This is a genomic window from Pseudomonas sp. GD04015 (assembly GCF_029837675.1).
GTDB classification, from domain to species: domain Bacteria; phylum Pseudomonadota; class Gammaproteobacteria; order Pseudomonadales; family Pseudomonadaceae; genus Aquipseudomonas; species Aquipseudomonas paralcaligenes.
Map to the genome: position 1 here is coordinate 1 of NZ_JAOEEE010000011.1, position 57,671 is coordinate 57,671.

Annotated in this window: 41 protein-coding genes and 1 tRNA gene (1 of these 42 running past the window's edge); 9 read left to right on the forward strand and 33 right to left on the reverse strand. The window is 69.0% G+C overall.

Annotated elements, in window-relative coordinates:
- The coding region (locus N7640_RS11770) for a non-ribosomal peptide synthase/polyketide synthase (RefSeq protein WP_279906198.1) at positions 1 to 12,948 on the reverse strand (12,948 nt) is incomplete at its 3' end.
- A gap of 339 nt (positions 12,949 to 13,287) precedes the next feature.
- On the opposite strand from N7640_RS11770, the gene N7640_RS11775 reads away from it, so the two are divergent.
- The 5 genes from N7640_RS11775 (at position 13,288) to N7640_RS11795 (ending at position 16,964) form a co-directional block, all read left to right on the forward strand.
- A complete protein-coding gene (locus N7640_RS11775; RefSeq protein ID WP_279904433.1) occupies positions 13,288 to 13,830 on the forward strand; it encodes an RNA polymerase factor sigma-70 in 543 nt (180 codons plus the stop codon).
- A gap of 26 nt (positions 13,831 to 13,856) precedes the next feature.
- Positions 13,857 to 14,585, forward strand: coding sequence for a 4'-phosphopantetheinyl transferase superfamily protein (locus N7640_RS11780; RefSeq protein ID WP_279904434.1), 729 nt, complete (start codon positions 13,857 to 13,859; stop codon positions 14,583 to 14,585).
- Positions 14,586 to 14,702: 117 nt separating this feature from the next.
- Complete coding sequence (locus N7640_RS11785; protein ID WP_279904435.1) at positions 14,703 to 16,289, forward strand: sensor domain-containing diguanylate cyclase; 1,587 nt, start codon at positions 14,703 to 14,705, stop codon at positions 16,287 to 16,289.
- Positions 16,290 to 16,450: 161 nt separating this feature from the next.
- Complete coding sequence (locus N7640_RS11790) at positions 16,451 to 16,678, forward strand: hypothetical protein (protein WP_220814462.1); 228 nt, start codon at positions 16,451 to 16,453, stop codon at positions 16,676 to 16,678.
- An 85-nt stretch (positions 16,679 to 16,763) separates the two neighbouring features.
- A complete protein-coding gene (locus N7640_RS11795; RefSeq protein WP_279904436.1) occupies positions 16,764 to 16,964 on the forward strand; it encodes a hypothetical protein in 201 nt (66 codons plus the stop codon).
- Positions 16,965 to 17,039: 75 nt separating this feature from the next.
- On the opposite strand, the gene N7640_RS11800 is transcribed toward N7640_RS11795, so the two are convergent.
- From N7640_RS11800 to N7640_RS11860, 13 genes are all read right to left on the reverse strand, one after another.
- A complete protein-coding gene (locus tag N7640_RS11800; RefSeq protein WP_220814464.1) occupies positions 17,040 to 17,240 on the reverse strand; it encodes a hypothetical protein in 201 nt (66 codons plus the stop codon).
- The gene (locus N7640_RS11805) at positions 17,218 to 17,502 is read right to left on the reverse strand and encodes a hypothetical protein (RefSeq protein ID WP_279904437.1); all 285 of its coding nucleotides are present in this window, start codon (positions 17,500 to 17,502) and stop codon (positions 17,218 to 17,220) included. Before N7640_RS11805 ends, N7640_RS11800 begins: the two co-directional genes overlap by 23 nt.
- Positions 17,503 to 17,552: 50 nt before the next feature.
- Entirely contained in the window at positions 17,553 to 19,205 is a 1,653-nt protein-coding gene (locus tag N7640_RS11810) for a PepSY-associated TM helix domain-containing protein (RefSeq protein WP_279904438.1), read from the reverse strand.
- Positions 19,206 to 19,220: 15 nt separating this feature from the next.
- Entirely contained in the window at positions 19,221 to 19,514 is a 294-nt protein-coding gene (locus N7640_RS11815) for a hypothetical protein (RefSeq protein WP_279904439.1), read from the reverse strand.
- Complete coding sequence (locus N7640_RS11820) at positions 19,505 to 19,780, reverse strand: hypothetical protein (protein ID WP_279904440.1); 276 nt, start codon at positions 19,778 to 19,780, stop codon at positions 19,505 to 19,507. The genes N7640_RS11815 and N7640_RS11820 overlap by 10 nt, the downstream gene beginning before the upstream one ends.
- An 8-nt stretch (positions 19,781 to 19,788) precedes the next feature.
- A complete protein-coding gene (locus N7640_RS11825; protein WP_279904441.1) occupies positions 19,789 to 22,296 on the reverse strand; it encodes a TonB-dependent siderophore receptor in 2,508 nt (835 codons plus the stop codon).
- Positions 22,297 to 22,451: 155 nt separating this feature from the next.
- Positions 22,452 to 23,492 (reverse strand): FecR domain-containing protein, encoded by a 1,041-nt coding sequence (locus tag N7640_RS11830; protein ID WP_279904442.1) that lies wholly within the window; start codon positions 23,490 to 23,492, stop codon positions 22,452 to 22,454.
- 9 nt (positions 23,493 to 23,501) lie between these two features.
- Positions 23,502 to 24,005: a sigma-70 family RNA polymerase sigma factor gene (locus N7640_RS11835; protein ID WP_220814471.1), complete on the reverse strand. Its 504-nt coding sequence runs from the start codon at positions 24,003 to 24,005 to the stop codon at positions 23,502 to 23,504.
- Between the two features lie 224 nt (positions 24,006 to 24,229).
- Positions 24,230 to 24,305: transfer RNA gene (locus tag N7640_RS11840), tRNA-Gly, on the reverse strand.
- A gap of 65 nt (positions 24,306 to 24,370) precedes the next feature.
- A complete protein-coding gene (pgsA, locus tag N7640_RS11845; RefSeq protein WP_279904443.1) occupies positions 24,371 to 24,931 on the reverse strand; it encodes a CDP-diacylglycerol--glycerol-3-phosphate 3-phosphatidyltransferase in 561 nt (186 codons plus the stop codon).
- A gap of 33 nt (positions 24,932 to 24,964) precedes the next feature.
- Positions 24,965 to 26,800 (reverse strand): excinuclease ABC subunit UvrC, encoded by a 1,836-nt coding sequence (gene uvrC / locus N7640_RS11850; RefSeq protein WP_279904444.1) that lies wholly within the window; start codon positions 26,798 to 26,800, stop codon positions 24,965 to 24,967.
- 62 nt (positions 26,801 to 26,862) lie between these two features.
- The gene (gene uvrY / locus N7640_RS11855; protein WP_279904445.1) at positions 26,863 to 27,507 is read right to left on the reverse strand and encodes a UvrY/SirA/GacA family response regulator transcription factor; all 645 of its coding nucleotides are present in this window, start codon (positions 27,505 to 27,507) and stop codon (positions 26,863 to 26,865) included.
- A gap of 432 nt (positions 27,508 to 27,939) precedes the next feature.
- Positions 27,940 to 28,218, reverse strand: coding sequence for a hypothetical protein (locus N7640_RS11860; protein ID WP_220814475.1), 279 nt, complete (start codon positions 28,216 to 28,218; stop codon positions 27,940 to 27,942).
- A 133-nt stretch (positions 28,219 to 28,351) separates the two neighbouring features.
- Here N7640_RS11860 and N7640_RS11865 point away from each other — a divergent pair, with 133 nt between their 5' ends.
- Complete coding sequence (locus N7640_RS11865) at positions 28,352 to 29,353, forward strand: patatin-like phospholipase family protein (RefSeq protein WP_279904446.1); 1,002 nt, start codon at positions 28,352 to 28,354, stop codon at positions 29,351 to 29,353.
- Between the two features lie 6 nt (positions 29,354 to 29,359).
- Here N7640_RS11865 and N7640_RS11870 read toward each other — a convergent pair whose 3' ends face one another.
- The 6 genes from N7640_RS11870 to N7640_RS11895 all read right to left on the reverse strand — a co-directional run bounded on the left by N7640_RS11870 (position 29,360) and on the right by N7640_RS11895 (position 37,281).
- The gene (locus N7640_RS11870) at positions 29,360 to 30,055 is read right to left on the reverse strand and encodes a response regulator (protein WP_279904447.1); all 696 of its coding nucleotides are present in this window, start codon (positions 30,053 to 30,055) and stop codon (positions 29,360 to 29,362) included.
- A gap of 4 nt (positions 30,056 to 30,059) precedes the next feature.
- A complete protein-coding gene (locus N7640_RS11875) occupies positions 30,060 to 32,711 on the reverse strand; it encodes a sensor histidine kinase KdpD (protein ID WP_279904448.1) in 2,652 nt (883 codons plus the stop codon).
- Positions 32,708 to 33,283, reverse strand: a complete 576-nt coding sequence (gene kdpC / locus N7640_RS11880; protein WP_279904449.1) for a potassium-transporting ATPase subunit KdpC — start codon at positions 33,281 to 33,283, stop codon at positions 32,708 to 32,710. Before kdpC ends, N7640_RS11875 begins: the two co-directional genes overlap by 4 nt.
- A gap of 150 nt (positions 33,284 to 33,433) precedes the next feature.
- Entirely contained in the window at positions 33,434 to 35,482 is a 2,049-nt protein-coding gene (gene kdpB, locus N7640_RS11885; protein ID WP_279904532.1) for a potassium-transporting ATPase subunit KdpB, read from the reverse strand.
- Between the two features lie 12 nt (positions 35,483 to 35,494).
- Positions 35,495 to 37,183, reverse strand: a complete 1,689-nt coding sequence (kdpA, locus tag N7640_RS11890; protein ID WP_279904450.1) for a potassium-transporting ATPase subunit KdpA — start codon at positions 37,181 to 37,183, stop codon at positions 35,495 to 35,497.
- A gap of 8 nt (positions 37,184 to 37,191) precedes the next feature.
- Positions 37,192 to 37,281 (reverse strand): potassium-transporting ATPase subunit F, encoded by a 90-nt coding sequence (locus N7640_RS11895; protein WP_279904451.1) that lies wholly within the window; start codon positions 37,279 to 37,281, stop codon positions 37,192 to 37,194.
- A 269-nt stretch (positions 37,282 to 37,550) separates the two neighbouring features.
- Here N7640_RS11895 and N7640_RS11900 point away from each other — a divergent pair, with 269 nt between their 5' ends.
- From N7640_RS11900 to N7640_RS11910, 3 genes are all read left to right on the forward strand, one after another.
- The gene (locus N7640_RS11900) at positions 37,551 to 38,285 is read left to right on the forward strand and encodes a response regulator (protein ID WP_279904452.1); all 735 of its coding nucleotides are present in this window, start codon (positions 37,551 to 37,553) and stop codon (positions 38,283 to 38,285) included.
- Entirely contained in the window at positions 38,282 to 39,298 is a 1,017-nt protein-coding gene (locus N7640_RS11905; RefSeq protein ID WP_279904533.1) for an ATP-binding protein, read from the forward strand. The genes N7640_RS11900 and N7640_RS11905 overlap by 4 nt, the downstream gene beginning before the upstream one ends.
- Before the next feature lie 112 nt (positions 39,299 to 39,410).
- On the forward strand, positions 39,411 to 40,130 hold the full coding sequence (locus N7640_RS11910) for an EF-hand domain-containing protein (protein WP_279904453.1): 720 nt from the start codon (positions 39,411 to 39,413) through the stop codon (positions 40,128 to 40,130).
- A 67-nt stretch (positions 40,131 to 40,197) separates the two neighbouring features.
- Here N7640_RS11910 and N7640_RS11915 read toward each other — a convergent pair whose 3' ends face one another.
- The 13 genes from N7640_RS11915 to N7640_RS11975 form a co-directional block, all read right to left on the reverse strand.
- Positions 40,198 to 41,751: a YdgA family protein gene (locus tag N7640_RS11915; RefSeq protein ID WP_279904454.1), complete on the reverse strand. Its 1,554-nt coding sequence runs from the start codon at positions 41,749 to 41,751 to the stop codon at positions 40,198 to 40,200.
- Between the two features lie 193 nt (positions 41,752 to 41,944).
- A complete protein-coding gene (locus N7640_RS11920) occupies positions 41,945 to 43,021 on the reverse strand; it encodes an AI-2E family transporter (protein ID WP_220814486.1) in 1,077 nt (358 codons plus the stop codon).
- 49 nt (positions 43,022 to 43,070) lie between these two features.
- Positions 43,071 to 43,868 (reverse strand): DUF4892 domain-containing protein, encoded by a 798-nt coding sequence (locus tag N7640_RS11925; RefSeq protein ID WP_279904455.1) that lies wholly within the window; start codon positions 43,866 to 43,868, stop codon positions 43,071 to 43,073.
- A gap of 8 nt (positions 43,869 to 43,876) precedes the next feature.
- Positions 43,877 to 44,530, reverse strand: coding sequence for a glutathione S-transferase N-terminal domain-containing protein (locus N7640_RS11930; protein WP_279904456.1), 654 nt, complete (start codon positions 44,528 to 44,530; stop codon positions 43,877 to 43,879).
- Positions 44,531 to 44,579: 49 nt separating this feature from the next.
- Positions 44,580 to 45,443: an alpha/beta hydrolase gene (locus N7640_RS11935; protein WP_279904458.1), complete on the reverse strand. Its 864-nt coding sequence runs from the start codon at positions 45,441 to 45,443 to the stop codon at positions 44,580 to 44,582.
- Entirely contained in the window at positions 45,440 to 46,246 is an 807-nt protein-coding gene (locus N7640_RS11940) for an alpha/beta hydrolase (protein WP_279904459.1), read from the reverse strand. Before N7640_RS11940 ends, N7640_RS11935 begins: the two co-directional genes overlap by 4 nt.
- Before the next feature lie 131 nt (positions 46,247 to 46,377).
- The gene (gene brnQ, locus N7640_RS11945) at positions 46,378 to 47,691 is read right to left on the reverse strand and encodes a branched-chain amino acid transport system II carrier protein (RefSeq protein ID WP_220814491.1); all 1,314 of its coding nucleotides are present in this window, start codon (positions 47,689 to 47,691) and stop codon (positions 46,378 to 46,380) included.
- Positions 47,692 to 47,857: 166 nt separating this feature from the next.
- Positions 47,858 to 49,819: a methyl-accepting chemotaxis protein gene (locus N7640_RS11950; RefSeq protein WP_220814492.1), complete on the reverse strand. Its 1,962-nt coding sequence runs from the start codon at positions 49,817 to 49,819 to the stop codon at positions 47,858 to 47,860.
- 254 nt (positions 49,820 to 50,073) lie between these two features.
- Complete coding sequence (sucD, locus tag N7640_RS11955; protein WP_044400216.1) at positions 50,074 to 50,961, reverse strand: succinate--CoA ligase subunit alpha; 888 nt, start codon at positions 50,959 to 50,961, stop codon at positions 50,074 to 50,076.
- Positions 50,961 to 52,127, reverse strand: coding sequence for an ADP-forming succinate--CoA ligase subunit beta (gene sucC / locus N7640_RS11960; protein ID WP_220814493.1), 1,167 nt, complete (start codon positions 52,125 to 52,127; stop codon positions 50,961 to 50,963). The genes sucD and sucC overlap by 1 nt, the downstream gene beginning before the upstream one ends.
- A 189-nt stretch (positions 52,128 to 52,316) precedes the next feature.
- The gene (gene lpdA / locus N7640_RS11965; protein WP_220814494.1) at positions 52,317 to 53,753 is read right to left on the reverse strand and encodes a dihydrolipoyl dehydrogenase; all 1,437 of its coding nucleotides are present in this window, start codon (positions 53,751 to 53,753) and stop codon (positions 52,317 to 52,319) included.
- Between the two features lie 66 nt (positions 53,754 to 53,819).
- Positions 53,820 to 55,052, reverse strand: a complete 1,233-nt coding sequence (gene odhB / locus N7640_RS11970) for a 2-oxoglutarate dehydrogenase complex dihydrolipoyllysine-residue succinyltransferase (protein ID WP_279904461.1) — start codon at positions 55,050 to 55,052, stop codon at positions 53,820 to 53,822.
- 66 nt (positions 55,053 to 55,118) lie between these two features.
- Positions 55,119 to 57,671, reverse strand: partial view of a 2-oxoglutarate dehydrogenase E1 component gene (locus N7640_RS11975; protein WP_279904462.1) — the 3' portion only. It continues 279 nt past the right edge of the window; the window shows 2,553 of its 2,832 coding nt (coding positions 280-2,832); its start codon lies off the right edge, out of view; the stop codon is at positions 55,119 to 55,121.

The window sequence follows — 57,671 nt, forward strand, 5'->3', positions numbered from 1 at the left end:
GCGCGACATCAGGTCGTCGAGGCGGCTGGCCTTCTGCTCGGTGAGGGCCGCGCCCTCCAGCGACTCGATGTAGCCGGCCAGCTCGCCCACCGTGCTGCACTCGAACATCGCCCGCAGCGGTACGTTGCGCTGCAGCGCCTTCTGCACCCGCGAGGCGATCTGGGTGGCCAGCAGGGAGTGCCCGCCCAGCTCGAAGAAGTTGTCGTGCACGCCGACCCGCTCCACCTTGAGCACGTCCGCCCAGATGTCCGCCAGGGTCTGCTCCAGTTCGTTGCGCGGCGCCTGGTAGGCCTGCCCGCGCAGCTGGCCGATCTCCAGGGCGGGCAGTGCACGCCGGTCGAGCTTGCCGTTGGCGCTGCGCGGCAGGGCCTCCAGCAGCAGCCAGTGCAGCGGCACCATGTAGTCCGGCAGCGCAGTGCGCAGATGCTGCTTGACGCGCTCGAACAGCTCGCCCTGCTCCACCGGCGCGGTGACCGGGGAGGCGTCGAGAATCCGCGGATCGCTCGCCACCAGATAACCGACCAGGTACTTGCCGTTCGGCCCTTCCTGCACCGCCACGGCCGCCTCGCGGACGTCAGCCTGCTCGTGCAGGCGCGCCTCGATCTCGCCCAGCTCGATACGGAAGCCGCGAATCTTCACCTGGTGATCGATGCGCCCGACGTACTCCAGCACACCGTCGGCGCGCCGCCGCGCCAGGTCGCCGCTGCGGTACAGGCGCTCGCCGGGCTCGCGGGCGAAGGGATTGGGCAGGAATGCCTGGGCGGTGCGCAGCGGGTCACCGACATAGCCGCGACCGACGCCAGTGCCGGCGATGCACAGTTCGCCCACCGCGCCGACCGGCGCCAGCTCCAGTGCCTCGTCCAACAGGTACAGGCGGTTGTTGTCGGTGGGGCTGCCGATGGGCAGGTAGCTGCCGGCGGTGGACGCCATGTCGACGTTGAAGAAGGCCACGTCGTCCGAACACTCCGCCGGCCCGTAGGCATTGACCAGCCCCACGCCCGGATAGCGCCCCAGCCACTGGCGGGCCAGCTCTGGCGGCATCGCCTCGCCGGTGGGCAGCAGCCAGCGCAGCGCGCCGAGCCCTCCCCGCTCCTCGGCGAGCATGCCCTGGATCAGCGACGGCACGCTTTCCAGCACCGTGACGCCGCGCTCGCGCACCAGGGCCAGCAAGGCGCCCGGATCGTGGGCGATGGCGTTCGGCGCGATCTCCACCCGGCCGCCGAACAGCGGCGCGGCGAGGAACTGCCAGACCGAGATGTCGAAACTCTGCGAAGCGGTCTGGGCGACCGTATCGCGCTCGTCCAGGCCCAGGTACGGCACCTTGGACAGCTGGTTGTTGAGCATCCCGGCCTGCTCGACCATCACGCCCTTGGGCAGGCCGGTGGAGCCGGAGGTGTAGATAACGTAGGCGAGATTGTCCGGCCCGGCGTAGACTCCCGGGTTTTCCGCCGGCCAGTCGCCCGCCTGCACCTCGTCCCACACCAGCAGGCGCGGGCGGCCCTGGCAGGCCAGCTCATCCAGCAGCTCGACCGCCTGCGCGCGGCAGTCCGCCGAGCACACCAGCACCGGGGCGCGGCTGAGTTCGAGGATGCGGATCAGGCGCTGGGCCGGATGGGCAGGGTCGAGCGGCAGGTAGCCGGCGCCGGCCTTGAAGCTGCCGACCATCATGCCGAGCAGGTCCAGGCCACGTTCGGCCAGCAGCGCCACCGGCTGGTCGAGCCCCACGCCCTCGTTGCGCAGGGCGTGGCCCAGGCGGTTGGCGCGGGCGTTCAGCTCAGCATAGCTCCATTGCTCATCCTGGCAGCGGCCGGCGATCCGCTCGGGATGCGCCGCCACCCGCGCCTCGAACAGCCGCGCATAGCCCTGCTCCAGCGGATAGTCGCGGTCGCTGTGGTTGCAGCCCTCGGTCAGGAAGGCGCGCTCGTCCTCACCCAGCAGCGGCAGCTCGGCCATGTCGCCATGGATGCCATCGGCCAGGGCCAGCAGCAGACGCTTGAAGTCGCCGAGCAGACGCTCGATGGTCGGCGCGTCGAAGTAGCGCTGATCGAAGGACAGGTGCAGCCCCAGTTCGTCACCCGGATAGCAGACCACAGTGAGCGGGAAGTTGGTGTGGGTACGCCCCGACTCGGAGCTGGCATTGAGGCCCTGGGCGCGGTCCAGCACCGCGCTGTCCACCGGCGCGTTCTCGTAGACGAACAGGCTGTCGAACAGCGGCTGGCCCTTGGGCAGCTCGCTGCACTCCTGGATGTCCACCAGCGGCAGGTACTCGTACTCACGCAGCTCCAGGTTGCGCTCCAGCAGTTCGCGCAGCCAGTCGCGCACGCTGCGCCGCTCGCCCGGCTGCGGCAGGCTCAGGCGCAGCGGGATGCTGTTGATGAACAGGCCCACGGTGCCCTGCATCTCCGGCATGCTCACCGGGCGCCCGGCCACGGTGACGCCGAAGGCCAGGTCACGTTCGCCGCTGTAGCGGTGCAGCACCAGCGCCCAGGCCGCCTGGGCGAAGGTGTTGACGGTCAGCTGGTGGCGCTGGGCGAGTTCGCGCAGGCGCACGCCGTCGGCGGCGTCCAGCCGCGCGTGGCGGTCGCCGACACGCATGCCGCCGGTGTGCTCGCGCAGCAGCGGACGGTCGCTGGGGATGTAGGTCGGCCGCTCGAAGCCGCTCAGGTTGTCGCGCCACCAGCGGTGTGCCGCGTCCAGGTCCTGGCGCTGCAGCCAGGCGATGTAGTCGCGGTATCGCGGCGCGGAGGGCAGCACCGGCTCGCGGTTCTCGCCCAGGGCGGCGTAGATCTCCAGGAAGTCGCCCATCAGCAGGCCGCGGCACCAGGCGTCGATGAGGATGTGGTGGTTGCTCATCATGAACCAGTAGCGCGCCTCGCCCAGGCGGACCAGCCGCAGGTGGAACGGCGGCTCGCGCAGCAGCTCGAAGCCCGCCTCGCGCTCGCGCTTGTGCAGGGCCTGCAGGCGCTCCTCGTGGCCGTCCTCGGGTAGCGCGCTCCAGTCCAGGTATTCGATGCGCGCAGCACCCGGTTTGTGGATGACCTGCAGCATGGTCTCGCCGGCGTCCCAGGTGAACGACGCGCGCAGCGCCTCGTGGCGCGCCACCACGGCCTGCCAGGCGCGGCAGAAGCGCTGCAGGTCGAGCTCGCTGTCGATCCGGTAGCGGTCCTGCATGTAGTAGATGCCGGTGCCCGGCTCCAGCAGGGTGTGCAGCAGCAGGCCCTCCTGCATCGGGGTCAGCGGGTAGATGTCGTCGATCAGACCGCCCGCCACCGGCAGCGCGTCGAGCTGGGCCTGGGTGAGCTGCGCCAGCGGGAAGTCGGAAGGCGTCGGCCCGCCCGCGTCCTCGTCCAGGCAGTGCTCGATCAGCCGTTGCAGCTCCTCGACGAAGCCTTCGGCCAGCGCCTGCACGGTCCGCTCCTCGTAGCGACCGGCGCCGTAGGTCCAGCGCATGCGCAGCTCGCCGCCGTAGACCTGGGCGTCGACCGACAGCCAGTTGGGCAGCGGCGCATCCTCGCCATGGGCTGCTCCGGCCGCTTCGTCGAGCGGCTGGAACAGCGCGGCGCGGTCGAAGCTCTGATCGAACTGGCCCAGGTAGTTGAAGGTGATCCGCGCCTGCGGCAGCGCGGCCATCGCCACGCGGCTGGCGGCATCGGCCAGGTGGCGCAACACGCCGTGGCCGAGCCCCTTGTGCGGCACGCCGCGCAGTTGCTCCTTGACCGCCTTGATGGTGTCCGCCAGCGCCTCGGCGGGCTGCAGGCAGACCGGATAGGCGCTGGTGAACCAGCCCACCGTGCGAGTCAGGTCGATGTCGTCGAACAGCGGCTCGCGGCCGTGCCCTTCCAGCTGCACCAGCACCCGGTCCCGTCCGCTCCAGCGGCACAGCACGCGGGTCAGCGCGGTCAGCAGCAGTTCGTCCACCCGGGTGCGGTAGGCCGCCGGCGCCTGTTGCAGCAGCTGGCGGGTGTACTCGACGCCGAGCCGCAGACTGACACTGCGGGCGTCCCGGTAGCGGTCTTCGGAGCCAGCCCGGTCGCAGGGCAGATCGCCGTCCTGCTCGCCCAGATGCGCTTGCCACCAGCCCAGCTCCTCGCGCAGGGACTCGCTGGCGGCATAGGCCTCCAGCCGTTCGGCCCAGTCGCGCAGCGAGCTGGTCCGAGCCGGCAGACCTGCGGGCTGGCCGGCCGCCAGCTGCCGGTAGCTGGCCTGCAGGTCCTCCAGCAGCACCCGCCAGGACACCCCGTCCACGGCCAGGTGGTGGATCGCCAGCAGCAGCTTCTGCCGCCCGCCTTCGTCCTCGACCAGCAGGGCACGCAGCAGCGGGCCACTCTCCAGGTCGAGACTGCGCTGGGCCTCGTCGAACAGCGCCTGGCAATCGTCCAGATCGTCCACCCGCCGTTGCCACAGCAATCCTTCGTCACCCTCGCCCACGGCGCGGTACTCGGCCTGCCAGCGGGCATCGACCTGACGGAACGCCAGGCGCAACGCATCGTGATGGTCGTGCAGCTGTTGCAGGGCCCGCTCCAGGGGAAGCGCCTCCAGGCGGACGCTGGGCGCCAGCAGCAGCGCCTGGTTCCAGTGCTGCGCGGCGGCCAGGCCTTGGTCGAAGAACCAGTGCTGGATCGGCGTCAGCGGCGTGGCGCCGGCCAGCGGACCCTGCTCGCTCGCCACCGCTTCGACCCGGCTGGCGATCCCGGCGAGGGCCTGCACCGTCTGGTGCAGGAACAGGTCGCGCGGGGTGAAGTGGATGCCCGCCTGGCGGGCGCGGCTGACCACCTGGATCGACAGGATCGAGTCGCCGCCCAGTTCGAAGAAGTTGTCGCCGAGGCCGACCTGGCGGACGTTCAGCACCTCCTGCCAGATCGCCGCCAGCTGCCGCTCCAGCTCGTTGCGCGGCGCCAGGAAGGCCTGGCGGTCCTGCTCGGCGTCGGGCGCCGGCAGGGCACGGCGGTCGAGCTTGCCGTTGGGGGTCAGCGGCAGGTGGTCGAGCAGCACCAGATGCGCCGGCACCATGTAGTCAGGCAGTTGCGCCCGCAGATGGGTCCTGATCGACTCGCGCAGCGCCGCCCGCGCCGGCTCGTCGAGCCCCGCCGTGGCGGTCGCCAGGTAGCCGGCCAGCTGCTTGCCGGACGGCGTGTCCAGGGCCAGCACCGCCACGTCGTCCACGGCGGCGTGCTCGCGCAGGCGCGCCTCGATCTCGCCCAGCTCGATGCGGAAACCGCGCACCTTCACCTGCTGGTCGATGCGGCCGAGATATTCGGCCTGATTGTCGTCGCGCAGGCGCACCCGGTCGCCACTGCGGTACAGCCGCGCCCCGGCGGGGCCGAACGGGTCGGGCACGAAGCGCTCGGCGGTCAGCGCCGGGCGCCGGTGGTAGCCGCGCGCCAGGCCGGCGCCGCCCAGGTACAGTTCGCCGGCGGCGCCATGAGGCAACGGCGCCAGGTCGGCGTCGAGGATGGCGCCCCGGCGGGCGCCGACCAGGCTGCCGATCGGCACGCTGCCGGCGCCCTCTTCCAGGCGCTCCGGCGCCAGGCTGGCCAGCGGCATGACCACCGTCTCGGTCGGCCCGTAGGCATTGAAGAAGGCCTGCGGCGCGAAGGCCGCGCGAATCCGCTGCAGGTGCTCGCCGGTCAGCGCCTCGCCGCCGGTGATGCACAACCGCACCGGCAGGCACTCGTCGCGGGAACCCAGCCACTGCGCCAGCTGGCTGCCATAGCTGGGGGTGAAGCCGAGGATCGTGACGCCCTGCTCGCGGATCAGCTGGCAGATCGACTCCGCGTCCCACTGCCCCTGCGCACGCAGCACCACCCGCGCGCCGCACAGCAGCGGCGCGAACAGCCGCTCGGTGGCCGCGTCGAAGTTGATCGAGTAGAAGTGCAGCTCGCAGTCGCCGGCGCGCATGCCGAAGCGCTCGATCACCGCCCGGCAGTGCATGGCGATCTCGCCGTGGGACACCGCCACGCCCTTGGGCTGGCCGGTGGAGCCGGAGGTGTAGATCAGGTAGGCCAGGTTGTCCGGCCGGGCGATCCGCGGCAGCGCGCCGCTGGCGTAGCCGTCCAGCGCAGCCAGGTCGTCCTCCAGGCACCAGCGGCCGACGCCGGCCGGCAGCTCGCCGAGCGCCTCGAACAGCGCGGCGTGGCCGAGCAGCAGGGCGATGCCGCTGTCCTCGATCAGGTAGCGCAGGCGCTCCAGCGGGTATTCCGGGTCGAGCGGCACGTAGGCGCCGCCCGCCTTGAGGATCGCCAGGATGCCGACGACCAGCTCCGGCGAGCGCTCCAGGGCGAGGCCGACCGGCACTTCCGGGCCGACGCCGCGCTCGCGCAGCACGCGGGCCAGACGGTTGGCCTGGGTGTCCAGTTCGGCGTAGCTCAGGGTCCGCTCGCCGAAGGTCAGCGCCGGCGCCCTGGGGGTCTCCGCCGCCTGACGGGCGAACAGCTCGTGCAGGCAGGCGTCCAGCGGATGCTCACCAGCCGGCTCGGCCAGGACGATCGGCTCGTCGGCGGCCAGCATCGGCAGTTCGGCGAGGCGTCGCGTCGGTTCGTCGAGCATGGCGGCCAGCAGGCGCTGCCAGTGCCCGGCCATGCGCGCGACGGTCGGCTCGTCGAACAGGTCGGAGCTGTAGGTCAGGCAGCATCCCAGGCGCTGGTCGAGGTCGGTGACTTCCAGGTAGAGGTCGAACTTGGTCGCCCGCGCGTCGTTGACCAGGTATTCGACTGTCATCCCCGCCAGCTGCCGGGTCTGCTGGAATTCCCAGCGCTGCACGTTGCACATCACCTGGAACAGCGGGTGGTGAGCTGCACTGCGCGGCGGCTGCAGGGCCTCCACCAGTTCGTCGAACGGCAGGTCCTGGTGGGCCTGGCCCTCGATCACCGTGTCGCGCACCTGTTCGAGCAGTTCGGTGACGCTCATCTGCCCGTCCAGCCGGCAGCGCAGCACCTGGGTGTTGAGGAAGGCGCCGATCAGCCCTTCGCTTTCCGGGCGGATGCGGTTGGCCACCGGCGCGCCGATGCGCAGGTCGCCCTGCCCGCTGTAGCGGTACAGCAGCAGCGCCAGGGTCGCGGTGGCGGTCATGAACATGGTCAGGCCGTTGGCCGCGTTCCAGGCGCGCACCCGCGCGGCCAGCGCCGGGTCGAGGTCGAAGCGGAACAGCTCGCCACGATGGCTCTGCACCGGCGGGCGCGGACGGTCGGCGGGCAGCTCCAGCAGCGGATGCTCGTCACCCAGCTGGGCACGCCAGTAGTCCAGCTGGCGCTGGCGTTCGCCGTTCTCCAGCCAGCGGCGCTGCCACTGGCTGTAGTCGAGGTACTGCACCGGCAGGGGTTGCAGGGGCGATTCGCGCTCGTCGAGGAAGGCCTCGTAGAGCAGCCCCAGCTCGCGGGCGAACACGTCCATCGCCCAGCCTTCGGTGACGATGTGGTGCAGGGTCACCACCAAGAAATGCTCCTGCTCGCCGGCCTTGACCAGGCAGACGCGCAGCAGCGGCCCGCGCTCCAGATCGAAGGGCTGGTGCGCCTGCTCGTCGGCCAGCGCCTGCAGGCGCGCTTGGCGCTCGCCAGCCGGCAGCGCGGACAGGTCCAGCCACTGCATACGCAGGTCGGACTGCTCGGCGACGCGCTGCCAGGGCTTGCCGGCGTCGCTGGGGAAGGTGGTGCGCAGGGTCTCGTGGCGCTGGATCAGCGCCTGCAGCGCCGCCTCGAAGCGCTGCACGTCCAGCACCCCGCTCAGCCGGGCCATGCCGCCGACGTTGTAGGCCGGGCTCTGCGGGTCGAGCTGCCAGAGGAACCACATGCGCTGCTGGGAATGGGACAGCGGGATGCGCTGGCCGCGGTCCGCCCGCTCGATCACGCCCCAGCCGTCGCGCGCGCCCTCTGCTTCCAGTCGGGCGACCTCGGCGGCGAATTCACCCAGGCGGCCGGCCTCGAACAGGCTGCGCAGCGGCAGGTCGACGTCGAACGCCTGGCGCACCCGCGAGACGATGCGGGTGGCCAGCAGCGAATGGCCGCCCAGGGCGAAGAAGTCGTCGTCCAGGCCGATGCGCGGCAGGCCCAGCACCTCCTGCCAGATCGCCGCCAGGCGGCGCTCGCGCTCGTCCCGCGGCGGCACGTGGCCACGCGCCTGCCAGCGCGGCTCCGGCAGGGCCTTGCGGTCCAGCTTGCCACTCGGCGTCAGCGGCAGCGCGTCGAGGCGCACGAACTGCGCCGGCACCATGTACTCGGGCAGGCGTTCGGCCAGGGCGCGCTTCAGCCGCTCGGCCAGGGTCGCGTCGTCCTCCTCGCCGTCGCGGGTCAGGTAGGCGACCAGCTGCGCGCCGCCCGCACCCTCGCACACCAGCACCGCCGCCTGGCGGACCGCCGGTTGCGCCAACAGGTGGGCGCGGACTTCCTCCAGTTCGATACGGAAGCCGCGCACCTTGACCTGCTCGTCGGCGCGGCCGAGGAATTCCAGCGCCCCATCGTGGCGCCAACGCGCCAGGTCGCCGCTGCGATACAGCCGCGTGCCCTCCTCGCCCGGCACGAAGCGCTCGGCGGTCAGCGCCGGACGCCCAAGATAGCCCCGCGCCAGACCGCTGCCGCCGAGCCACAGCTCGGCCACCGCGCCGGCGGGCGCCAGCGCCAGTTCGCCATCGCGCAGCTCGCAGACCACGCCCGCCAGCGGACGACCGATCGGTACCCTCGCGCCCTCCTCGTCGTCGCAGCGCCAGTGGGTGACGTTGATCGCCGTCTCGGTCGGCCCGTAGCGGTTGTGCAACGCCACCTGGGGCAGGCGCTCACGCACGCGCCGGCTCAGCTCGCCGGACAGTGCCTCGCCGCCGGAGAACAGGTGGCGCAGGCTGTGGCAGTCGCCGACCGCCGGCTCCTCGACGAACAGCTGCAGCAGCGGCGGCACGAAGTGCAGGCAGGTCACGCCGTGTTCCTGCACCAGCTCCACCAGGCGGCGCGGGTCGCGGTGCTCGCCGTCCGCCGCCAGCACCAGGCGGCTGCCGGCGATCAACGGCAGGAAGCATTCCCAGACCGACACGTCGAAGCCCAGCGGCGCCTTCTGCAGCAGCACGTCCGCGGCGCCCACTGCGTATTCGCGGCGCATCCAGTGCAGCCGCTCGCTCAGCGCGCCATGGCTGACGCCGACGCCTTTCGGCGTGCCGGTGGAACCGGAGGTGTAGATCACGTAGGCCAGGTTGCTGGCGGCCAGCGCCAGGGCGGGCGGTGTGTCCGGATGGCCTTCGGCGTCCAGCGCCTCCAGCGCCAGGGCCGTCACGCCCGCCGGCAGCTCCAGCGTGTCCAGCACCTGCTGATGGCCGAGCAGCAGGCGCAGGCCGCTGTCCTCGATCATCCAGGCCAGGCGTTCGCGCGGGTAGTCGGCGTCCATCGGCACGTAGGCGCCGCCGGCCTTGATCACGGCCAGCAGGGCCACCATCAGCTCGACACCGCGTCCGGCCAGCAGGCCGACCCGTACCTCCGGCCCGACGCCCAGCTCGCGCAGGAGATGGGCCAGGCGGTTGGCGCGACGCTCCAGCTCGGCGTAGTCCAGGGTCACGCCACCACTGACCAGGGCGACCGCGTGCGGCGTCGACTGTGCCTGGGCAGCCAGCAGGTCGGGCAGCAGGGCCTCGACCGGCTCTTCCGGCTGACGGCCCCACTCGCACAGCTGCCGTTGCTCGTCGGCATCGAGCAACGGCAGGTCGCCGATGGCGCGTTCGGGGCTCTCGCCGACCTGCTCCAACAGGCGCACGAAGTGTGCGGCCAGGCGCTCGACGCTGGCCCGCTCGAACAGTTCGCTGGCGTAGTCGAAGGCCAGGCGGATGCGCCCCTGGCGGTCTTCCTCGCTGTGCAGCTGCAGGTCGAACTTGGCCTCGCGGCTGTGCCAGGGCAGTTCCTCGGCGAGCAGGCCGGGCAGGCGGCGCAGCGACTCCAGGTCGCGCTGCTGGTGGTTGAACATCACCTCGAACAGCGGCCCGCCGCCCATAACCTCGACCACCCGCTCGAACGGCAGGTCCTGGTTGGCCTGGGCACCCTCGACCGTGTGCCGCGCGGCCGCCAGCACTTCGGTGAAGGTCTGCCGCGAATCCAGCCGCCCACGCAGCACCTGGGTGTTGATGAAGAAGCCGACCAACCCCTGCACCTCGTGGCGCGGGCGGTTGGCGTTGGGCACGCCGAGGCGGATGTCGGCCTGCCCGGTGTAGCGGTGCAGAAGGGTCTGGAAGGCAGCCAGCAGGACCGCGAACAGAGTGGTCTCGTGGTGCCGCGCCAGCGCCTGCAGGCGCTCGCCGAGGGCCTTGTCCAGGCGCAGGCCGAGGCGTTCGGCGGCCGAATCGCGCCCGCCGTGCGGCCGGTCCAGCGGCAACGCCAGGGGCTGGTGCTCGTCGGCCAGTTCGGCGCGCCAGTACTCCAGCTGCTCCTCGAAGCGGGCAGCCTCGTCCCGCTGCCAGGCCGCGTAGTCGGCGTAGCGGATCGGCAACGGCGCCAGGGCCGGCGCCTGGCCCTGGACATGGGCGGCGTAGAGCCGGGCGAACTCGTCGAGCAGCAGGCCCAGCGACCAGCCGTCGGCAACGATGTGGTGCAGGGTCACCAGCAGCAGGTGGTCCTGCTCGTCCAGGCTGACCAGGCGCACGCGCAGCAGCGGGCCGTGCTCCAGGTCGAAACGGAAGCGCGCCTCCTCCTCGCGGATCGCCCTCGCCCGCGCCTCGCGCTGCGCCTCCGGCAGCGCGGAGAGATCGTCGCGCAGCAGGGTCCAGTCGCCCACGGCGCCGATACGCTGGAAGCCTACGCCGTCTTCCTCGTGGAAGGTGGTGCGCAGCGACTCGTGGCGCTCGACCAGGCTGGCGAAGCTGCGCTGCAGCGCCTGCTCGTCCAGCTCGCCGCGCAGGCGCAGGCCGCCGGGGATGTTGTAGGCGACGCTGTCCGGCTCCAGGCGGGAGAGGAACCACAGGCGGTTCTGGGCCGGTGACTGCAACAGGGCGCGGCCCTCGGCCAGGCGCGGAATGCCGTCGCCCGCCTCGCCACCGGCCGCCAACCGCTCACAGAAGCCGCGCAGCGTCGGCGCGTCGTACAAGGTGCGAAGTTCCAGGTCGAGGCCGGTGACGTCGCGCAGCTCAGCGATCATCTGGATGGCCTGCACGGAGTTGCCGCCAAGGGCGAAGAAATTCGCGTCGAGGTCCAGGCGTTCGGTCCTGAGTACTTCGCGCCAGAGCGCGGCGACACGCTCGTCGAGCGGCAGCTGCGCCTCGCTGGCGGCCGGTTGTGCCGTCTGCCCCTCGCGGAAGTCGGCGACCAGCGCCAGTTCGCCCGCCTCGTAGCGCTGCCGGCAGGCAGAACGCTGCAGCTTGCCGCTGGAGGTCTTCGGCAGGGCGCCGGGCTCCAGCAGCAGCACCAGCGCTGGCGCCTCGTGATGTACCTCGGCCACCGCCTGGCGGATACGTCCGATCAGTTCCTCGGCGGGCACCTGCCGGGCGGTGCGCCGGCTGATCTCCGCGGCCACGCCGAGCGCCTCGCGGCCCTCGTGGCTCACCGCGAAGGCCGCCACGCGCCCGCGGCGTGCCTCGCCGATGCGCTCCTCCACCGTGCGCTCGATATCCTGGGGATAGAGGTTCTGGCCGCGGACGATCAGCATGTCCTTGAGCCGGCCGGTGACGAACAGCTCGCCCTGGTGGCGGAAGCCCAGGTCGCCGGTGCGCAGCCAGGTGCGGCCGTCGCGCTCGACGAAGGTGTTCGCGCTCGCCTGCGGGTTGCGCCAGTAGCCCCGGGCGACGCTCGGCCCGCTCGACCAGACCTCGCCGACCAGGCCGTCGGCCAGCGCCTCGCCGCTCTGCGGATCGACGATCAGCAGCGGATGCTCGGGCTGTTCCCAGCCGCAGCTCATCAGGGTCGCGTCCTCACCCGGCGCGAAGCGGTTCGCCGCCAGCGCGGCGGCATCGACCCGCAGGCCCGGGATGCCCTGGCCCGGCCGGCCGCCGGTGACGAACAGGGTCGCCTCGGCCAGCCCATAGCTGGCCAGGTACGCGCCGGGCCGGAAACCGCAGGGGGCGAATCGCTCGGCGAAGGCGTCAAGACTGTCCTGGCGGATCGGCTCGGAACCGGAGAAGGCCACCCGCCAGTGGGACAGGTCCAGGCCGGCCAGCTTGCCCTCGGCGATGCGCTCGTGGCACAGCCGGTAGGCGAAGTCCGGCCCGCCGCTGATGGTGCCCCGGTAGCGGCTGACCGCCTCCAGCCAGCGCACCGGCCGCTCGAGGAAGTACTGCGGTGACATCAGCACCACCGGCACGCCGCTGTAGATGCCCTGCAGCAGCCCGCCGATCAGACCCATGTCGTGGTACAGCGGCAGCCAGCTGACGATCACGTCGTCGGCGCCGATGCCGTAGCCCTGGCGGATCAGCCATTCGTTGGCCGCCAGGTTGGCATGGCTGACCTGCACGCCCTTCGGCGCGGCAGTGGAGCCGGAGGTGTACTGCAGGAAGGCGATGGCCTCGGGCGCGACGGCAGGCGCCTGCCAGCCCTCGCCCAGGGTTGCTTCCAGCTCGTCCACCGCCAGCAGCTCCGGCATGGCGCCGCCGAAGGACGCGCCGAGCCGGCCCAGGGAGCCGGCGAGCTTGCCGGTGGTGAGGATCAGCCCCGGCTCCGCGTCGGCGACGATCGACACCAGCCGCCGCAGGTGCTGTTCCTGGTTGCTCTCCGGCGGGTAGGCCGGCACCGCGATCACCCCGGCGTAGAGACAGGCGAAGAACGCCGCGACGTAGTCCGGCCCGCTGGGAAACAGCAGGACCGCCCGCTCGCCGGGCGCCACCCGCTGCGACAGCGCGGCCGCGATGACCCGCACCCGGCCGTCCAGCTGCCGGTAGCTCAGCACCTCCTCCCCGTCGCTGCCGAGAAAGCGCAGTGCCAGCCGGTCCGGCTCGGCGGCGGCCCGGGTCATCAGCGCATCGGCCATGGAAACGGGGCGTTGGAAGGTATCCGTCATCTCTGCACCTTTCGACTCAATCTGGGCGGGGCTCGCGTCGGGGGCATCCCGAGGCCATGGAGCGATGACGGATCGTCGGGGGAGAAAATTAGTGACGGCGGCGAGGGTCGGAAACGAAGAAAACGAGGTGGGGGTAAATATTCTGCAAACAGATTCGTTCCTACTTGGCTGAGCGGTCGTGCGACCACGTCTTGGCTCTAGCTCAGGCCCTTCGGGTTATATCCATCTAATTTAAAATTATTATCATTCGCGTTTGACACATATTCTCACACTGTCTACCGTACTCCGCGCTGTGAAGGATTAACCGGCTCTCAGTAGCCCTGTCGCATAGGTAGAACCATGCAGGAATATGGAAATGTCGAGCGCTCCGTCAGCGGGGCCCCTTCGCTGCTTCAGGCATTGGTGGAAAACCGCACGATCCTGGTCAAGACGGCCGCCCGGATCACGGGGTGCCATAGCCGCGCGGAGGATGTGGTCCAGGACGCCTTCCTCAGGCTGGCGGGCGGACGTGCCATCACCCTCCCCCTCAGGGCCCAGATCAACTACGTCTTCCGGATCGTGCGCAACCTGGCCATCGATCACTATCGCAAGCAGGCGATGGAACAACGCTACATCGGCAGCGAGGAGGAAGGCATGCGCGCCACCAGCGGCAACGCGACTCCCGAGGCCGCCAACCTCAATCAGGAAACCCTGGAGATCATCGACAGCGCCCTGAACCAGCTGCCCGAGCGAACCCGCTACGCCTTCGAGATGTATCGCATCCACGGTGTGCAGCAGAAGGACATCGCCAAGGAGCTGGGGGTTTCACCGACGCTGGTCAATTTCATGATCCGCGATGCGCTGGTGCACTGTCGCAAGACGGTGGGCCAGTCCCACGACTGACACGCCCTGCCGAGCGGAAGGCGCCGGTGAGATTCTGCCAAAGGCCCGGGCCGGAACACCGGGTCTCGCTGCCCGGCTGCGTGGTGATGGGCACCCGCTTCGATCACCGCCTGCTGGGCGCCGGCTGCATCGATCGAAGCGGCATTCCCCTGCCCCCGGCCATCCGCCGCTCGGTACCCCGGCGCCAGGCCGAGTTCGTGGCCGGCCGGCTGTGCGCCAGGGAAGCCCTGGAACGGCTCACCGGCAGTGCGGATGTCCCACCGATAGGCGAAAATCGCGCGCCCCGCTGGCCCGAGGCCGTCTGCGGCGCCATCACCCACAACCGTCACCGCGCCCTGGCGATAGTCGCCCGGCGCGACGACTACCTGGCCCTCGGCGTCGATATCGAGTCCCTCATCGACGAGGCGCTGGTGGACGAACTCGCCGGGGAGCTGCTGACCCAGGGCGAGCACGAGCGCTTGCGGGGCCTGCCGAGTGACCAGCGCGCCCACCTGCTCACCCTCATCTTCTCGCTCAAGGAAAGCCTGTACAAGGCGCTCCACCCGCTGACCGGCCGCCAGTTCTATTTCGAGCATGCCGAACTGCTCGCCTGGTCGGCGGACGGTCAGGCGAGACTGCGGCTGCTGTGCCAGCTCGACGAACGATTCCCGGAGAACACCGAGATCGACGGCCGTTTCTGCATGATCGAAGACGATCTGCTCAGTTACGTGGCCATCGCCAATCCGCAGGGAGCCCTCGAACTCGCTCCCTGCTGACCCGGAATGCCCGCCACGCCTGGTTTGCGCCGACGATCCGCTACCTTCGCGAAGCCCCTCCGCCGAGGAAAAGTAGTAGTGTTAACGGAGTAGCCGTCAGAGAAACCGGGAATCACCTTGCCGCTCACGAAGAAACGCCTGCAGTTCGATCTGGGCAACCTCATCCTTGTCTTGTCCGCCCTGACCGCACTGGTGATGCTGATCAACAGCTTCTTCGCCAGCTACCGCGTGCAACGGGAGCTGCTCATCGACAATGCGCTGGAAGCCAACCACGTCTACGCGGCCAAGCTGGCCTCCAGCACCGACGCCTTCCTGCAGGCCTCGCTCCAGCAACTGGCCTACAGCGCCAAGCTGCAGAGCCGCCGGTTCGACGATGCCGACTTCCTGCACGACGAAGCCGAGCGGCTGCTCGAACAGACGGCCAGCTTCAACTCGGTGTTCGTCGTCAGCAACCGCGGCACGGTGCTCGCGGCCTCGCCGGCCAGCCTCCACCTGGTGGGCCAGACGCTCTCCACCGAAGGCGTCAAGGAGGCGATGCGTACCCGCAAGGCGACCATTTCACGACCCTACATGTCGGCCGCCAACAACCTCGTGGTGGTGGTCTCCCAGCCTGTCTTCGCCGCCGACGGCGAGTACCTGGGCTTCGTCGGCGGCTCCTTCTACCTGAAGCGCAGGAGCATCCTCAACGAGCTGCTCGGCGAGCACTACTACAAGGACGGCTCCTACCTGTACGTGGTCGACAGCAGTCGCCGGCTGCTCTATCACCCCGACCAGGATCGGATCGGCACCATCGTCACCAACAACACGCTGGTCGACCGCTTCCCGAAGGAGGACTCGGGCACCCAGCGCGTGGTCAACAGCCAGGGCGTGGACATGCTGGCGGGCTTCGCCGTAGTGCCCACCACCCGCTGGGGCATCGTCGCCCAGCGGCCGACCGAGACGACGATCGCCTCGATCGACGAACTCATGATCAAGGTAATTCTCACCACCGCACCGATGGCCCTGCTCAGCTTCGTGCTCATCTGGTGGCTGGCGCGCGTGATCGCCCGCCCGCTCTGGCAGCTCTCGGCCGGCGCGCGCGACATGGCGGACCCGGGGACGGCCGACAGCATCAGGAACGTGCGCGCCTGGTACTTCGAGGCGGCGGCCCTCAAGCGCGCCCTGGTGCTCGGCCTCAACCTGCTGCACGAGCGCATCGGCAAGCTCAACCACGCCGTCCAGACCGACCCGCTCACGGGCCTGCACAACCGTCGCGGGCTGGAGTTCATGCTCTCCCTCTGGCAGGCCGAGAACCGGGCGTTCTCGGTGATCACCCTCGATATCGATCACTTCAAGCGGGTGAACGATACCCATGGCCATGACGTGGGCGACAAGGTGATCAACAACGTGGCCGAGCTCATGCGCGGCTGCTCGCGGGAGAACGACATTCTCTGCCGCACCGGCGGCGAGGAGTTCCTGATGCTGCTGCCCGGCACCAATACCCTGGCCGCCACGGCGGTGGCCGAACGGCTGAGGCATACGGTGGAACAGGCCGATATCCCGCCTGCCGGGCACATCACCATCTCGCTCGGGGTCGCCGCCTGGATCCCCGGAGGCCCGAGCCCCAGCCTGGTACTGAAGTCGGCCGACGAACAGCTCTACGCCGCCAAGGCCGCCGGACGCAACTGCGTGCGGGTCGACCAGGCCGAGACGGTGATCTCCTAGCCGCCGCGGCGAAAAGGTTGAACTTCCGCCCGCTGCGCTCGCTCAGTGCATCAGCAGCGGTTGATGACCTTTTTCGACAAGTCCCCCTGCAGGCGCGGACATGGCCCTCGCCATAGCGCTCACGACCCTATTCCTTGCCCCAGATGTGAGAGGAAAACGCGATGGACTGGATGATCACCTACCGGACGGCAGAAGGCCTCATCAAAAAGGTCGCGGCGCATGCGCTCAAGCTTCCCGACTACAGGGGCCTCGCCGAGCGAGTGGTGCGGGATGCCTACGAAGACCGGCCGCCTCTGCCACTGGGCAATCTCTCGGCGGTCGAGTGGCTGGACCACTGCAAGCTGGAAATCCTCGACATCGATACCCTGAAAGCCGCGCAGCGGGCCTGAGGCCCGACCGCGCGATTGGTTGAACGGCCGGCCTCCGCGTCTCCTCCAACCCATACAGGCCAGCCGGCCTCATGTGAGGTGACGTATGAACGCGAACAACCATGCCAACCCCCAGGACAACCCCGATCCGCAGGACCCGCAGACGCCCGAGCCGCCGGTCGAGCCCGGCGTCTATCCGGCGGAGCCGGATCGGCGCCAGGACCAGGAACAACCCGACGAGGACATTCCGGGGGAACAGCCGCGCAGCCGATCGAACGAAGGCGATCCGCTGAACACCCCGGACTGACCCCGGGTCCGTGAACCAGGCCCGCTTCCGCAGGGCCTCGGCGAGCCAAGCCCCTCAAGCCGGGCCGCAGAAACCCTATTCGGCGCCAGGCCCGATCACCTGGCGGCGCATTTCCTCCTCGATCTCGGTCACCGCCCGCGCGCGCATGGCGACGCCCAGGGTCTTCTCCTCGGAGTCGATCGGATACTGCTCCAGCAGGTAGCGTTCGAGTTCGGCCTGGGCCTCGTTGCGCTGGTCGCGCAGGGCCTGCACGTCACAGGCTTGATGAAGTGCCATGGCGCACCTCCTTCACGGACGTCTCGGGGTGGATGGGCGGGTTCGGCCCGGCGATGCGCCGGCGCCGCTCGACCATGAGCGCATCGGCGATCCCCGCGGCGACCGATGCGATCTGGCCCGCCGACATGGGCGGGCCGATGGTCAGGGGTGTGTACGTGATTTCCCGAACAGCAACGGCAACATCGACCGCCCCGAAAGCAACCAGGGCGGAGGCTGCGTACTGGTCCCAGGCGGCAGCTTCTTCTTCAGATTCGATCCTCATGACTCACCCATCTCCGTAAGCTCGACAGTTTGGAGCCACGGGACGGAGGATCAATTCACAGTGTTTACCGGCTGTTCGTCGGCGCGGCCCCTGCCGGCCACGCCTCCGGACCAGACGCTATCCGCCGGCCCGGAATCGACGCGCCGGGCCGTGCCCCGCGCCATCCAGGCGAAGCACAGGGCGCCGGCCAGGGCCGTGATGTCCACGCCGAGGGCGGCGGCGCTGGTGTTCCCCCACAGCCCGAGCGCGGGCACTCCCCAGGCCAGCAGGGTCGTCGCGGGGATCGCCAGGGTCGCCGCCGAGGCCAGCCACAGCAGATGCACCGACGCCCTCGCCCCGCCCCGGGCGAAGGCCCAGGCCAGGCTGCCCAGGAAGACGGCGTAGTAGATGCCCATGTGCCAGACCACCGGCGCCTCCACCCGCCCGTGCAGCCACTTGGCCGCCACGATGGTGGCCGAGATGCCGGCGATGCAGCCCAGGCACACGCCCACCGTGCCGGCGGCCAGCAGCCGGGTGGAACGGCGCTGCTGCACCGGCCCGCCACCCCGCCGCTCGGCGCGGCGGCGCGACTCGATCCACAGCAGGTTGCCGGAGTAGAACAGGAAGGCCCCCGCCAGGCCGAGGAAGAAGTAGCTCCAGCGCACCGGCTCGCCGCCGTAGCTGCCGAAGTGCAGGCTGAAGAAGCTGCTCGCCAGCGCCGTCCAGCTGTTGCGCTCGCCGGGGAAGTAGTAGCTGTTGAGCACCCGCCCATCCACGGCGCCGAGCAGCAGGTAGCCCTGGGTGCGCAGCAGGTAGCCCGGCTCGGTGCCCCGCACCAGCACGCTGGCAGCCGCGTCGCCCGCGTTCTGGTAGGTCATCGCCGTAGGCTCGAAGGCGGGATTGAGCTCGCGCACCCGCGCCAGCAGGCGGTCCGGTTCCAGCATCGCCGTCCCGTCGCCGCTGGCGGCGGGCGGCACGAACGGGCTGTGGGCGCGGAACAGCTCCGGCAGCCGCTCCTCGTAGATGACCTTGTCCTGGGTGTCGTAGAACAGGTCGTGCAGGCCGAACACCACGCCGGAGAGCGCCATGATCAGGTGGAACGGCAGACTCACGATGCCCACCACGTTGTGCGCGTCCAGCCACATGCGCTTGAGGTTGCGGCCCAGGCGCACGGCGAAGAAATCCTTGACCAGCGTCGGCAGCAGCACGATGACCCCGGACACCAGGGCCACGGCATACAGCATGCTGACCACGCCCATGAACCCCATGCCGATGTCGATGTCGCCCGGCACGCCGGCGGTCCTGTGCAGGATGTCGACCAGCTCGGCCAGCATCGACGGCGACTCCTGGCGCAGCTGCAGCCGGTCTTCGCCGTCCAGGCTGGCCGACCAGACCCCGGGGATCTCGCCACGCTCGCGCGGAGCGCCCTCTGCCGCCCGCTGGAACCAGACCAGCCGGGCGGGAATCGCCTCGTGGTCCTGCAGCACCAGGGTGAACTGGCCGGCCACGTCCGGGCGGGCCTCCAGGGTACGGGCGATCAGCTCGGGCGCGCGCTCCAGGCTCACCTGCGCCGCCCCCGCCCCGGGCGCGGCGGCCCAGCGGGCGAGCGGCTCCTTGAACATGGTGATGGCGCCGGCGTAGAAGGCGATGAACAGGGCCAGGCCGGCCAGGATGCCGGTCCAGGTATGGACTTCCTTGTAGATGCGGACGATGTCGGTATTCATGCTCGGAATTCGGACTCAGTGACAGGCATACAGCGCTACCCAGGCCAGGACGTTGGCGCCGCCCAGCCACAGCCAGGCGTGCCGGCCACTGCGGAAGAGGAAACAGGTGGACAGCAGCGCCATCCACAACGGCGCCACCAGCCACATGGTCACCTGGAACTTGTTCGGCGCCGCCGGGCCACCGCTGGTGAGGAAGGCGAACAGCCCCGAGCCGGCGAACGCCAGCCCGAGCCCGAGCAGCAAGCCGGCCAGCGTCTTGCTCCACCAGTCGCGACGGATCGCCGTTGGTCTGCGCCGTGCTACCGCCATGACCGGCCTCCCAGAATCTCGCGCAGCACCGCCATGAACGGCAGCGCCACGAAGCAGGCCATCAGCAGCGTCAGCAGGGTGAAGATGGCCGTCGACACTTCCAGCAGCTGCAGCCACAGGGCGAGCGCCGCTGCCTCCATGAGGGCAGCGGCGATACGCGCCGGCCTGGCCGGCCATGGCTTCGACAGCCATTGCTGACGTGGCGCGGCCAGGTAGGCGACCAAGGCACCGCCCATCGTCAGCGCCAGGGCGAGCAGGGTCAGCATCGCCGAGCTCACCAGCGGTACTTCAGGGTCGCCTGTAGCGAGCGCCCCATGCCCTGCCAGCAGGTGCCGTAGGCGCAGGCGGCGGCGTACTGCCGGTCCTCCAGGTTCTTCGCGTTGAGGGTCAGCGACCAGTCGCTATCGAAGTCGTAGCGGGCCATGGCGTCGTACAGGGTGTAGCTCGGCACCTTCAGCGTCTCGTACTCGTCGCCGAACGACGAGCTGACATGGCGAACGCCGGCGCCGACCGTGAGCCCCGGCAGGCCATGGGCGGCCAGGTTGTAGTCGAGCCATGCCGAGGACAGCCGCTCGGGCACGGCCAGGGGGCGCTTGCCGACCTTGGCCTCGACCGTGTCCTTGGTGATCTCGACCTCGCTGCGCGAGTAGCTCGCCAGCAGGTTGAGGCCGGCCATCAGCTCGACCTTGCCCTCGACCTCGAAGCCGCGCGAGCGGATCTCGCCCGTCTGCACCTGGTACAGGGTCGGCGCCACCGGGTCGGGCGTCAGCACGTTGCGCTTGGTCAGCTCGTAGGCGGAGAGCGTGACCATGGTCCTGCCCTCCTCCGGCTGCCAGCGGATGCCGATCTCCTTCTGCCGCCCCTCGGTCGGCTCGAACGCCCCGCCCTGGCGGTCAGCGCCGACCACAGGTTCGAACGAGGTGGTGTAGCTCGCGTACGGGGCGAAACCGTTGTCCATCAGGTAGACGACGCCCAGGCGGCCGGTGGTGGCGCGGTCGGACTGCTCCGTCTTCGCGCCGCGCACGCCGGTCACCAGATTGGTGTTGTAGGTGCTGGACTCCGCGCGGTCCTCGCGCAGGCCGGCCAGAAACACCCAGCGGTCCAGGCGCAGCTGGTCCTGCAGGTACAGGCCGAGCTGCTGGGCGTCGCTGTCGGTGCGCGTGCTCAGTCGCACCGGGGTGACCGGAAGGCCGTACACCGGCTCGTAGACGTTCTCCCGGGTGGGCGCCGGGCCGCTGCCCGCCTTGGCCAGGAAGTCGGAGTCGCGCCAGTCGGCGCCCACCAGCACGGTGTGCTCGATAGGGCCGGTGTCGAACTGTGCCTGGAGCTGGTGGTCCGCCGCCAGGGTCTGCACGTCCGCGGTGTTGCGCGAAGCGGTGCGCGGCAGGGTCATGAAGTTCGGCGCCGGAGTACCGTTGTTGAGCTGCCGGGTATCGCTCTCGAACTCGCCGTAGCGCACCTTCTGGCGGAAGCTCCAGACCTCGTCGAAGGTGTGTTCGAACTCCCAGCCGACGGTCTTCATCGTGCGCGTGAAGCGGTTCCAGTTGGGGTCGCCCTGGAAGTAGTCGATCGGCAGCTTGCCATAGGGGCTGCGCACCGGGCCGACGCCGGCGAAGGCCGGCGGCACGAAGCTGGTGTCGGGCTGTTCCGGATCGTGCTGGTAGAACGCCTGCAGGGTCAGCGAGGTGTCCTCGCTCAGCGCCCAGCGCAGGGAGGGCGCGATGAGCTGGCGCTCGTCCTTCTGGTAATCCACGCCGGTCTGGGAGTCGCGGGCGAGGCCGGTCAGGCGGTAGCTCAGCGCGCCCTGGGCATCCACCGGCCCGCCCAGGTCCAGGCCGATGGCGCGACCGCTGTGGTTGGCGAGCTGTACCATCAGCTCGCCGAAGGCCTCATCGGTCGGGCGCTTGCTGACCATGTTGACGAAGCCACCCGGGTCGGCCTGGCCGTACAGCACCGAGGACGGCCCGCGCAGCACCTCGACCCGCTCCAGCGCATAGGGGTCCATCTGCACCGAGGTGCGGGCGATGTGCGGCCAGCCCAGGCCGTCGACGTACTTGGTGAAGTTGGAGGCGTTGGACAGGCCGCCGAAGCCGCGGATGAACACGGTGTCGAAGCGGGTCTGGCCGCCGCCGGTGCCGGTCAGCACGCCGGCGGTGTAGCGCAGCGCCTCGGACACCGTCTGCGCGCCCTGCACGTCCATCTGGTCGCGGGTCACCACCGAGATCGACTGGGGCGTCTCGATGATCGCCGCGTTGGTCTTGGTAGCCGTGGCGCTGCGCCGCGCGACATAGCCATCCACCGGCCCGGTGGCGCTTTCCAAGGCGCCCGTCACGGCGAGCGACGGCAGGGTCAGCGAGCCGTCCGCCTGGTCCTGGGGCAGCGGCCGCAGGGTGAATTCGCCACCGGCGTCGCGGACGGCCTGCAGCCCGGTGCCCGCCAGCAGCCGCTGCAGGCCCTCGCTGACCGAGTAGTAGCCCTGCACGCCGGGGCTCTGCACACCCTGGGTCAGCGCCGCGTTGACCACGATCTGCACGTTCGCCTGGCGGCCGAGGCGGCTCAGCGCCTGGTCCAGCGGGCCGGCGGGAATGTCGAAGCTGCGCCGGGCCTCGGCGGCCCGCTCATCCGCGGCCTGGGCTGTGGCCGACGGCAGTCCGGCCGCCACCGGCAGGCCCACGACGACCACGGCCAGGGCGAGCGGCTTCAGGGCGAAGCCCCGGCGGGCGGTTCCGGCCTCTTGGCGAGACTGGAGGAAGGAAGGCGGGAAGGGACTGCGCTTCGCCATGACGTGCTGGCTCCATCTGATACGTATGCGGTTGATGAATGAAGCCGCGCGCGGCGATGGCCGCCGGGAACCGGTCCCAGGGCGTGGCTTCACGGCAATGCCGCACGAGATGGAAAAATCTGCCGCCGGCCGGAAAATATTTTTCCTAGCCTCGCTCAACGCGCGGCGACGGTGACCCAGTAGCGCGTGAAACGGCGCACGCGCACCGGCAACTGGCGCTCCAGCGACGCCAGGATGGCCTCGCTCGGCGAATCGGCCGCCAGCGGCCAGGTGCCGGTGATGCGCAGGTGCGCCACTTCGGCCTCGCAGCGCAGACGGCCGCGGTGGTAGCGGCTCAGCTCGGCGATGAAGTCGCCCAGCGGCATGCCCTCGGCGACCAGCACGCCTTCCGTCCAGGCCAGGCCGGCCTCGCGCAGCGGCTGCACCGCGGTCACCTGGTGGCGGCTGAAATAGGCCTGCTCCGAGGCCTTGACCAGCACCGGCGTTTCCCCCGCTCCGTCGGCGGGATGGATCTGCACCATGCCCTCGGTCACCGCCAGCCGGGTGACGCCCGAGGCGCGGGTCGGAGCATCGTCGCGACGCACCACGAAGCGCGTACCCACCGGAACCAGCCGGCCCTCCGGGGTGACCACGGTGAAAGGCCGGCCCAGGGGGTCGTGCGCAGTGCCGACCAGGATCTCCCCACCATGCAGCACCACGCTGCGCTGCTGCTCATCGAAACGGACATCCACGGCGGTGGCGGTATTGAGCTCCAACAGGGTGCCATCCGGCAGCACCAGCCGGCGGCGCTCGCCACTGGCGGTGCGCTGGTCGGCCAGCGCCGCCGACAGCTCGTACCGCCAGGACAACGGCTGGGACAGGTACAGCGCGGCGCCACCGGTACCGGTCAGAGCCAGCAGCTTGAGTGCGCGGCGGCGCGACAGCACGAGGGCATTCGCCCGCGCCAGGGTGGAGCGCGCCACCGGCGGCTCGACATGGGCGACGCTGCCCTGCAGCCGCCCGCCGATACCCTGCAGCCGCCGCCAGGCGCGCCCATGCTCCGGATCGACCGCCAGCCAGCGCTCGAAATCAGCACGCTCGGCGGCGTTTACCTCGCCGGATGCCAGCAGCACGTACCAGCCCATCGCCCGTTCGACGATGCCGTCGGCGATGGGCGACTCGTTGCCGGCAACGGCCGGCGCGCTTTCTGCGGTCATCTCGTGCGCTCAGCTGTAGAGGGCTTGGTAGCAGTGCGCCATGGCGCGGAGCATGGCCTTCTGCACCATGTTCACCGTCATGTCCAGCTGCTCGGCGATCTGCTTGTAGGTCAGCCCGTCGAGCTGGGACAGCAGGAAGACCTCGCACACCCGCGCGGGCAGCCCCGCCAGCAACTGAGCCACCTCCTCCAGCACGGCCAGCGCCAGCTGGCGCTCCTCCGGCGAAGGCTCGACCAGCTGCGGCCGGGCCGCCAGCGCCTCGAGCCAGGCCCGCTCCAGCGCCTGGCGCCGCCAGTGGCTGCTGACCAGCCCGCCGGCGATGGTCATCAGGTACGCCCGCGGCTCGCGGATGGCCTCGCCCGCCTCCTTGTTCAGCACCCGCACGAAGGTGTCATGGGCGATGTCCGCCGCATCGAAGGCGTTGCCCAGCTTCTTGCGCAGCCAGCCGTACAGCCAGCCGTGATGGTCCGTGTACAGGGTTTCGATCTGCCCCACCTGGGTATCGACAGCCACGAGGTCTCCTGCGCGCCGAGCGGATTGCCCGTCCCGGCGCCCGAATAATATTGAGAAATATTCTCAATATATTAAACACCGGACACGGCTGCAAGCGCGCAGCCGGACGGCTGCCCGTGATCGATACAGAGATGGAGAAGATAAAAGGCAGAAACGAAAAAAGGGCCTTTCGGCCCTTCTTTCAGCGATTTGCAGGCTTCGAACGAACCCTGCAAATCATATTTTGGAGCGGGAAACGAGACTCGAACTCGCGACCCCGACCTTGGCAAGGTCGTGCTCTACCAACTGAGCTATTCCCGCGTCGTGTTGACGGGCGCCATTCTATCGATTCGGAATGCCGCGTCAACCCCTTGATTCAAAAAAGCTTATTTCTTTTCGGAATTGATGCTCAGGTGCGGCCAGGCGGCCAGCAGGTACTGCAGCATGGACCACAGGGTCAGGCCGGCCGCCACGAGCAGCAGGACATAGCCGGCTCCTACCCATACGGTGAGCTGCGGCGGGTTGCCGAGCAGGATGACCAACGCGACCATCTGCGCCGCGGTCTTCCACTTGCCCAGGCTGGACACCGCCACATGGGCCCGCGCACCCAGCTCCGCCATCCACTCGCGCAGGGCCGACACCACGATCTCGCGCCCGATGATGATCACCGCCGGCAGGGTCAGCCAGAGATTGGCGTGCTCCTCGACCAGCAGGACGAGGGCGACCGCCACCATCAGCTTGTCGGCCACGGGGTCGAGGAAGGCGCCGAAGGGGGTGCTCTGTTCCCAGCGGCGGGCCAGGTAGCCGTCGAACCAGTCGGTGACCGCCGCCAGGGCGAATACCGCGCTCGCGGCCCAGTAGCTCCAAGAGAACGGCAGGTAGAAAAAGAAGATGAAGACCGGAATCAGGGCGACGCGCAGCAAGGTGAGCAGATTGGGGATATTCATCAGAACCACTGGCCAGCGAGTTGAGCGCGCATTCTACTCGCTGTGCAAAGCCGCATAAATCGACTCCGCGAGCTTTTTACTGATACCCGGCGCCTTGGCGATCTCCTCGATGCTCGCGCGGTTCAACTCCTGCAGCCCACCGAAGTGCTTGAGCAGCTCCCGACGGCGCTTGGGGCCGACGCCCGCCACCTCTTCCAGGCTGGACGTGCGCCGCGCCTTGCCACGCCGCGCCCGATGGCCGGTGATGGCGAAGCGGTGGGCCTCGTCGCGGATCTGCTGGATCAGGTGCAGGGCCGGCGAGTCGGCCGGCAGGGTGAACTCGTGGTCCGCGTCGTTCAGGTAGAGGGTCTCCAGGCCCGGCTTGCGGGTCACGCCCTTGGCCACGCCGAGCAGGATCAGCTCTGGCACGGCCAGTTCCTGCAGCACCTCTCGGGCCATGGCCAGCTGGCCCTTGCCGCCGTCCACCAGCAGGATGTCGGGCAGCTTGCCCTCGCCGCCCTTCAGCTTGCTGAAGCGCCGGGTCAGCGCCTGGTGCATGGCGGCGTAGTCGTCGCCGGCGGTGACGCCCTCGATGTTGTAGCGGCGGTAGTCGGACTTGAGCGGCCCTTCCGGTCCGAACACCACGCAGGAGGCGACGGTGGCCTCGCCGCTGGAGTGGCTGATGTCGTAGCACTCCAGGCGCTGCGGCGGCTCGTCGAGCGACAGCGCATCGGCCAGCGCGTCGAAGCGGGCGGCCACGTGCTGACGGTTGGCCAGCCTCGCGCCCAGGGCCTGCTCGGCGTTGGTCACCGCCAGGTGCTGCCAGCGCGCGCGGGTACCGCGCACCCGGTGGCTGATGGCGATCTCGCGGCCGCGCAGCTCGCCGATGGCCGTAGCCACTACGGGCAGGTCCTCGTGGGTGGTGTTGACGATCAGCTCGCCCGGCAGGTCGCGCTCGTGGCTGGACAGGTAGTACTGGGCGATGAACGCCGCCAGTACCGCGCCGCCCTCCTCCTCGATGCCCACCTGGGGAAAGAAGTTCTTGCTGCCCAGCACCCGCCCGCCGCGCACACTGATCAGGTGCACGCAGGCCCCGCCGGGGCTGACCATGGCGGCCACCACGTCCACGTCGCCGTTGCCGCCTTCCATGCTCTGCTGGTCCTGCACCCGGCGCAGCACCGATATCTGGTCGCGCAGCTCCGCGGCGCGTTCGAACTCCAGGTTCATCGCCGCCCGCTCCATCGAGGCGGAAAGCTCCTCGGCCAGCGCGTTGCTGCGCCCTTCGAGGAACATCACCGAGTGACGCACGTCCTCGGCGTACTCCTCCGGCTCGACGAGGCCGACGCACGGGCCCTTGCAGCGCTTGATCTGGTACTGCAGGCACGGCCGGGTGCGGTTGCGGAAGTAGCTGTCCTCGCACTGGCGCACCTGGAAGGTCTTCTGCAGCAGGTTGAGGCTCTCGCGGATCGCCCCGGCGCTGGGATAGGGGCCGAAGTAGCGCCCCCTGTCCTTCTTCGCGCCCCGGTGGATGCCCAGGCGCGGGTAGTCGGCGTCGGACAGCAGGACGTAGGGATAGGATTTGTCGTCGCGCAGCAGGATGTTGTACGGCGGCCGCCACTGCTTGATCAGCGTCTGCTCCAGCAGCAGCGCCTCGGTCTCGTTGGCGACGATGGTGGTCTCGACCTGGGCGATGCGCCCGACCAGCGCCGCGGTCTTGGGCGCCAGGCCGCTCTTGCGGAAATAGCTGGCCAGACGCTTCTTCAGGTTGGACGCCTTGCCGACATAGAGCAGCTTGCCCGCTTCGTCGAGCATCCGGTACACGCCCGGGCGGCCGCTGCAGGTGGCGAGGAACGCGCTGGGATCGAAAGGGGCGGCGGGCGGGGAAGTCATCGGGCTCGGCAGGAAGGCGAAGAGGACGCAGTCTACGCCCTCTTCAGCGACCTGCCCAAGGCTCAGCCGACGGCATCCACCATGCCGTGGCGCACGGCCAGCAGGGCCAGCTCCACGTCACTGGTGATGGAGAGCTTCTCGTAGATGCGGTAGCGGTAGGTGTTCACCGTCTTCGGCGACAGGCAGAGCTTGTCGGAGATGGTCTGCACCTTCTGGCAGTTGGCGATCATCAGGGCGATCTGGATCTCGCGCTCGGACAGCAGGTCGAAGGGCGAGCCGCCGTTGTTGGGCTGGAAGGACTTCAGCGCCAGTTGCTGGGCGATCCGCGGGCTGAGGTAGCGCTGGCCGGCGAAGGCCAGACGGATGGCCTGGACCATTTCCTCCAGCGCCGCGCCCTTGGTCAGGTACCCGGCGGCGCCGGCCTGCAGCAGGCGGGTGGGAAACAGGTCGTCCTCGCAGGCGGTCACGGCGATCACCTTGAGGTCGGGATGGCTGCGCAGCAGCTTGCGGGTGGCTTCGAGGCCGCCGATGCCGGGCATTTTGACGTCCATCAGGACCACGTCCGGCTGTATCTCGCGCACCTTCTTCAGCGCCTGCTCGCCGGAGTCGGCCTGGCCGATCACCTGCACGCCCTCGATATCGGCCAGCATGCGGGTGATACCCGTTCTAACCAGATCGTGGTCATCGACCACCAGCACCTTAATCAAGCGACACCTCGCTGTACCACACTACCTGCGCGATCACGGCAATCGACGAAAACCAGATTGGCGCATTTACGCCAAAAAGCAAACGTCAAAAAAACGTACCCAAGGCGGCCAAGGCCCGTAGCGACGGGGCCTGAAGGCCAGCGCCGCAAGTGCCGGATTCTACATGAAGTCAGGGGAATCAAAAGAAATACGGCCCCGGCCGGAGGCCGCCGGGCATGCTTGTGCGGAGCCTGTCCAAAGGTGCGGACACCGCGCCAAGCCAGCGTCGTGGCCCGTTGCCAGCAATCGGCTGTGCGCCGCCCAGAGCGGGCCGCTCGGTTCACCGAATCGGCCGCCCGTCACCCTCCCACGAAGCCTGCCAAACGCCCCCGCCAGGCTGCGTCGCCCGGCCGGCATGGCGGTCAGGAAACCGACGACCGGCGTTGGTGCGACTCAACGACCGGCGCGGGATTCGCGGATGTAGAAACGGGCCTTCTCGGTGTTCTTGGTGCAGCTCTCGTAGCCCTCGAACTGCTGTGAGGTCTTGGCCCCGGTCAGCAGGGTGAGCGCCTTCGAGTAGCTGACCGTGCCGGCGAAGCCTTCGGCCTTGGCCAGGTCCAGCTCGCGCCAGGCGATGTCCAGCTGCTCGGCGCAGCTCACCCGGTAGGCGGTCTTGGCCGCGCAACCGGTCACGGCCACCAGCAATGCAGCCAGAAGGAGGATTTTCTTCATGTCGGTTCTCCGGGACGCTGAGTCTGTTTTGACGACAGCGTAGCGGCAAAGTGCCCGCGCCGGAGCGGCATCGCCGCCCTGGCCCGGCCGCTCTGGAAAGCGTATGTTCGGGGAATCTTCGGGGGAAATCGCAATGAGCAAGAAGGTGGCCCTGGTACTGGGCTCGGGCGGCGCGCGGGGCTACGCCCACATCGGTGTGATCGAGGAACTGGAAGCCCGCGGCTACGAGATCGGCTGCATCGCCGGTTGCTCCATGGGCGCGGTGATCGGCGGCATCTACGCAGCCGGCAAGCTGGCCGAGTACCGGGAATGGACGGAGAGCCTGGACTACCTCGACGTGCTGCGCCTGCTCGACGTCAGCTTCCGCCTCGGCGCGATCCGTGGCGAGCGGGTGTTCGGCAAGATCCACGAGATCGTCGGCGAACTTGACATCGAGCAGCTGGCGATCCCCTACACCGCCGTCGCCACCGACCTCACCAACCAGCAGGAAATCTGGTTCCAGGAAGGCTGCCTGCACAAGGCCATGCGCGCCTCGGCGGCCATCCCCAGCCTGTTCACCCCGGTCACCCAGGGCTCGCGCATGCTGGTCGACGGAGGCCTGCTCAACCCCTTGCCAATCGTGCCGGTGGTGTCCAGCCACTGCGACCTGATCGTGGCGGTCAACCTCAACGCCCTGAACCAGAAGCAGTACCAGTTGCCGGTGATCGAACGCCCCGCCGCGATCAAAGGCAAGATCGACCAGCTAATGGGGTCGCTCGGCGCCAAGCTGTCGTTCCTGCGCCGCGACGAGGATGACATCGAACGGCTGGTCGAGCCCGAGGCGCCCAATCCCTGGCTGGACGACAGCCGCCCGCCCAAGGCCGACGAAGAGGCCGCGCCCAAATCGGCCACTGGCTCGCGGGTGGTCGGCAACGTCGGCCCCGCCTCGCTGCTGGAGCTGGTCAACCAGAGCTTCGAGACCATGCAGACCTCGCTGGCCCAGTACAAGATCGCCGGCTATCCGCCGGACATCCTGATCAACGTGCCCAAGCGGGTGTGCCGCTTCTTCGACTTCCACAAGGCGCCGGAGCTGATCCAGCTCGGCCGGCAGATCGCCAGCGATACCCTGGACAAGTACGAACGCGACCAGGGCTGAGACGATTCAGGCCAGCTCCAGCAGGCGGTAGCCGACCCCCGCTTCGGTGACGATGAAGCGCGGCGCCGCCGGGTCGTCGCCGAGCTTCTGCCGCAGATGGCCGACCACTACCCGCAGGTAGTGGCTGTCCTCCACATGGGTCGGCCCCCAGATGTCCTTGAGCAGCTGGCGCTGGGTCACCACCCGGCCCAGGTGGCGGGCGAGCGTGGCCAGCACCGCGTATTCCTTGCGGGTCAGCGCCACCTCGGCGCCGTCCAGGCTGACCCGGCGGTAGGCGAAATCGACCCGCAGCGGGCCGCTGCACACCGCCGCCTCGCCGGGCTCGCCGGCGGCGCCCTGGCGCAGCAGCACACGCACCCGGGCGAGGAATTCCTGGATGCCGAAAGGCTTGGTCACGTAGTCGTTGGCGCCGCCGTCCAGGGCCAGCACCTTCTCGCCCTCGCTGGCGCGCACCGAGAGCACCAGCACGGGCACTTGCGACCACTCGCGCAGTTCGTCAAGCACCCGCTGGCCGTCCTTGTCCGGCAGGCCGAGGTCGAGCACCACCAGGTCCGGGCGCTCCAGCGCCGCCAGGGCCAGGCCGTCGGCGCCGGTGCCGGCCTCCAGCACCCGGTAGCCCTGGGCGCCGAGGCTGATGCGCAGGAACTTGCGAATCTGCACCTCGTCGTCGATGACCAGGATGGTCGTTGCGTTACTCGCCATCGCCCTACTCTTCCTCGAGCCGCGGTTGCGGGTGCAGCGGCAGGTGCAGGGTCAGGGTGGTGCCGCGGCCGTCCAGGCCCTCGCTCACCGTCACCCGTCCGCCGTGGGCACCGACCATGCCCTGGCAGATCGCCAGGCCCAGTCCGGTGCCCTGCCCGCCGCGGTCGCCCCTGGCGGCGGTATAGAACATGTCGAAGATCTTTGCCCGCTCGGCCTCGGGAATCCCCGGCCCCTGGTCGCTGACGGCGAAACACAGCTCGCCGTCGCCGCTAGTCACGCTCACCCGCAGGCGCCCCTGGGCCGGCGAGAAGCGCGCGGCGTTCTCCAGCACGTTGACCAGCGCCTGTTCGATCAGCGCGGCGTGGGCATACAGCAGCGGCAGTTCGGCGGGCACCTGCAGTTCCAGCTGCAACGGCGCCAGCACCGGGCGCAGGCGCTGCACGGCGCTGGCGACGATGTCCGCTGGCGCCACCCAGTCGCGGGCCAGCGTGAGGCCGCCGTGGCCCAGGCGGGTCATGTCCAGCAGGTTCTGGATGTAGCGGTCCAGGCGCTCGGCCTCGTCGCGGGTGCCCTCCAGCAGCTCGCGGCGGTCGGCCAGGGGAATCTGCTCGCCGAGGGCCAGCAGGCTGTCGATGGAGCCACGCATGGCGGTCAGCGGCGTGCGCAGGTCGTGGGACACCGAGGCCAGCAGCGCGCTGCGCAGTTCCTCGGTCTGGCCGTGCAGGCGCGCGGCTTCCAGGTCGGCCGCCAGCTGGGCGCGCTCCAGGGCCTGGGCCAGCGGCTGGCCGAGAGCGGCGATCAGCCGGCGCCGCTCCGGGCTCAACGGTCGCTCGTCCTTCGGCGCCACGCCGAGCAGGGCCAGCGGCCCTTCCTCGCCGGCCAGCGGCCACCACCACCAGCGCCCGCCTGGCAGCGTGCCGGTGCCGAGCCCGGACGGTTGCAGATGCTGCCAGGACCAGTCGGCGGCGGCCCGTTCCTGTTCGGTGAGCAGACGCTGCACGCCGGCCTCGACCTTCCATACGCCGCCGTGGTCGCGCGACTGCAGGCTGATGTCGAGTTCCTGCCACAGGCCGAACTGCTGCAGCGCGGCGGAGAACACCGCCTGGCGGTCGGTGGCCACGGTCAGCTTGCGCGACAGGTCAAGCAGCGCGGTGGTCTCCGCCTGGGTCTGGCGCAGGGCCTGCAACTGGCGACGCTGGCGGCTGGCGAGGTTGCCGGTCAGGCCGGCCATCAGCAGGAAGAACAGCAGGGTCAGCACGTCCTGCTGGCGGGCGATCTTCAGCGACAGCAGCGGTTCGATGAACAGCAGGTTGTAGGCCAGGAACGACAGGCCGGCGCACAGCAGCGCCGGGCCCAGGGAGCTGCGCACCGCCACCACCAGCACGGCGGCGAGGAAGACCAGCGAGATGTTCGGCAACTGGACGAAACTCGCCAGGCCCAGCGCCGCGCTGCTGGCCATCGCGGTCGCCAGCACGGCGGCGAGGTAGTCGCGCCACGCCAGCGGCATCCGCCGCCGCGGCCTGGCCGGCTCCAGCTCCGCTTCGGTGTCCAGCACGCTGATCTCCAGGCCCTCGCCGGCGGCCAGCAGGCGCTCGGCCAGGCCCCGGCCGAAACGCCAGCGGCGGCGCAGGCGCTGGCGGCTGCGACCGACCAGGATCAGGCTGGCGCGGCGCTCGCGGGCGTGGGCCACCAGGGTGCTGGCGACTTCGCCGGCGCGCAGGTCGACCACCTCTCCGCCGAGGCGCTCGGCCAGTTGCTGGGCCGCCTGCAGGTTGCCCAGGCGCTCCTCGTCGCGCGGGCCGCCGGTGTCCACATGGACCACCGACCAGGGCAGGTGGCGGCGCTCGGCCACCCGGCTGGCGTGGCGCACCAGGCGCTCGGCCTGGCCGTCGCCGTCGATGCCCACCAGCAGGCGGCCACGCACGGTCGGTGCATCCAGCCCCTGCTGGCGATAGCCACGGTTGAGGTCGGCGTCGACCCGCGCGGCCGCAGTCTGCATCGCCAGCTCGCGCAGGGCGGTGAGGTTGGTCTGCGAGAAGAACGCATCGATGGCGGCGCGGGCCTGCTCCGGCACGTAGACCTTGCCGTCGCGCAGGCGCTCCAGCAGTTCGCGCGGCGGCAGGTCGATCAGCAGGATTTCGTCGGCCTCCTGCAGCACCCAGTCCGGCAGGGTCTCGCGCACCTGCACGCCGGTGATGTCGCGGACCTGGTCGTTGAGCGCTTCGAGATGCTGGACGTTGACCGTGGTGTAGACATCGATGCCGGCGCCGAGCAGCTCCTGCACATCCTGCCAGCGCTTGGCGTGGCGGCTGCCGGGGGCGTTGCTGTGGGCCAGCTCGTCCACCAGCACCAGTTGCGGCGGCCTGGCCAGGATGGCGTCCAGGTCCATCTCCTCCAGAGGCCGCTCGCGGTACTCGATGCGCCTGAGCGGCTGCTGCGGCAGGCCGGCGAGCATCGCCTCGGTCTCCGCGCGACCGTGGGTCTCGACCACCCCGACCCGCAGGTCGACACCCTGGCGCAGCCGGGCCTGGGCCGCCTGCAGCATGGCGTAGGTCTTGCCCACGCCGGGCGCCGCGCCGAGGAACACCTTCAGCCGGCCACGCCCTTCGCGGGGCATCCCGGCCAGCAGCGCATCGGCGCGTACCGCGTCACTCATGGAGCATTCTCGTTGCGGACGGAGGCGCGATTGTCCGCCAGCGCCAGGTTCAGCGCCAGCACGTTGACCACGTCGGGGCCGACCAGCGAGCGCTCGGTGTACCGCTCGATCAGCCGTTCCAGGCTGTCGACCGGCAGGCGACGGGCGGCGGCGATGCGAGCCACCTGCCAGCGCGCGGCGGCCGGCGAGAGGTGCGGGTCGAGGCCGCTGGCCGAAGTGGTGACCAGCTCCAACGGCACTGGAGCGCCACCCTCGCCCACCAGACGCTGCGCATCCTTGGCGATGCGCTCGGCCAGGGCCGGATTGCTCTGCGCCAGGTTGCTGGCGCCGCTGGCAACGGTGGCGAAGCCGGCGGCCGAGGGGCGCGGCTGGAACCACTGGGCACCCTCGAAGTTCTGCGCCAGCAGCGCGCTGCCGAGCAGTTGGTCCCTGTCATCGCGCAACAGGCTGCCGTTGGCCTGCTCGGGGAAGGCCACCTGGGCCACGCTAGTGACCAGCAGCGGATAGGCCACGCCGGTGATCAGGGTCATCAGGCCGAGAATGCCGAGGGCCGGGCGGAGTTGCTTGAACATGATAGTTCTCCAGATTCGTTGACTGTTCCCCTCTCCCTCTGGGAGAGGGGCCAGGGGTGAGGGAGTCTCGGGCAACGTCCCCTCACCCTACGCGGGTCGCCCTACGCGGGCCGCCCCAACCCTCTCCCAGAGGGAGAGGGAGCGGAAGCGCTACACCAGCCCCACGGCCACCAGCAGCAGGTCGATCAGCTTGATCCCCACGAAGGGCGCAAGAATGCCGCCCAGGCCGTAGATCAGCAGGTTGCGCCGCAGCAGGCTGGCCGCGTCCGCCGCCTGCACGCGCACGCCGCGCAGGGCCAGGGGGATCAGCGCGACGATGATCAGCGCGTTGAACACGATGGCCGAGAGGATGGCGCTCTGCGGGCTGTGCAACTGCATGAGGTTGAGCGCGCCGAGCTGCGGATAGATACCGGCGAACAGCGCCGGCAGGATGGCGAAGTACTTGGCCACGTCGTTGGCCACCGAGAAGGTGGTCAGCGCGCCGCGAGTCACCAGCAGCTCCTTGCCCACCTGCACCACGTCCAGCAGCTTGGTCGGGTCGCTGTCCAGGTCGACCAGGTTGGCCGCCTCGCGGGCGGCCTGGGTGCCGTCGTTCATCGCCAGGCCCACGTCAGCCTGGGCCAGCGCCGGGGCGTCGTTGGCGCCGTCGCCGCACATCGCCACCAGCTTGCCGTCGGCCTGCTCGCTGCGGATGCGCTGCAGCTTCTTCTCCGGCGTGGCCTCGGCGATCACGTCATCCACGCCTGCCTCGGCGGCGATGGCGGCGGCGGTCAGCGGGTTGTCGCCGGTCACCATCACGGTGCGGATGCCCAGCTGGCGCAGCTCGGCGAAGCGCTCGCGGATGCCCGGCTTGACCACGTCCTTGAGATGGATGGCGCCGAGCAGGCGCTGGTCGCCGGCCACCAATAGGGGCGTGCCGCCACTCTGGGCGATCTTGTCGACCTCGCGGGACAGCGGCTCGGGCATCTGCTCGCGGCTCATGCCGAGGTACTGCAGCACCGCATCCACCGCGCCCTTGCGGAAGCTGCGGCCGCTCCAGTCGGCGCCGGACAGGCGCGTCTCGGCGCTGAAGGCGATGCCGCGCACCACGCCGCGCTCCGGCACCGCCACCGGGCTCAGGCCACGCAGGTACTCGACGATGGACTTGCCCTCGGCCGTGTCGTCGGCCAGCGAGGCCAGCAGCGCTGCCTCGGCCAGGTCACGGCCGTTGACGCCCGGCGCCTTGACCAGCGCGCTGCAGCGACGGTTGCCGAAGGTGATGGTGCCGGTCTTGTCCAGCAGCAGGGTGTGCACGTCCCCCGCCGCCTCCACCGCGCGGCCGGACTTGGCAATGACGTTGAGGCGCACCAGGCGGTCCATGCCGGCGATGCCGATGGCCGAGAGCAGGCCGCCGATGGTGGTCGGGATCAGCGTCACCAGCAGCGCCACCAGGTACACCAGCGGCAGGTCGCCGCCGGCGTGCCGGGCGAACGGCTGCAGGGTGGTGACCACCAGCAGGAAGATCAGGGTCAGGCCGATCAGCAGGATGTCCAGCGCCACCTCGTTCGGCGTCTTCTGCCGCTTGGCGCCTTCGACCAGGGCGATCATCCGGTCCAGGGTCGACTCGCCGGGGTTGGCGGTGATCCGCACCAGCAGCCAGTCGGACACCACCCGGGTGTTGCCGGTGACCGCCGAGCGGTCGCCGCCGGACTCGCGGATCACCGGCGCCGACTCGCCAGTGATGGCCGCCTCGTTGACCGCGGCGATGCCTTCGATCACTTCGCCGTCGCCGGGGATCAGCTCGCCGGCCTCGACACGCACGACATCACCCTTGCGCAACTGGCTGGCGGCCACCGCCTGGAACTGCTCGCCGACCTTGCGCCGCGCGGCCAGGCCCTGGCTGCCGGCCTTGAGGCTGTCGGCGCGGGCCTTGCCGCGGCCTTCGGCCAGGGCCTCGGCGAAGTTGGCGAAGAGCACGGTGAACCACAACCACAGGGCGATCTGCACGGCCAGGCCGACACTGACCGCGGGGTTGGGGATGAAGCACAGCACAGTGGTGAGGATGGCGGTCAGCTCGACCACCAGCATCACCGGCGCCCGCTTGAGCTGGCGCGGATCGAGTTTGACGAAGGCCTGCTTCAGCGCTGGTCGCCACAGCGCCTGGAAGCTGGTCCGAGATGTTTGCACGGCGCCGCTCGGCGCACGGGTGGGGGCATTCATCATGATTCTCCGTTAGAACGCCAGGTGTTCGGCCAGCGGGCCCAGGGCCAGTGCCGGCAGGAAGGTCAGGCCGCCGACCAGCAGGATGGTCAGGGTCAGCAGGGTGACGAACAGCGGGCCATGGGTGGGGAAGCTGTTGTCGTTCAGCGGCGCGCGCTTCTTCGCCGCCAGGCTGCCGGCGATGGCGAGGATCGGCAGGATGTAGCCGAAGCGCCCCAACAGCATGGCCAGGCCGATCAGCACGTTGTGGAACGCCGTGTTGGCGCCGAAGCCTGCGAACGCCGAGCCGTTGTTCGCGGTGCCCGAGGTGTAGGCGTACAGCGCCTGGCTGAAGCCGTGCGGGCCGGTGTTACTGATCGAAGCCGCCGGGCCCGGCAGGCTCACCGCCAGGGCGCAGAACACCAGCACGCCGACCGGCATCACCAGCAGGGTCGCCACCAGCAGGCGCACCTCGCGGGCCTCCAGCTTCTTGCCCAGGTATTCCGGGGTGCGGCCGATCATCAGGCCGGCGAGGAACACCGCGATCAGCACGAACAGCAGCATGCCGTAGAGGCCGGCGCCGACGCCGCCGAAGATCACCTCGCCGAGCATCATGTTGAACATCGGGATCATGCCGCCGATGGCGCTGAAGCTGTCGTGCATGGCGTTGACCGAACCGTTGGAAGCGGCCGTGGTGGTCACCGCCCAGAGTGCCGAGGCGGCGACGCCGAAGCGGCTCTCCTTGCCCTCCAGCGAACCGGCCTGCTCGACCGGCAGCGCCGCCAGCGCCGGGCTCGGCTGGTGCTCGGCCCACAGGGTGACGACCAGGCCGATGACGAACAGGATCAGCATGCAGGCGAGGATCGCGCGGCTCTGGCGCAGGTCCTTCACGTAGTGGCCGAAGCTGAACACCAGCGCCACCGGGATCAGGATGATCGCCGCCAGCTCCAGCAGGTTACTCAGCGCCGTGGGGTTCTCGAACGGGTGCGCCGAGTTCACGCCGAAGAAGCCGCCGCCGTTGGTGCCGAGCTGCTTGATGGCGATCTGGCTGGCCGCCGGGCCGAGCGGGATGGTCTGCTCGGCGCCCTGCAGCGTGGTGGCCTGGGCGTAGTCCGTGAAGGTCTGCGGCACGCCTTGCCAGACCAGCAGCAGCGCCAGGATCACGCAGAACGGCAGCAGGCCGTAGAGGGTAGCGCGGGTCAGGTCGACCCAGAAGTTGCCGAGGCCATTGCTCGACTTGCGCGCGATGCCGCGGGCGAAGGCCACCAGCACGGCCAGGCCCACCGCCGGGCTGACGAAATTCTGCACGGCCAGGCCGACCATCTGGCTGAAATAGCTCAGCGATGCCTCGCCGCTGTACGCCTGCCAGTTGGTGTTGGTGACGAAGCTCACCGCGGTGTTGAACGCCAGGCTCCACTCCAGGCCCGGCAGCTGTTGCGGGTTGAGTGGCAGCAGGCCCTGCATCAGGAGGATGGCGAACAGCGACGCCAGGCTGGCGAGGCTGAAGGCCAGCAGCGCCAGGGTGTAGGTCTTCCAGCCCTGCTCGCGATCCGGGTCGACCCCGGCGACGCGGTAGCAGATGCGCTCGACCGGCCGCAGCAGCGGTGTCAGCACGGTCCGCTCGCCTTCCATGGCGCGGTACAGGTAGCGCCCCAGCCAGGGCGCGGGCGCCAGCACCAGGATGAAGAAGGCCAGGATCAGGCCGTAGTCTTGAAGATGCATGGGGCCTCCTAGCCGCGCCCGGCGCGCAGCAGCGCCGCCAGCAGGTAGATGAACAGCCCCAGGGCCAGGCCCAGGGACACCTCGTCGAGAATGCTCATGTGATCGCTCCGTGATGCGGGCTGCGCCGCCTTGGGCGAATTCTGGGTTCGGGCGACGTAAAGGAACGATTCGGCCAGGGGACGGAGGCCATAAAGAATGCGTAAAGATCGAGGAGCGGTTTTTGTATCGGTGCCGATACATGGCCGACACGCTGCCGACACCTGCGCCGCCGACCATGGCGACGGGCGGCACCAGCCGAGGCCCGCGGCCGGCTAATATGCCCACCTCCCCCACCTGACCGCAGTCGGAGTCCGTTACGGTGCATGCCATGACCGCCGGCGAGTCGCGCCCGCGCACGACCCGCGCCCTGATCGTCGACGACAACCTGGAGCTACGCGAGCTGCTCGGCGGCTACCTGACCCGCTTCAACATCGACAGCGAGGCGGTCGGCGACGGCAGCGCCATGCGCCGCGCCCTGGCCGCCAGCCACTTCGACGTGATCATCCTCGACCTGATGCTGCCCGGCGAGGACGGCCTGGCCCTGTGCCGCGAGCTGCGCGCCGGCTCCGACATCCCGATCCTGATGCTCACCGCGCGCTGCGAGCCGACCGACCGCATCATCGGCCTGGAGCTGGGCGCCGACGACTACATGGCCAAGCCCTTCGAGCCGCGCGAACTGGTGGCGCGCATCCAGAGCATCCTGCGCCGGGTGCGCGACGACCGCGGCGCACCCCGCGAGGAGCCGCGCGCCAGCCTGCGCTTCGACGGCTGGACCCTGCACTGCGTGCTGCGCCAGCTGCAGTCGCCGGACGGCCTAGTGGTGCCGCTGTCCAACGCCGAGTTCCGCCTGCTGTGGGTGTTCCTCGAACGCCCGCGCCGGGTGCTCAGCCGCGAGCAACTGCTGGACGAGGCACGCGGCCGCTCCATCGAGGCCTTCGACCGCAGCATCGACCTGCTGGTCTCGCGCCTGCGCCAGAAGCTCGGCGACGATCCGCGCAACCCGGCGCTGATCAAGACCGTGCGCGGCGAGGGCTACCTGTTCGACGCCGCCGAGATCCGCTGATGCGCCGTGCGGACAGCCTCTTCGCCCGCCTGTTCGGCGTGTTCCTCGCCGCCATCCTGCTGGCCCACGGCCTGGCCTTCCTCTGGTTCAGCCACTACGGCCGTCCGCCTCCGCCCCCTCCGCCGACGGCGCAGCACGAGGCCCTGCGCCCACCACCGCCGGGACCGAATATCCACGGTCCGCTGATCGTGCTGGGCTTCCAGCTGCTGACCCTGATCGTCGCCGCCTGGTACGGCGCACGCCTGCTCAGCCGGCCGATCCGGCACCTGTCGCAGGCGGCCGAGCGCCTGTCCGACGACCTGGACAGCCCGCCGCTGCCGGAAACCGGCCCGCGGGAGGCGCGCCAGGCCGCCCACGCCTTCAACCTGATGCAGCGGCGCATCCGCGAGCAGGTGCAGCAGCGCGCGCGCATGCTCGCCGCCGTGTCCCACGACCTGCGCACGCCGCTGGCGCGCCTCAAGCTGCGCGTGGAGCAGATCCCCAACCCGCAGTTGCGCGTGCGCATGGGCCAGGACCTGGGCGAGATGATCGGCATGCTCGACGCCACCCTCCGCTACCTGCACGAGCAGCGCAGCAGCGAGGCCCTGCAATGGCTGGACCTGCAGGCGCTGCTGGAATCCATGGTCGAGGACGCCCAGGACCGTGGCGCCGAGGTGAACTTCCACGGCCACTGTGCGCCGCTGCGGGTGCAGCCGCTGGCCCTGCGCTCCTGCGTCAGCAACCTGCTGGAGAACGCTCTGCGCTACGCCGGCCACGCCTCGGTGGAGCTGCACGATAGCGCCGAAGGCGTCGAGGTACGGGTGGTCGACCGGGGCCCGGGCATCGCCCCCGAACAGCGCGAGGCGGTGTTCGAGGCGTTCTTCCGCATCGAGGGCTCGCGCAACCGCAGCTCCGGCGGGGTCGGCCTGGGCCTGACCATCGCCCGCGAGGCGGCGCGGCGCCAGGGCGGCGACATCCTCCTCGAAGAGACCCGTGGCGGCGGGCTCACCGCCATCCTCCGCCTGCCACGCTGAGCCGCGCCTTGTAGGGGCGGCGATACCAAGTCCACACACCCGCGATACAGGACGCGCCGAAGCTGGCATCACCGGAGAACCCTCTCCGGCAGCCAACGAAGGAGTGACTCCCATGATCAGTGGTGTCAGCGGTTACTCGGGCTACAGCGGCTATACCTCGCTCCAGCGCAGCAGCGCCGGCGGCGGCGGTTGCGCAGGTGGCCCGGCGAAACTCGAGGAGAAGCTGTTCAGCCTCCTCGACAGCGACGGCAGCGGCGGCGTCGCCAAGGAAGAACTGGAGAGCGCGCTGAGCGCGGCCAAGGAAACCGACAGCAGCCTGACCATCGACATCGACGAGCTGTTCAGCCAGCTCGACGCCAATGGCGACGGCAGCCTGGACAGCGAAGAAACCGCCGCCCTGGCGCCGCCTCCCCCGCCCCGCGGCGGTCCCGATCCGCAAGAGATGTTCGCCAGGCTGGACGCCAACGGCGACGGCAGCATCGACGCCGACGAACTGGCCGCCCTGCCCGGCGCTGGCGACAAGGACAGCGCCGGCCTGCTGGCGGAGCTGGACGCCGACGGCGATGGCGGCCTGAACCTCGACGAGCTGTCCGCCCTCGCGCCACCGCCTCCGCCCCAGGGCGCCGGCAACGGCGGGGAGCCGTTCGGCCAGTTGGGCAGCGACGGCAGCAGCCAGGACGCGCTGAGCAGCCTGCTCGACGCGGTCGCCCAGCAGCAGACCAAGGCCAAGGAAGAAAACGACTCCGGTCTGATCGCCAGGCTGCTCAAGCACTACCAGGACAACGCCGGCTATCAGGAGAGCGTCGGCACGCGGCTGAGCCTCTCGGCCTGAAGCCTGAAACGAAAAAGGCCCGCACCTCCGGGGAGATGCGGGCCTCGTGCGTGGAGGCTGCCGGCGCTTACTCGGCGTAGGCCTCGTCGTCCTCGTCTTCCAGGGCCGGCTCATCGCCCATGTCGCCGCCAGCCATGCCGCCCAGGCCGGCGCCGGTGGCGAAGGCCATGGCGACGAACTCGTCGACGCTCATCTGCTTGCCGTTGAAGTCGACCTTGTCGTCGGCGTAGTGCAGCGTGGCCACGATGTTGTCGCCTTCGAGCTTGGCCAGCTCGGTGGACAGGGCCATGCCGCTGGCCATCTCGCTCATCATCGACGCCTGCTGGGCGACGGCTTCCTTGTCGGTCTCGCCGCCCAGGGTGGCCTGCAGGCCGACCACGTCGCCGATCATGGCCTTGGACACGGACACCTTGGCGTCCAGCTGGGCGATCAGCTGCTTGGCCAGTTCCGGGGCCGGCAGCTCGAAGGACTCGGGCTTGTCCAGGTCCACGGACAAGCTCAGGCTGCTCTCGCCGTTGGCGGTCTTGAACGCCAGCCGCTCCAGGGCGAGGCCCGGCTTGCCGGCCAGCAGGGTTTCGATACCGGCCAGGAACTGCGCCTGCTGCTCCTCCGGAATGTCCGGCATGCCTTCGCTGGCCTGCTGCAGCTGGCCGGTGCTCTTGATGTAGTCGCTGTACATGGTGAGCAGCGACTGCAGGGCGCCGGTATCGAGGTTCTTGGCGCTCGACACCATTTCCATCCCGCCGATGTCATGGCCCATGTAGCTGACCATGCCGATGTTGTAGGTGGAGCGGGCGGAGAGCTTGCTGTCGGTCTCGCTGGTCTCGTCGAGCTGGCGGACGTCCTTGAGCAGCACCGGCTCACCTTCCGCGAGCCTGATCTCGACGGTCTGCAGCTTCGCCTCATTGCGGCCGACGTAGATGTCGCTGGTGGTCTTGGTGGTCGCGCTGTCCAGGGTCAGGCCCTTGAACTCGAAGCTCAGCGGGCTCTGGTCGGACGGCAGCACGGTGTTGAACTTGAGGCTGTCCATCAGGCCGTTGGCGGCGATTTCCTTGGCCTCGGCGGTGCTGTCAAAGTCGATGTGCAGGCCGCTGAATTCCAGGCTGTTCTGCTCGTCGATCGCCAGCTGCGCCGGGTTCAGGCGCACATTGCCGCCGACCGACTTGTCGTAGCCCAGGCTCACCTGGCCTTCCAGGGGCGAGGCGCCCTTGGTGGCGGCGAACCACTTCTCCAGCGCCGGGCTGGATTCCAGGGCGTAGTTGCTGGTGGCCATGACCGGCATCAGCTTGAAGGACTTGAGCCGCGACAGCGGGAAGGGACCGTGCTCGATGCGGTCGTTGATCACCAGTTCCATCTGCTGCGGCTCTTCGCCGTCGAGGGAACCGTTGAACTTGATGCGGTAGCGGGCGTTGCTGTTGAAGAACGCGCGATCCAGCGAGAGCAGTTCGATGGAAGCGTCCAGCCCGAGCGCCGGCAGGGTCTGGGCCAGTTCGGCGTTGGCCTGCTTGATCGACTCGTCCAGCACGCTGGGCAGCTGGTTGCCGGTGTACCAGGCGCCGACCGTGCCAACGGCGGCGACGGCAACGAGAGTGCCTACTGCGATACCTGCAATCTTCTTCATGGGGCGTATATCCGTTGTGTAGTGTTGGTCTTTCTTCCCTGAACCGCGCGCGGCCTCTGCGGACCCGATCGACACGGCCTGAGGCGGGGCTGCCGCCCTGCTCCGGCTACAGCAGCCGAAAAGTCGCGCAAGGCTATCACCGTGCCGTCATCCCCACCAAGTGGGGTGCACAGGATTCTGCACAGGATGCCAACTAGTCGCCGTCCTTGCGCTCCGCGTCCACGGCGGCCACCCGCGGGGTGCTCGCCACCCAGTCGCCGAGCAGGCTGTAGGCCACGGCCAGCAGGGTCGGACCGAGGAACAGGCCCATGAAACCGAACGCCAGGATGCCGCCGAACACGCCGAGCAGCACCACCACCAGCGGCAGGTTGCCGCCGCGACTGATCAGGTAGGGCTTGAGCACGTTGTCCACGCCGCTGATGACGAAGGTGCCCCAGATGCCGAGGAACACCGCCATGCCGTACTGACCCTGACTGACCAGCCAGGCGGTGGCGGGAATCCACACCAGCGGCGGGCCCATGGGGATCAGGCTGAGGATGAAGGTGAGGATGCCGAGCACCAGGGCACCGGGAATGCCAGCGATGTAGAAGCCGATCAGCGCCAGCAGCGCCTGGGCCGCCGCCGTGCCGATCACGCCGTTGACCACCCGCTGCACGGTGCCGGCGACCAGCTCTAGATAATGGTCGGCGCGGCTGCCGCCGATCAGGCGTTCCAGCAGGCTGTGGGCGAAGGCCGCCATGCGCGGGCCGTCGCGGTAGAAGAAGAACACCAGCACCAGGCTCAGGGCCAGTTCCAGCATACCGCCGCCGATCTGCGCGCTGCGCGCCAGCAGCCAGTTGCCGACCTGGCCCAGGTAGGGCCGCACCGTGGCCAGCAGCGCCACGCCCTCCTCGTCGATCCGTGTCCAGGCGCCTTCCAGGCGCTCGCCGATCAGCGGCAGCCCGACCAGCCAGGCGGGCGGGTCCGGCAGGCCGTCGACCTGGAAGTCCTTGAACAGCTCGGTGGCGTCGCGGATGTGGTCGGCCAGGTTGAAGCCCAGCAGCACCAGCGGCACCGCGACCAGCACCATCCAACCGCCGGTGAGGATGCCCGCCGCGGTCGTCTCGCGGCCGTCAAGCACGCGGGTCAGCAGGCGCATCAGCGGCCAGCTGGCGAACGCCAGCACGGCTGCCCAGAACAGCGCCGAGAAGAATGGCGCGAGTACCCAGGCGCAAGCGCCGAGCAGAGCCAGGAGCAGGATCTGCACCAGCAGACGGTCGTTGTTCAGCATGTTCGGGTTCCCTGGAGCCGGGCGGAAGCGGCCCGGCGCGCGTCGTTCTTCAGCGTAGTTGTTGCAGACGCAATCCTTCGCCCGCCGGGTCACCCGACTGCAGCCGGTTGCCGCGCACGCCACGGCGCTCCAGCTCCACACGCCAGGCCTCGGCGGTGGCACCGGACAGCTCCACGCGCAGCGTGCTGTCCAGGCTCAGGGTACGCCCCAGCAGGTCGCCCCACTGCTCGTCCGGCTCGCCCAGCGGCAGGTTCAGCTCGCCGCTGGTCCTGAGCTGGCGCAGCAGGGTGCCGGCGGTGGGCAACAGCGCGGGCAGCGCGGTGCTGGCGTCCAGCTGCTCCACGTGCAGGTAGGAGCGGCGGTTGCCGCGGGTGATGCCGTACAGGGCGACGAGGCTGTCGTGCTGCGGCTCGGCCAGTTGCAGCAGCAGATAGCTCTGGCGCTCCTCGGGGCCGTACAGCGTGGCGTTACCGAAGATCTGGTTGGCCCACAGGCTGGACGAGCCGCAGTCGCGGCCATCGCACCAGAACAGCAGCTGGGCGCCCTGCTCCAGCAGGTGGCGCCGCGCCGCCTCGAGCGCCTCGCGCGGCGAATGCTCGTCCGGCAGGCGGTAGGTCAGCGCGCGCAGACGGCCCTCGGCGAGCACCTCGGCGGAGGCGCGCAACTGCCCGCTGATGCGGCGCAGGCCGTCCTGCGGGTAGCGTTTCTCCTCGGCGGCGACATCGCGGTAGTCGACGATCTGGGCGCGGGGAAAGCGCGGCACGCTGTCCAGATCCTGGCTGCCGGGCACGTCAGCGGCCAGCAGGGGGGTGCAGAAAAGACTCAGGCAGAAAGCGAAATAACGCATGCGGTTCCTCAGCGTGTGAGCATGCTCTGCGCGGTCTTCACCGCGCGATCATCATCCTTGACCCGCTCCGGTATCAGCAGGCCGCGTTGCACCGCGGGGCGGGCGTCCAGCGCCGCCATCCAGCGCTGCAGGTGTTCCAGGCCCTCGACCGGGACGCCGGCCCAGTCGTGGACACGCACCCAGGGAAAGGTGGCGATGTCGGCGATGCCGTAGTCGCCGGCCAGGTATTCGGCCTCGCCCAGGCGGCGGTCGAGCACCTCGTAGAGGCGGCGGGTCTCGTGCTGGTAGCGGTCGATGGCGCCCTGCAGCTTCTCCGGGAAGTAGCGGAAGAACACGTTGGCCTGGCCCTGCATCGGCCCCACCCCGCCCATCTGGAACATCAGCCACTGGATCGCCAGGGAACGCCCCCTGGGGTCGCTCGGCAGCAGGCGGCCGGTCTTCTCGGCCAGGTAGATGAGGATGGCGCCGGATTCGAACACGGCAAAGCCGTCGTCGACGATGGCCGGGATGCGGCCGTTGGGGTTGATGCGGAGGAACTCGGGAGTCTTCTGCTCCTTCCTGTCGAAGGACAGCGCATGCACCCGATAAGGCAGGCCCAGCTCTTCCAGGGCAATGGACACCTTGTGTCCATTGGGCGTGGCGGCGGTGTACAGATCGATCATGGCAATCTCCGATGCGACCTGCACAGCCTCGGCAGTTGCCGGGGCCGCGTCAAGCGCGGCGGAAGAATGGATTGAAACAGTCTGCAACCTGCCGCGCGCCGGCCTCGTCGTTGAGGTGCAGGTGATGGCCGCCGGGCAGCACGTGGGTTTCGAACGCAGTGGTCTCGACCAGGGCCTTCAGGCGCGGCTCGACGTTCATCTGCCCACCCTCGGCGAGGATCAGGCTGACCGGGCACCGCACGGCTCGGACGAACTGCTCGACATGGGCGAAGGTCAGGCGCATCACCGACGGCAGGGTCAGGCGGATATCGGTGCGCCAGGTGTAGCCGCCCGACACCGGCTCCAGGCCGCGCTGGGCCAGCAGTTCGGCGGCCTCGCGGCTGACCGCGACCACCCCGCGCATGCGCGCTTCCACGGCCCGCTCTGGGTCCGGGTAGACCGGCTTCTGCTTGTCGCGCACCGCCAGGCGCGCACGCAGCGCCTCGCCGAGGCGCCTGGGCGCGCTGTCCGGCTCGGCCGTGTAGGGCACCAAGCCGTCGATCAGCGCCAGGCGCTCGACCCGCTCCGGCACCGCGGCCGCCAGCAGGGTCGAGATGATCCCGCCCAGCGAGTGCCCCAGCAGCGAGAAGCGCTGCCAGCCGAGCTGCTCGGCCACCAGCAGCACGTCCTCCAGGTACTCCCACATGCTGTAGCTGGAGTTGTTGGCGTAGTGGCCGGAATGGCCGTGGCCGGGGAAGTCCAGGGCGACGATGCGCAGCCTGTCCAGCTTCGGCGCCAGGCGGGCGAAGGTCATGGCGTTGTCCAGCCAGCCGTGCAGGGCGATGACGGGAATGCCGTCCTCCGGGCCGAACAGGTGCGCGGCCAGCTCCACGTGCGGCAGGCTGAAACGGGTCTCTTCCACCTTGAAGTTCATGCCGAACGCTCCGCGTCCCGGCCCTGCCAGCGGGCGAACAGGTCGCGCAGCAGATGGGCGGTGTCCTGCGGCCGCTCCAGGGGGAACATGTGGCCGCCGGGCAGGCTCAGGTACTCGCCCTTGGGCACGCGGTTGACCTGGCGAGCGTGGTGCGGCATCACCACCCGGCTGTGCCGGCCGCGGACCACCGCCAGCGGCACGGCGAGCTGCTGCGGGCGGCCCGGCGCGGTGTGCGGCACGCTGCGGTAGATGCTGATCTCGGTGGCCGGGTCGAAGCGCAGGCGCAGCCCCTGCCCTTCCTCGCGCAGGCCGTGGCGCACATAGGCGTCCAGGCACTCGGGGTCGAAGCGGCGGAACAGGGTCTTGCCGGCGAAGTAGCCGCGGGCCTCCTCGAAGTCGCCGAACACCTCGCGGCGGCCGACGGTGCGACCGGCCGGGGTGATCCGGTCGATGAAGCCGAAGCGCTTGGCCGCGCGGATCACCATGCGATCGACGCCGGTCAGCAGCGGCGAGTCGAGCATCGCCACGCCGCGGTACAGGTCCGGGCGGCGCAGCGCGGCATGGTAGTGCAGCACACCGCCGAGGGAATGGCCGACACCCCACACCGGCTCGTCACCCTGCTCCAGGTGCAGGATCAGCTCGTCCACCAGGTTGTTCCAGTTGTCGTCCACCGGGAAGCGCGGGTCATGGCCGTGCTGCTCCAGGTGCCGCACCCGGTAGTCCGGGGCCAGGGCGGAGAAGAGCTTGCCGTAGGTGGCCGAGGGGAAGCCGTTGGCGTGGGCGAAGAAGATGGTCTGGGACATGGCGGGCGCGATACAGGAGGGTTTCCAGGGATTGTCCGGCACGCCCGGGCGGGCGGCAATCGGCAGAAGGTGCCAGATGCGCCAAACAACCGGCGCAGCCCGCCAAAAGGCGAGCCACGCACGGCGCGGGTTCAGGCGGCCTGGGTCGCCGGCTCGCCGCGCAGGCGGTCGAAGATGGCGGCAACCAGCAGGGTCAGCGCCACTGGCAGCAACCAGCCCAGGCCCTCGTCGGCCAGCGGAAGATGGTCAAGGAGCCCTGGCACGAAGGACTTGAAGCCGGCGGCATTGAGTGCGTCGACCAGACCGAACACCAGGGTTACCGCCATGGTGGGCACGAACACCCGGGAGGCTGAACGCCAGATGCCGCCCAGCAGGCTCAGCGTCACCAGCACGATGGCCAGCGGATAGAGGCCGACCAGCACCGGTACCGACACGTGGATCAGCTGGGTCAGGCCCTGGTTGGCCACCAGGAGGCTGAACAGGCCGAAGACCACCACCACGCTGCGATAGGAGAACGGCAACAGCCTGCTGAAGTATTCGCCGCATGCAGTCAACAGGCCGACGGCGGTGGTCAGGCAGGCCAGGGTGATGACTACCGCCAGCAACAGGCTGCCGTAGATGCCGAAAGTATGTTCGACGTAGGTGGTGAGGATCTGCACGCCGTTCTGCGCATCGCCGGCGATCCCCTGGCTAGTGGCCCCGAGATAGAACAGTGCCAGGTAGACCAGTGAAAGGCCGGTGGCCGCGATAAGACCGGCCAGCACCGAATAGCGGGTGACCAGCGAAGCTTCGCTGACGCCACGATCCTTGATCGCCGTGGCGATGACGATGCCGAACACCAGAGCGCCCAAGGTATCCATGGTCAGGTAGCCCTGCAGGAAGCCTTGTACGAGGGGCCTTGCCTGGTAGGCCTCGGCGCTTGGACCGATACCGCCGGCCGGTGCCAGCAGCGCCGCACCACCAAGCACCAGCAGGGAGGCCAGCAGCACGGGCGTGATGAACTTGCCGACGCTGTCCACCAGCCTGCCCGGGTTGAGGGCGAGGAAAAGTACGATGGCGAAATAGGCGGCGCTGTACAGGGCCAGTGGTAGCGGCCCGTTGCCGACCAGGGGCGCCACGCCCATCTCGAAGGATACGGTGGCAGTGCGCGGCGTCGCGAACAGGGGGCCTATCGCCAGGTACACGGCCACGGCCAGCAGGGTGCCGGCCTTGCGACCGAGCGGCGCGGTCAGTTCGTCCATGCCGCCACCGACACGGGCCAGGGCCACTACCGTGAGCAGCGGCAGGCCAACGCCGGTCATGAGGAAGCCGAACGCGGCGTACCAGACATTGCCACCGGCGGCCATGCCAGCGCTGGGCGGGAAGATGATATTGCCGGCGCCCAGGAACAGGGCAAAGGTCATGAAGCCCAGGGCCAGGAGGTCAAGGCTTTTCATACGAGTCATAGCGGGCGGTACCACGAAGCGGAGGTGAGGCGGCACGCCATGGGCTGGCGCCGCGCCGGCACCTTAAAGGATCGGCCGCCCCGGGATCGAGCGGCCCCGGTCGGCCGGTCGGGCGCAGGACAGCGGATGTCGCATATCTGTATTTTTCCTGTTCACCCGGACAGCTTCACACCCGGAACTGCTCGATCAGCCGATTCAGCTGCTCCTCCAGTTGGCGGATGCTGGCGGCCGCGCTGCGGGTCTGCTCCACGGTGGTGAAGGTGTGCACGCTGATGTCGTTGGCGCGCACCATGCCGGCGCCCACCTCTTCCGCCACCTTGGCCTGCTCGCCGGCCGCCGCGGCGATCTGCTGGATGGTCTGGTCGATGTCCGTCACCGCCGCGCGGATCTCGTCCAGCGACTGGCTGGCCTCCTCCGCGCCCTGCCCGGCCAGGCTCACCGCCTGCTGGCTCTCGCCCATCATCTCGATGGACGAGCGGGTGCGTTGCTGCAGGGTCTGGATGATCGTCTGGATTTCCTCGGTGGACTGCTGGGTGCGCTGCGCCAGCGAGCGCACCTCGTCGGCTACCACCGCGAAGCCACGCCCCTGCTCGCCCGCCCGGGCGGCCTCGATGGCGGCGTTGAGCGCCAGCAGGTTGGTCTGCTCGGCGATGGAGCGGATCACCTCCAGCACCGAGCCGATGCGCTCGCTGTCGCCACGCAGCGACTCGATGGCCTCGGCCAGGCGCCCGACCTTGTCGGCCAGAGTGTTCATGCTGCCCAGGTTGCTCTCCACCCGAGCCTGGCCACGCAGGGCGATATCCAGCATCTGCCGCGACAGGCGTTCGCCCTGGTCCGCGCTGCGCGCCATTTCCTGGGCGCTGGCGGCCATCTCGGTCATGGCCGAGGCGGTCTGGCTGCTCTCGTCGCGCTGCCGTTCGACGTCCAGATGCGCCGATTCGGCCGAGGCCTGGAGCTCCCCGGCGGCCCGCTCCAGGGTGTGCGAGGCGCCGGCCACCTCGGCGACGGTCTGGCGGATCTTCTCGACGAAGGTGTTGAAGCTCGCGGCCAGCCGGCCGAGGTCGTCCTGGCCCTGCACCGGCAGACGCCGGGTCAGGTCGCCCTCGCCCTCGGCGATGTCCTTGAGCATGCGGTTCATCCGCCCCAGGGTGCGCACCAGCGCACGGCTGACGCCGACGGCCACCAGCGCGCCGAAGATCAGCGCGGCTACCACCAGCCCCCAGAACAGCCGGTTGACCCGTGCCACCGTATCGTCGGCGGTCTGCGCCGCCTCGCCCATGGAGCCCATGATGCTCCGCTGCAGCTGGCTGGCCAGGTCGGCGATGCGCGGGTCGATGCGATCCATGGCCTGCAGGCTGGCGTTGCGCGCCTCGACCAGTTCGACCACCCTGGCCGCGGCGGCCTTGTACTGCTCCAGGCTCTGCAGGGCGCCGTTGAGCTTGTCCTGGGTGCTCTGGCTGCTGCTGCGGTCGCGCAGCACGGTCATGCTGCTCTGGGCGAAGCCCAGTTCGCGCTGGAAGGCCTTGGCCTGCTCGGCCTGGTTCTCCTGCAGGTACTGGTAGAGGTACTGGCTGCCGAGCAGCAGGTGGCGCATGGCCGCACTGGAATAGAACACGGCATCCAGGTTGAAGTCCTGCTGGGCGTTCTCCAGCACCGAGGTCAGGGCCTTCTCGATGGCCGGACCGTGCTGGCTCAGCTCGCCGGCGACCAGTTGCTGGCGCTGCCGGCTGAGCGGCACCAGCTGTTCGCGGAACAGCCGGCTGTATTCGTCGAGCAGGCTGCCGATCTCGCCCAGCAGACGCCGGCGCTCGGGGTCGTGCAGGCGCTCGGAGGTCTGCGTCTCCAGCGCCTGCAGGCGCTGGTCGAGCTGGGTGAACTGCGCCTCCAGCGCGGCATCGCCGGTGCGCGCGTACTGGCGCACGGCGAGCTGCATGCGGGTCATGCCGTCGCCGAGCTGGGCAATCTGGTCCATGCCCGGCCCCAGGTCACGGGTCACCACCTGCACGCTGCCGGCGATGCTGCGCAGCGACAGGCTGGAGACCACGCCCAGCACCACCAGCAGGGTGCAGAGCACGACGGGGACGATGGCGATCTTGTAGGCGATACGAAGATTGGCGAACCATTGCATGAACGGGCTTCCTGTTCGGGCGGACGACTGCCTTGTCCGGAACCGGCCTGCCCTCCCGGCAGGAACGATATTGCGAGATTGTCACTGACACATGCCTGCTCAAGCAGGTTCTATGCCTACGCAGCTGCGCCGTGCGTGGGGACAGCCTAGTCGACCGGTCAGTTGACTTCTTATCGGCCGCTTGGCGGCGATGCTTGAAGACTAGAAAAGAAAAGGCCACCCGAAGGTGGCCTTTTCTCATACGGTCAGAACACTCAGGCGTTCTTGACTTCCCAGCCAGTCAGCTCGGCCAGGGCCTTGCCGATGTCAGCCAGGGAACGCACGGTCTTCACACCGGCGTCCTGCAGGGCGGCGAACTTCTCGTCCGCAGTGCCCTTGCCGCCGGAGATGATGGCACCGGCATGGCCCATGCGCTTGCCGGGCGGCGCGGTGACACCGGCGATGTAGGACACCACCGGCTTGGTCACGTTGGCCTTGATGTAGGCCGCGGCTTCTTCTTCGGCGCTGCCGCCGATCTCGCCGATCATCACGATGGCTTCGGTCTTCGGGTCTTCCTGGAACAGCTTCAGGATATCGATGAAGTTGGAGCCCGGGATGGGGTCGCCGCCGATGCCCACGCAAGTGGACTGGCCGAAGCCGGCGTCGGTGGTTTGCTTCACAGCTTCATAGGTCAGGGTGCCGGAACGCGACACGATGCCGACCTTGCCCGGCAGGTGGATGTGACCCGGCATGATGCCGATCTTGCACTCGCCGGGAGTGATCACGCCCGGGCAGTTCGGGCCGATCAGGCGCACGCCCAGCTCGTCGCACTTGACCTTGGCTTCCAGCATGTCGATGGTCGGGATGCCTTCGGTGATGCAGACGATCAGCTTGATGCCGCCGAAGGCCGCTTCGAGGATGGAATCCTTGCAGAACGGAGCCGGAACGTAGATCACCGAAGCATCGGCGCCGGTGGCTTCCACGGCTTCCTTGACGGTGTTGAACACCGGCAGGCCGAGGTGGGTGGTGCCGCCCTTGCCCGGGGTCACGCCGCCGACCATCTTGGTGCCGTAGGCGATGGCCTGCTCGGAGTGGAAGGTACCCTGCGAGCCAGTGAAGCCCTGGCAGATGACTTTGGTGTCTTTGTTGATCAGGACGCTCATTACTTGCCCTCCGCGGCTTTGACGACCTGCTGGGCAGCGTCGGTGAGGCTGGTAGCCGCGATGATGTTCAGACCGCTCTCGGCCAGGACCTTGGCACCCAGTTCGGCATTGTTGCCTTCCAGGCGGACCACGACCGGAATCTTCACGCCGACTTCCTTCACGGCGCCGATGATGCCTTCGGCGATCATGTCGCAGCGCACGATGCCGCCGAAGATGTTGACCAGCACGGCCGCGACGTTGCTGTCGGACAGGATGATCTTGAAGGCTTCGGTCACGCGCTCTTTGGTCGCGCCGCCGCCCACGTCGAGGAAGTTGGCCGGCTTGCCGCCGTGCAGGTTGACGATGTCCATGGTGCCCATGGCCAGGCCGGCACCGTTGACCATGCAGCCGATGTTGCCTTCCAGCGCGACGTAGTTCAGCTCCCACTTCTGCGCATGGGCTTCACGGGCGTCGTCCTGGGACGGGTCGTGCATGGCGCGCAGCTTGGGCTGACGGTACATGGCGTTGGAGTCGATGTTGATCTTGGCGTCCAGGCAGTGCAGGTTGCCGTCCTTCTTGATCACCAGCGGGTTCACTTCCAGCAGGGCCAGGTCGTAGTCCTGGAACAGCTTGGCCAGGCCGACGAAGATGTGGGTGAACTGCTTGATCTGGTCGCCTTGCAGGCCCAGCTGGAAAGCCAGCTCGCGGCCCTGGTACGGCTGAGCACCGACCAGCGGGTCGATGGTGGCCTTGAGAATCTTCTCGGGCGTCTCATGGGCGACTTTCTCGATGTCCACGCCACCCTCGGTGGAGGCCATGAACACGATGCGACGGCTGGAACGGTCGACGACGGCGCCGAGGTACAGCTCCTTGTCGATGTCGGTGCACGACTCGACCAGGATCTTGCTGACCGGCTGGCCGTTGGCGTCCGTCTGGTAGGTCACCAGGCGCTTGCCCAGCCAGTTGGCGGCGAACGCCTTGGCATCTTCCTTGTTCTTGACCAGCTTGACGCCGCCCGCTTTACCGCGGCCACCGGCGTGCACCTGGGCTTTGACGACCCACTCGCTGCCACCGATCTTTTCGCAGGCCGCAGCCGCTTCTTCCGGGGTGTCGACGGCATAGCCGGTGGAAACCGGCAGGCCGTATTCAGCGAACAGCTGCTTACCCTGATACTCGTGAAGATTCATGCTTATCTACCGTTCTTCGTTTAGGTATTGCGCATTTCGGCGCTGCGCTCTCGGGCGCCGCGCCACCTGTGACTGCTCTGACTAGCAGTCCGACGGACATTCCTGCGACTGGCTCTCGCGAACCGCCACGGGCCGCCCGCCGTGGTTGTTCTGCAAACCGGCGCCTCGCCTGGCGAGGCGCCGCACGCATCAACGCTTCTTGCGATTGGCGATGTGGATGGCGTGGCCATTCACCGCCAGGGCCGCTTCATGCAGCGCCTCGGACAAGGTCGGGTGCGAGAACACCATCATGCCCAGGTCTTCGGCACTGGTGCCGAATTCCATGCCGATGGCGCCCTGCTGGACCAGCTCGGCCGCGCTCGGGCCGATCACGTGAACGCCCAGCACACGGTCGGTCTTGGCGTCGGCGATGACCTTGACCAGGCCGGCGGTGTCGTTGGCGGCCATGGCGCGGCCGCTGGCGGCGAACGGGAAGGTGCCGACGTTGATCTCGACGCCCTCGGCCTTGAGCTGCTGCTCGGTCTTGCCGACCCAGGCGATTTCCGGATGGGTGTAGATCACCGACGGGATCAGGTCGTAGTTCATCTGCGCCTTGTGGCCCTTGATGCGCTCGGCGACCATCACGCCCTCTTCCGAGGCCTTGTGGGCGAGCATCGCGCCGCGCACCACGTCACCGATGGCGTAGACGCCCGGCACGGTGGTCTCACACTGGTCGTTAACGAAGATGAAGCCGCGCTCGTCCAGGGTCACGCCACTGTCGGCGGCCAGCAGGTCGGTGGTCACCGGGCGACGGCCGACGGCGACGATCAGCTTGTCGAAGGTCAGCTTCTGCTCGCCGGTGGCGTCGCTGAAGGTCACGGTGACCTGCTTCTTCTTCACTTCGCTGCCGGTGACACGGGCGCCCAGGCGGATGTCCAGGCCCTGCTTGCCGAGGATCTTCAGGGCTTCCTTGGAGATCTGCTCGTCGGCGGCGGCGAGGAACTTGTCCATGGCCTCCAGCACGGTCACTTCGGCGCCCAGGCGGGCCCACACCGAGCCCAGCTCCAGGCCGATGACGCCGGCGCCGATCACGCCCAGCTTCTTCGGCACGGCCTGGAATTCCAGGGCGCCAGTGGAATCGACGATCACGTCCTGGTCGACCGGGGCCGGCGGGATGTCGACCGGGCGGGAACCGGAGGCGAGGATCACGTTCTCGGCCTCGACGATCTGGGTCTTGCCGTCCAGGCCGGTGACTTCGACCTTCTTGCCGGCCAGCAGCTTGCCGTGGCCTTCCAGCAGGGTGACGCCGTTGGACTTGAACAGGCCGGCGACGCCGCCGGTCAGGTTCTTGATGATGCCGTTCTTGCGCGCGACCATCTGCGGTACGTCGATGGTGACGCCCTTGGCCTCGATGCCATGGATTTTGAAGCCTTCGTGGGCCTCATGGTACTTGTAGGAGCTGTCCAGCAGCGCCTTGGACGGAATGCAGCCGACGTTCAGGCAGGTACCGCCGAGGGCGACCTTGCCATCCTTGTCCTGGTACTTCTCGATGCAGGCGGTCTTCAGACCGAGCTGCGCGGCCTTGATGGCGGCCACGTAGCCCCCCGGGCCCGCGCCAATCACTACCACGTCGAATTTCTGGGTCATAACTCATTCCTTCTCGAATAAAACCGGATGGCCCCTTGTGGGGGCCACCGCGTTGCCGGCCGTGGATCAGATGTCCAGCAGCAGGCGAGCCGGGTCTTCCAGCAGATTCTTGATGGTGACCAGGAAGCTGACCGCCTCCTTGCCGTCGATCAGACGGTGATCGTAGGACAGCGCCAGGTACATCATCGGGCGGATGACGACCTGGCCATTGATGGCCACCGGGCGCTGGATGATGTTGTGCATGCCCAGGATGGCGGCCTGCGGCGGGTTGACGATCGGGGTCGACATCATCGAGCCGAAGGTGCCGCCGTTGGTGATGGTGAAGGTGCCACCGGTCATTTCCTCGATCGACAGCTTGCCGTCGCGGGCCTTCTTGCCGAAGGTGGCGATGCCGTTCTCGACTTCGGCCAGGCTCATCAGCTCGGCGTTGCGCAGCACCGGTACCACCAGGCCACGGTCGCTGGACACGGCCACGCCGATGTCCTGGTAGCCGTGGTAGACGATGTCGTTGCCGTCGATCGAGGCGTTGACCGCCGGGAAGCGCTTCAGCGCCTCGACGGCAGCCTTGACGAAGAAGGACATGAAGCCCAGGCGCACGCCGTTGTGGGTCTTCTCGAACAGGTCCTTGTACTTCGAACGCAGGGCCATGACTTCATGCATGTCGACTTCGTTGAAGGTGGTCAGCATGGCCATGGTGGACTGCGCCTCGACCAGGCGCTCGGCGACCTTGGCGCGCAGGCGGGTCATCGGCACGCGCTTCTCGACGCGGTCGCCCGCGGCGAACACCGGAGCCTCGGCAGCCGGAGCGGCCGGCTTGGCCGCCGCCGGAGCAGCCGGAGCGGACTTCTTGGCGGCGACGGCGGCGACAGCGTCTTCCTTGGTCACGCGACCGCCCTTGCCGGTACCGGTGATGGAGTTCGGGTCGATACCGCCCTCTTCGGCGATCTTGCGCGCGGCCGGCGACAGGATGGCGTCGTCAGCGGCGCCAGCGGCCGGGGCGGCAGCGGGCTGTGCGGCGGGCGCCGGAGCGGCGGCGGCAGGCGCGGCAGCAGCGGCCGCACCACCTTCGCTCAGTTTGCCCAGCAGCTCGTTGGAGAGGACAGTATCGCCTTCGTTCTTGATGATCTCGGCCAGCACACCGTCAGCCTCGGCCAGAACTTCGATCACCACCTTGTCGGTTTCGATGTCGACGATCAGCTCATCGCGCTTGACCGCATCGCCCGGCTTCTTGTGCCAGGTGGCCACGGTGCCGTCGGCAACCGATTCCGGGAAGGTTGGGGCTTTGATCTCGATAGCCATTATGTGCGTTTCCTTAAATTCGGTTCTTGCCAGGGGGCGGCACCCGCAGCCCCCTGGGTGAAGGCGTTAAACAGTAAAGGCGTCCTGCAGCAGTTTTTCCTGCTGCTCGGCGTGCATCGAGGCGTAACCACAGGCCGGCGCAGCCGAGGCATCGCGGCCGGCGTACTGCAGGAACAGGTCCTTCTTGTGCGCGGTGGCGACACGGCGCATGTGGTGCTGGCTGCAGTACCAGGCGCCCTGGTTCATCGGCTCTTCCTGACACCAGACGATGTGCTTGAGGTTCTTGTACGGCGCCAGCGCCTCGGTCAGGTCCTCTTCCGGGAACGGATAGAGCTGCTCGATGCGCACGATGGCGATGTCCTCGCGACCCTCTGCACGGCGCTTGGCCAGCAGGTCGTAGTACACCTTGCCGCTGCACAGCACGACACGTTCGACCTTCTTCGGCTCGATCGGATCGATCTCGCCGATGACAGTCTGGAACGAGCCTTCGGCCAGTTCTTCCAGGGTCGAGATGGCCAGCGGGTGGCGCAGCAGCGACTTCGGCGTCAGCACCACCAGCGGCTTGCGCAGCGGGCGGATCACCTGGCGGCGCAGCATGTGGTAGACCTGCGCCGGGGTGGTCGGCACGCAGACCTGCATGTTGTGCTCGGCGCACAGCTGCAGGTAGCGCTCCAGGCGCGCGGAGCTGTGCTCCGGGCCCTGCCCCTCGTAGCCGTGCGGCAGCAGCATGGTCAGGCCGCACAGGCGACCCCACTTGTGCTCGCCGCTGGAGATGAACTGGTCGAACACCACCTGGGCACCGTTGGCGAAGTCGCCGAACTGCGCTTCCCAGATCACCAGCGCGTTGGGCATGGTGGTGGCGTAGCCGTATTCGAACGCCAGCACGGCCTCTTCCGAGAGGAAGGAGTCGTACAGCTGGAACCTCGGCTGGCCCTCGTAGAGATGCTGCAGCGGCAGGTAGGTGCTGGCGTCCTTCTGGTTGTGCAGCGCCGCGTGGCGGTGCGAGAAGGTGCCGCGACCCACGTCCTGGCCGGTCATGCGCACCGGATGGCCTTCGAACAGCAGAGTGGCGTAGGCCAGGTTCTCGGCGTAGCCCCAGTTGATCGGCATGCCGCCGGCGGTCATCTTGGCGCGGTCTTCCAGCACCTTGGCGACCTGGCGCTGGAGGACGAAGCCTTCCGGGATTTCCAGCAGCTTGCCGGCCAGGTCCTGCAGGGTCTTCAGGTCGAAGCGGGTGTCGTGGCGCGCGGTCCAGGCGTGGCCCAGGTACGGCTTCCAGTCGACGAACAGCTCCTTGTTCGGCTCCTTGACCAGGCTCTTGACCACGTGCTGGCCGTTGTCCAGCGCGTTGCGGTACTCGTCGATCTTGGTCTGGATGCGCTCGTCGTCGAGGCGACCGGACTGCGTCAGGCTTTCCGCGTACAGCTCGCGGGTGGTGCGCTGCTTGGCGATCTGCTGGTACATCAGCGGCTGGGTGCCGCTCGGCTCGTCGGCCTCGTTGTGGCCGCGACGGCGGTAGCAGACCAGATCGATGACCACGTCGCGCTTGAACTGCATGCGGTAGTCGACGGCCAGCTGGGTGACGAACAGCACCGCCTCCGGATCGTCGCCGTTCACGTGCAGGATCGGCGCCTGGATCATCTTCGCCACGTCGGTGGCGTACTCGGTGGAGCGCGAGTCGTCGGCACGGCTGGTGGTGAAGCCGACCTGGTTGTTGATCACGATGTGGATGGTGCCGCCGGTCTTGTAGGCACGGGTCTGCGACATCTGGAAGGTTTCCATGACCACGCCCTGACCGGCGAAGGCCGCATCGCCGTGGATGGAAATCGGCAGCACCTTGTCGCCGCTCGCGTCGTTGCGACGGTCCTGGCGGGCGCGCACCGAACCCTCGACCACCGGAGAGACGATCTCCAGGTGCGAAGGGTTAAAGGCCAGCGCCAGGTGCACTTCGCCGCCCGAAGTCATGACGTTGGAGGAGAAGCCCTGGTGGTACTTCACGTCACCGGAGGACAGGCCTTCGACCTGCTTGCCTTCGAACTCGTCGAACAGGTCGCGCGGGTTCTTGCCGAAGGTGTTGACCAGCACGTTCAGACGGCCGCGGTGGGCCATGCCGATGACGATTTCCTGGGTGCCGTAGGAGCCGCAGCGCTGGATGATCTCGTCCAGCAGCGGGATCAGGCTCTCGCCGCCTTCCAGGCCGAAACGCTTGGTGCCCGGGTACTTGGTGCCCAGGTATTTTTCCAGGCCTTCGGCGGCGGTCAGGCGCTCGAGCAGGTGGCCCTGTACCTCGACCGAATAGGCCGGGCGGCCGCGCACGCTTTCCAGGCGCTGCTGGAACCACTTGCGCTGCTCGGAATCGACGATGTGGGTGAACTCGGCGCCGATGGTGCGACAATATGTCTGCTGCAGCGCCTCGTGGATTTCTCGTAGAGTCGCCTCCTCCTTGCCGATGTAAAGCTCACCGGTGCGGAAGGTGGTGTCGAGGTCGGCGTCGGTCAGCCCATAGTGGTTGACCGCCAGATCGGCCGGCGCAGGACGCTGCCACAACCCCAGCGGGTCGAGCGTCGAGGCCTGGTGGCCGCGCATGCGGTATGCCTGGATCAGGCGCAGAACCTCCAC

Coding starts and splice junctions, on each gene's coding strand:
- N7640_RS11775 (WP_279904433.1), top strand. CDS start 13,288: ATGCAGGAATATGGAAATGTCGAGCGCTCCGTCAGCGGGGCCCCTTCG.
- N7640_RS11790 (WP_220814462.1), top strand. CDS start 16,451: ATGGACTGGATGATCACCTACCGGACGGCAGAAGGCCTCATCAAAAAG.
- N7640_RS11795 (WP_279904436.1), top strand. CDS start 16,764: ATGAACGCGAACAACCATGCCAACCCCCAGGACAACCCCGATCCGCAG.
- N7640_RS11800 (WP_220814464.1), bottom strand. CDS start 17,240: ATGGCACTTCATCAAGCCTGTGACGTGCAGGCCCTGCGCGACCAGCGC.
- N7640_RS11805 (WP_279904437.1), bottom strand. CDS start 17,502: ATGAGGATCGAATCTGAAGAAGAAGCTGCCGCCTGGGACCAGTACGCA.
- N7640_RS11810 (WP_279904438.1), bottom strand. CDS start 19,205: ATGAATACCGACATCGTCCGCATCTACAAGGAAGTCCATACCTGGACC.
- N7640_RS11815 (WP_279904439.1), bottom strand. CDS start 19,514: ATGGCGGTAGCACGGCGCAGACCAACGGCGATCCGTCGCGACTGGTGG.
- N7640_RS11820 (WP_279904440.1), bottom strand. CDS start 19,780: ATGCTGACCCTGCTCGCCCTGGCGCTGACGATGGGCGGTGCCTTGGTC.
- N7640_RS11825 (WP_279904441.1), bottom strand. CDS start 22,296: ATGGCGAAGCGCAGTCCCTTCCCGCCTTCCTTCCTCCAGTCTCGCCAA.
- N7640_RS11830 (WP_279904442.1), bottom strand. CDS start 23,492: ATGACCGCAGAAAGCGCGCCGGCCGTTGCCGGCAACGAGTCGCCCATC.
- pgsA (WP_279904443.1), bottom strand. CDS start 24,931: ATGAATATCCCCAATCTGCTCACCTTGCTGCGCGTCGCCCTGATTCCG.
- uvrC (WP_279904444.1), bottom strand. CDS start 26,800: ATGACTTCCCCGCCCGCCGCCCCTTTCGATCCCAGCGCGTTCCTCGCC.
- N7640_RS11860 (WP_220814475.1), bottom strand. CDS start 28,218: ATGAAGAAAATCCTCCTTCTGGCTGCATTGCTGGTGGCCGTGACCGGT.
- N7640_RS11865 (WP_279904446.1), top strand. CDS start 28,352: ATGAGCAAGAAGGTGGCCCTGGTACTGGGCTCGGGCGGCGCGCGGGGC.
- N7640_RS11870 (WP_279904447.1), bottom strand. CDS start 30,055: ATGGCGAGTAACGCAACGACCATCCTGGTCATCGACGACGAGGTGCAG.
- N7640_RS11875 (WP_279904448.1), bottom strand. CDS start 32,711: ATGAGTGACGCGGTACGCGCCGATGCGCTGCTGGCCGGGATGCCCCGC.
- kdpC (WP_279904449.1), bottom strand. CDS start 33,283: ATGTTCAAGCAACTCCGCCCGGCCCTCGGCATTCTCGGCCTGATGACC.
- kdpB (WP_279904532.1), bottom strand. CDS start 35,482: ATGAATGCCCCCACCCGTGCGCCGAGCGGCGCCGTGCAAACATCTCGG.
- kdpA (WP_279904450.1), bottom strand. CDS start 37,183: ATGCATCTTCAAGACTACGGCCTGATCCTGGCCTTCTTCATCCTGGTG.
- N7640_RS11895 (WP_279904451.1), bottom strand. CDS start 37,281: ATGAGCATTCTCGACGAGGTGTCCCTGGGCCTGGCCCTGGGGCTGTTC.
- N7640_RS11900 (WP_279904452.1), top strand. CDS start 37,551: ATGACCGCCGGCGAGTCGCGCCCGCGCACGACCCGCGCCCTGATCGTC.
- N7640_RS11910 (WP_279904453.1), top strand. CDS start 39,411: ATGATCAGTGGTGTCAGCGGTTACTCGGGCTACAGCGGCTATACCTCG.
- N7640_RS11915 (WP_279904454.1), bottom strand. CDS start 41,751: ATGAAGAAGATTGCAGGTATCGCAGTAGGCACTCTCGTTGCCGTCGCC.
- N7640_RS11920 (WP_220814486.1), bottom strand. CDS start 43,021: ATGCTGAACAACGACCGTCTGCTGGTGCAGATCCTGCTCCTGGCTCTG.
- N7640_RS11925 (WP_279904455.1), bottom strand. CDS start 43,868: ATGCGTTATTTCGCTTTCTGCCTGAGTCTTTTCTGCACCCCCCTGCTG.
- N7640_RS11930 (WP_279904456.1), bottom strand. CDS start 44,530: ATGATCGATCTGTACACCGCCGCCACGCCCAATGGACACAAGGTGTCC.
- N7640_RS11935 (WP_279904458.1), bottom strand. CDS start 45,443: ATGAACTTCAAGGTGGAAGAGACCCGTTTCAGCCTGCCGCACGTGGAG.
- N7640_RS11940 (WP_279904459.1), bottom strand. CDS start 46,246: ATGTCCCAGACCATCTTCTTCGCCCACGCCAACGGCTTCCCCTCGGCC.
- brnQ (WP_220814491.1), bottom strand. CDS start 47,691: ATGACTCGTATGAAAAGCCTTGACCTCCTGGCCCTGGGCTTCATGACC.
- N7640_RS11950 (WP_220814492.1), bottom strand. CDS start 49,819: ATGCAATGGTTCGCCAATCTTCGTATCGCCTACAAGATCGCCATCGTC.
- sucD (WP_044400216.1), bottom strand. CDS start 50,961: ATGAGCGTCCTGATCAACAAAGACACCAAAGTCATCTGCCAGGGCTTC.
- sucC (WP_220814493.1), bottom strand. CDS start 52,127: ATGAATCTTCACGAGTATCAGGGTAAGCAGCTGTTCGCTGAATACGGC.
- lpdA (WP_220814494.1), bottom strand. CDS start 53,753: ATGACCCAGAAATTCGACGTGGTAGTGATTGGCGCGGGCCCGGGGGGC.
- odhB (WP_279904461.1), bottom strand. CDS start 55,052: ATGGCTATCGAGATCAAAGCCCCAACCTTCCCGGAATCGGTTGCCGAC.